The 57,671-nt window shown below is 48.1% G+C and carries 52 protein-coding genes, 2 tRNA genes and 3 pseudogenes (1 of these 57 running past the window's edge); 44 read left to right on the plus strand and 13 right to left on the minus strand.

What is annotated here, in order from left to right; translation table 11 throughout:
• Positions 1 to 163 precede the first annotated feature (163 nt).
• Positions 164 to 967, plus strand: a complete 804-nt coding sequence (gene dkgB, locus QNN88_RS10855) for a 2,5-didehydrogluconate reductase DkgB (protein ID WP_414240240.1) — start codon at positions 164 to 166, stop codon at positions 965 to 967.
• Positions 968 to 988: 21 nt separating this feature from the next.
• Here the strand turns inward: dkgB and yafC are convergent, their stop codons facing one another.
• Positions 989 to 1,903, minus strand: coding sequence for a DNA-binding transcriptional regulator YafC (gene yafC, locus QNN88_RS10860; protein ID WP_414240241.1), 915 nt, complete (start codon positions 1,901 to 1,903; stop codon positions 989 to 991).
• Between the two features lie 252 nt (positions 1,904 to 2,155).
• Here yafC and QNN88_RS10865 point away from each other — a divergent pair, with 252 nt between their 5' ends.
• Positions 2,156 to 2,956 carry an endonuclease/exonuclease/phosphatase family protein gene (locus tag QNN88_RS10865; RefSeq protein WP_414240242.1) on the plus strand — a complete coding sequence of 267 codons (801 nt, stop codon included), beginning with the start codon at positions 2,156 to 2,158 and terminating at the stop codon, positions 2,954 to 2,956.
• 77 nt (positions 2,957 to 3,033) lie between these two features.
• Positions 3,034 to 3,804, plus strand: coding sequence for a class I SAM-dependent methyltransferase (locus QNN88_RS10870; protein ID WP_414240243.1), 771 nt, complete (start codon positions 3,034 to 3,036; stop codon positions 3,802 to 3,804).
• A 47-nt stretch (positions 3,805 to 3,851) separates the two neighbouring features.
• On the opposite strand, the gene mltD is transcribed toward QNN88_RS10870, so the two are convergent.
• Both mltD and gloB read right to left on the minus strand, forming a co-directional pair.
• On the minus strand, positions 3,852 to 5,219 hold the full coding sequence (gene mltD, locus QNN88_RS10875) for a murein transglycosylase D (protein WP_414240244.1): 1,368 nt from the start codon (positions 5,217 to 5,219) through the stop codon (positions 3,852 to 3,854).
• Positions 5,220 to 5,290: 71 nt separating this feature from the next.
• The gene (gloB, locus tag QNN88_RS10880; protein ID WP_414240245.1) at positions 5,291 to 6,046 is read right to left on the minus strand and encodes a hydroxyacylglutathione hydrolase; all 756 of its coding nucleotides are present in this window, start codon (positions 6,044 to 6,046) and stop codon (positions 5,291 to 5,293) included.
• Between the two features lie 35 nt (positions 6,047 to 6,081).
• On the opposite strand from gloB, the gene QNN88_RS10885 reads away from it, so the two are divergent.
• Complete coding sequence (locus QNN88_RS10885) at positions 6,082 to 6,804, plus strand: class I SAM-dependent methyltransferase (protein WP_414240246.1); 723 nt, start codon at positions 6,082 to 6,084, stop codon at positions 6,802 to 6,804.
• On the opposite strand, the gene rnhA is transcribed toward QNN88_RS10885, so the two are convergent.
• Positions 6,801 to 7,268, minus strand: a complete 468-nt coding sequence (gene rnhA / locus QNN88_RS10890; RefSeq protein WP_414240247.1) for a ribonuclease HI — start codon at positions 7,266 to 7,268, stop codon at positions 6,801 to 6,803. The genes QNN88_RS10885 and rnhA overlap by 4 nt on opposite strands.
• A gap of 64 nt (positions 7,269 to 7,332) precedes the next feature.
• Between rnhA and dnaQ the strand changes: the two genes are divergently transcribed.
• The 11 genes and pseudogenes from dnaQ (at position 7,333) to QNN88_RS10945 (ending at position 18,035) form a co-directional block, all read left to right on the plus strand.
• Entirely contained in the window at positions 7,333 to 8,061 is a 729-nt protein-coding gene (dnaQ, locus tag QNN88_RS10895) for a DNA polymerase III subunit epsilon (protein WP_414240248.1), read from the plus strand.
• Between the two features lie 133 nt (positions 8,062 to 8,194).
• Positions 8,195 to 8,271, plus strand: a tRNA-Asp gene (locus QNN88_RS10900).
• A 606-nt stretch (positions 8,272 to 8,877) separates the two neighbouring features.
• Positions 8,878 to 10,167 carry an anaerobic sulfatase maturase gene (locus QNN88_RS10905; protein WP_414240249.1) on the plus strand — a complete coding sequence of 430 codons (1,290 nt, stop codon included), beginning with the start codon at positions 8,878 to 8,880 and terminating at the stop codon, positions 10,165 to 10,167.
• Between the two features lie 254 nt (positions 10,168 to 10,421).
• Positions 10,422 to 11,840: an MFS transporter gene (locus QNN88_RS10910; protein ID WP_414240250.1), complete on the plus strand. Its 1,419-nt coding sequence runs from the start codon at positions 10,422 to 10,424 to the stop codon at positions 11,838 to 11,840.
• 126 nt (positions 11,841 to 11,966) lie between these two features.
• A complete protein-coding gene (gene tnpA, locus QNN88_RS10915; protein ID WP_414240251.1) occupies positions 11,967 to 12,614 on the plus strand; it encodes an IS66-like element accessory protein TnpA in 648 nt (215 codons plus the stop codon).
• Positions 12,614 to 12,961 carry an IS66 family insertion sequence element accessory protein TnpB gene (tnpB, locus tag QNN88_RS10920; protein ID WP_000624622.1) on the plus strand — a complete coding sequence of 116 codons (348 nt, stop codon included), beginning with the start codon at positions 12,614 to 12,616 and terminating at the stop codon, positions 12,959 to 12,961. Before tnpA ends, tnpB begins: the two co-directional genes overlap by 1 nt.
• Before the next feature lie 19 nt (positions 12,962 to 12,980).
• Positions 12,981 to 14,552, plus strand: coding sequence for an IS66 family transposase (gene tnpC, locus QNN88_RS10925; protein ID WP_414240252.1), 1,572 nt, complete (start codon positions 12,981 to 12,983; stop codon positions 14,550 to 14,552).
• A gap of 61 nt (positions 14,553 to 14,613) precedes the next feature.
• Positions 14,614 to 16,311, plus strand: a pseudogene (locus QNN88_RS10930) (sulfatase-like hydrolase/transferase); the annotation flags it as partial.
• 110 nt (positions 16,312 to 16,421) lie between these two features.
• Complete coding sequence (locus QNN88_RS10935; RefSeq protein WP_414240253.1) at positions 16,422 to 16,739, plus strand: YidH family protein; 318 nt, start codon at positions 16,422 to 16,424, stop codon at positions 16,737 to 16,739.
• Positions 16,736 to 17,050, plus strand: a complete 315-nt coding sequence (locus tag QNN88_RS10940) for a DUF202 domain-containing protein (protein ID WP_414240254.1) — start codon at positions 16,736 to 16,738, stop codon at positions 17,048 to 17,050. The genes QNN88_RS10935 and QNN88_RS10940 overlap by 4 nt, the downstream gene beginning before the upstream one ends.
• Positions 17,051 to 17,159: 109 nt before the next feature.
• The gene (locus QNN88_RS10945) at positions 17,160 to 18,035 is read left to right on the plus strand and encodes a LysR substrate-binding domain-containing protein (protein ID WP_414240255.1); all 876 of its coding nucleotides are present in this window, start codon (positions 17,160 to 17,162) and stop codon (positions 18,033 to 18,035) included.
• A gap of 51 nt (positions 18,036 to 18,086) precedes the next feature.
• Here QNN88_RS10945 and QNN88_RS10950 read toward each other — a convergent pair whose 3' ends face one another.
• From QNN88_RS10950 to fadE, 3 genes are all read right to left on the minus strand, one after another.
• Positions 18,087 to 19,991: an aryl-sulfate sulfotransferase gene (locus QNN88_RS10950; RefSeq protein ID WP_414240256.1), complete on the minus strand. Its 1,905-nt coding sequence runs from the start codon at positions 19,989 to 19,991 to the stop codon at positions 18,087 to 18,089.
• A 567-nt stretch (positions 19,992 to 20,558) separates the two neighbouring features.
• On the minus strand, positions 20,559 to 21,329 hold the full coding sequence (locus QNN88_RS10955; protein WP_414240257.1) for an amidohydrolase: 771 nt from the start codon (positions 21,327 to 21,329) through the stop codon (positions 20,559 to 20,561).
• A 274-nt stretch (positions 21,330 to 21,603) separates the two neighbouring features.
• The gene (fadE, locus tag QNN88_RS10960; RefSeq protein ID WP_414240258.1) at positions 21,604 to 24,048 is read right to left on the minus strand and encodes an acyl-CoA dehydrogenase FadE; all 2,445 of its coding nucleotides are present in this window, start codon (positions 24,046 to 24,048) and stop codon (positions 21,604 to 21,606) included.
• Between the two features lie 240 nt (positions 24,049 to 24,288).
• Between fadE and lpcA the strand changes: the two genes are divergently transcribed.
• Both lpcA and QNN88_RS10970 read left to right on the plus strand, forming a co-directional pair.
• Complete coding sequence (gene lpcA, locus QNN88_RS10965; protein ID WP_414240259.1) at positions 24,289 to 24,867, plus strand: D-sedoheptulose 7-phosphate isomerase; 579 nt, start codon at positions 24,289 to 24,291, stop codon at positions 24,865 to 24,867.
• 45 nt (positions 24,868 to 24,912) lie between these two features.
• Positions 24,913 to 25,680, plus strand: a complete 768-nt coding sequence (locus QNN88_RS10970) for a class II glutamine amidotransferase (RefSeq protein WP_414240260.1) — start codon at positions 24,913 to 24,915, stop codon at positions 25,678 to 25,680.
• Here QNN88_RS10970 and dpaA read toward each other — a convergent pair.
• On the minus strand, positions 25,651 to 26,391 hold the full coding sequence (gene dpaA / locus QNN88_RS10975; protein WP_414240261.1) for a peptidoglycan meso-diaminopimelic acid protein amidase: 741 nt from the start codon (positions 26,389 to 26,391) through the stop codon (positions 25,651 to 25,653). The genes QNN88_RS10970 and dpaA overlap by 30 nt on opposite strands.
• Positions 26,392 to 26,654: 263 nt before the next feature.
• Between dpaA and dinB the strand changes: the two genes are divergently transcribed.
• A complete protein-coding gene (gene dinB / locus QNN88_RS10980; protein ID WP_414240262.1) occupies positions 26,655 to 27,710 on the plus strand; it encodes a DNA polymerase IV in 1,056 nt (351 codons plus the stop codon).
• A 118-nt stretch (positions 27,711 to 27,828) separates the two neighbouring features.
• On the opposite strand, the gene pepD is transcribed toward dinB, so the two are convergent.
• On the minus strand, positions 27,829 to 29,286 hold the full coding sequence (pepD, locus tag QNN88_RS10985; protein WP_414240263.1) for a cytosol nonspecific dipeptidase: 1,458 nt from the start codon (positions 29,284 to 29,286) through the stop codon (positions 27,829 to 27,831).
• Between the two features lie 295 nt (positions 29,287 to 29,581).
• On the opposite strand from pepD, the gene gpt reads away from it, so the two are divergent.
• From gpt to crl, 3 genes are all read left to right on the plus strand, one after another.
• Positions 29,582 to 30,040, plus strand: coding sequence for a xanthine phosphoribosyltransferase (gene gpt / locus QNN88_RS10990; RefSeq protein WP_042997821.1), 459 nt, complete (start codon positions 29,582 to 29,584; stop codon positions 30,038 to 30,040).
• Between the two features lie 99 nt (positions 30,041 to 30,139).
• Positions 30,140 to 31,384, plus strand: a complete 1,245-nt coding sequence (gene frsA / locus QNN88_RS10995) for an esterase FrsA (RefSeq protein WP_414240264.1) — start codon at positions 30,140 to 30,142, stop codon at positions 31,382 to 31,384.
• A 57-nt stretch (positions 31,385 to 31,441) separates the two neighbouring features.
• Complete coding sequence (crl, locus tag QNN88_RS11000; protein WP_414240265.1) at positions 31,442 to 31,843, plus strand: sigma factor-binding protein Crl; 402 nt, start codon at positions 31,442 to 31,444, stop codon at positions 31,841 to 31,843.
• An 80-nt stretch (positions 31,844 to 31,923) separates the two neighbouring features.
• On the opposite strand, the gene phoE is transcribed toward crl, so the two are convergent.
• Positions 31,924 to 32,976, minus strand: coding sequence for a phosphoporin PhoE (phoE, locus tag QNN88_RS11005; protein WP_414240266.1), 1,053 nt, complete (start codon positions 32,974 to 32,976; stop codon positions 31,924 to 31,926).
• A gap of 287 nt (positions 32,977 to 33,263) precedes the next feature.
• On the opposite strand from phoE, the gene proB reads away from it, so the two are divergent.
• The 13 genes from proB to QNN88_RS11070 all read left to right on the plus strand — a co-directional run bounded on the left by proB (position 33,264) and on the right by QNN88_RS11070 (position 43,078).
• Positions 33,264 to 34,367 carry a glutamate 5-kinase gene (proB, locus tag QNN88_RS11010; RefSeq protein WP_414240267.1) on the plus strand — a complete coding sequence of 368 codons (1,104 nt, stop codon included), beginning with the start codon at positions 33,264 to 33,266 and terminating at the stop codon, positions 34,365 to 34,367.
• Between the two features lie 11 nt (positions 34,368 to 34,378).
• The gene (gene proA, locus QNN88_RS11015) at positions 34,379 to 35,632 is read left to right on the plus strand and encodes a glutamate-5-semialdehyde dehydrogenase (RefSeq protein WP_414240268.1); all 1,254 of its coding nucleotides are present in this window, start codon (positions 34,379 to 34,381) and stop codon (positions 35,630 to 35,632) included.
• Positions 35,633 to 35,746: 114 nt separating this feature from the next.
• Positions 35,747 to 35,822: transfer RNA gene (locus QNN88_RS11020), tRNA-Thr, on the plus strand.
• Positions 35,823 to 35,997: 175 nt separating this feature from the next.
• Complete coding sequence (locus QNN88_RS11025; RefSeq protein WP_348837239.1) at positions 35,998 to 37,212, plus strand: tyrosine-type recombinase/integrase; 1,215 nt, start codon at positions 35,998 to 36,000, stop codon at positions 37,210 to 37,212.
• A 326-nt stretch (positions 37,213 to 37,538) separates the two neighbouring features.
• A complete protein-coding gene (locus QNN88_RS11030; RefSeq protein WP_000213227.1) occupies positions 37,539 to 37,739 on the plus strand; it encodes a helix-turn-helix transcriptional regulator in 201 nt (66 codons plus the stop codon).
• 122 nt (positions 37,740 to 37,861) lie between these two features.
• Positions 37,862 to 38,137, plus strand: coding sequence for a hypothetical protein (locus QNN88_RS11035; protein ID WP_043085806.1), 276 nt, complete (start codon positions 37,862 to 37,864; stop codon positions 38,135 to 38,137).
• 1,287 nt (positions 38,138 to 39,424) lie between these two features.
• Positions 39,425 to 39,712 (plus strand): hypothetical protein, encoded by a 288-nt coding sequence (locus QNN88_RS11040; protein WP_414240269.1) that lies wholly within the window; start codon positions 39,425 to 39,427, stop codon positions 39,710 to 39,712.
• Between the two features lie 3 nt (positions 39,713 to 39,715).
• A complete protein-coding gene (locus QNN88_RS11045; protein WP_121525355.1) occupies positions 39,716 to 39,991 on the plus strand; it encodes a hypothetical protein in 276 nt (91 codons plus the stop codon).
• Positions 39,992 to 40,481: 490 nt separating this feature from the next.
• On the plus strand, positions 40,482 to 40,784 hold the full coding sequence (locus tag QNN88_RS11050; RefSeq protein ID WP_042948914.1) for a hypothetical protein: 303 nt from the start codon (positions 40,482 to 40,484) through the stop codon (positions 40,782 to 40,784).
• A gap of 12 nt (positions 40,785 to 40,796) precedes the next feature.
• A complete protein-coding gene (locus QNN88_RS11055; RefSeq protein ID WP_414240270.1) occupies positions 40,797 to 40,970 on the plus strand; it encodes a hypothetical protein in 174 nt (57 codons plus the stop codon).
• Positions 40,967 to 41,236 carry a hypothetical protein gene (locus QNN88_RS11060; protein WP_414240271.1) on the plus strand — a complete coding sequence of 90 codons (270 nt, stop codon included), beginning with the start codon at positions 40,967 to 40,969 and terminating at the stop codon, positions 41,234 to 41,236. Before QNN88_RS11055 ends, QNN88_RS11060 begins: the two co-directional genes overlap by 4 nt.
• Positions 41,223 to 41,597 (plus strand): plasmid mobilization protein, encoded by a 375-nt coding sequence (locus tag QNN88_RS11065; protein WP_414240272.1) that lies wholly within the window; start codon positions 41,223 to 41,225, stop codon positions 41,595 to 41,597. Before QNN88_RS11060 ends, QNN88_RS11065 begins: the two co-directional genes overlap by 14 nt.
• Positions 41,594 to 43,078 (plus strand): relaxase/mobilization nuclease domain-containing protein, encoded by a 1,485-nt coding sequence (locus tag QNN88_RS11070; RefSeq protein ID WP_414240273.1) that lies wholly within the window; start codon positions 41,594 to 41,596, stop codon positions 43,076 to 43,078. The genes QNN88_RS11065 and QNN88_RS11070 overlap by 4 nt, the downstream gene beginning before the upstream one ends.
• A 115-nt stretch (positions 43,079 to 43,193) precedes the next feature.
• On the opposite strand, the gene QNN88_RS11075 is transcribed toward QNN88_RS11070, so the two are convergent.
• Both QNN88_RS11075 and QNN88_RS11080 read right to left on the minus strand, forming a co-directional pair.
• Complete coding sequence (locus QNN88_RS11075) at positions 43,194 to 44,117, minus strand: hypothetical protein (protein ID WP_079810863.1); 924 nt, start codon at positions 44,115 to 44,117, stop codon at positions 43,194 to 43,196.
• Positions 44,111 to 44,755 (minus strand): DUF6932 family protein, encoded by a 645-nt coding sequence (locus QNN88_RS11080; protein WP_206616036.1) that lies wholly within the window; start codon positions 44,753 to 44,755, stop codon positions 44,111 to 44,113. The genes QNN88_RS11075 and QNN88_RS11080 overlap by 7 nt, the downstream gene beginning before the upstream one ends.
• Positions 44,756 to 45,367: 612 nt before the next feature.
• On the opposite strand from QNN88_RS11080, the pseudogene QNN88_RS11085 reads away from it, so the two are divergent.
• From QNN88_RS11085 to QNN88_RS11110, 6 genes and pseudogenes are all read left to right on the plus strand, one after another.
• Positions 45,368 to 45,490, plus strand: a pseudogene (locus QNN88_RS11085) (Arm DNA-binding domain-containing protein); the annotation flags it as partial.
• Positions 45,491 to 45,832: 342 nt separating this feature from the next.
• A complete protein-coding gene (locus QNN88_RS11090) occupies positions 45,833 to 46,549 on the plus strand; it encodes a YebC/PmpR family DNA-binding transcriptional regulator (RefSeq protein ID WP_414240274.1) in 717 nt (238 codons plus the stop codon).
• Between the two features lie 330 nt (positions 46,550 to 46,879).
• A complete protein-coding gene (locus QNN88_RS11095) occupies positions 46,880 to 47,674 on the plus strand; it encodes a helix-turn-helix transcriptional regulator (protein ID WP_414240275.1) in 795 nt (264 codons plus the stop codon).
• A 256-nt stretch (positions 47,675 to 47,930) separates the two neighbouring features.
• Positions 47,931 to 49,235 (plus strand): glycoside-pentoside-hexuronide (GPH):cation symporter, encoded by a 1,305-nt coding sequence (locus tag QNN88_RS11100; protein WP_414240276.1) that lies wholly within the window; start codon positions 47,931 to 47,933, stop codon positions 49,233 to 49,235.
• Between the two features lie 61 nt (positions 49,236 to 49,296).
• Positions 49,297 to 50,892, plus strand: a complete 1,596-nt coding sequence (locus tag QNN88_RS11105) for a glycoside hydrolase family 43 protein (RefSeq protein ID WP_414240277.1) — start codon at positions 49,297 to 49,299, stop codon at positions 50,890 to 50,892.
• Positions 50,893 to 51,075: 183 nt separating this feature from the next.
• Entirely contained in the window at positions 51,076 to 51,972 is an 897-nt protein-coding gene (locus QNN88_RS11110; protein WP_414240278.1) for a PHP domain-containing protein, read from the plus strand.
• Positions 51,973 to 52,074: 102 nt separating this feature from the next.
• Here QNN88_RS11110 and QNN88_RS11115 read toward each other — a convergent pair whose 3' ends face one another.
• Positions 52,075 to 52,389, minus strand: coding sequence for a PTS sugar transporter subunit IIB (locus QNN88_RS11115; RefSeq protein ID WP_414240279.1), 315 nt, complete (start codon positions 52,387 to 52,389; stop codon positions 52,075 to 52,077).
• Between the two features lie 330 nt (positions 52,390 to 52,719).
• Between QNN88_RS11115 and QNN88_RS11120 the strand changes: the two genes are divergently transcribed.
• From QNN88_RS11120 to QNN88_RS11135, 4 genes and pseudogenes are all read left to right on the plus strand, one after another.
• On the plus strand, positions 52,720 to 53,409 hold the full coding sequence (locus QNN88_RS11120) for a Crp/Fnr family transcriptional regulator (protein WP_414240280.1): 690 nt from the start codon (positions 52,720 to 52,722) through the stop codon (positions 53,407 to 53,409).
• 105 nt (positions 53,410 to 53,514) lie between these two features.
• Positions 53,515 to 54,348 (plus strand): annotated as a pseudogene (locus QNN88_RS11125) (class I SAM-dependent methyltransferase); the annotation flags it as partial.
• Between the two features lie 528 nt (positions 54,349 to 54,876).
• Positions 54,877 to 56,430 carry a peptide MFS transporter gene (locus tag QNN88_RS11130; RefSeq protein WP_414240281.1) on the plus strand — a complete coding sequence of 518 codons (1,554 nt, stop codon included), beginning with the start codon at positions 54,877 to 54,879 and terminating at the stop codon, positions 56,428 to 56,430.
• Positions 56,431 to 57,018: 588 nt separating this feature from the next.
• Positions 57,019 to 57,671: the start of an autotransporter outer membrane beta-barrel domain-containing protein gene (locus QNN88_RS11135; protein ID WP_414240282.1), read on the plus strand. Its footprint extends 2,299 nt past the window's final position; the window shows 653 of its 2,952 coding nt (coding positions 1-653); its start codon is at positions 57,019 to 57,021; its stop codon lies off the right edge, out of view.

Here is a 57,671-nt window from a genome sequence, read left to right on the forward strand (position 1 = left end):
TTATTGAGAGCCCTGAGTTAACACTCAGGGCTTTTTCTTTGTCTGAAATTTGATTATTGCTAATATCGCAAAAATCCTCTGCTTTTTCCGCTCTTTTTCCCCACTCCGCTAAACGTCATAATTCTCTCAGTTAACGAACATGATGAATCAAAGAGGAATAATTATGACAATCCCAGCCTTCGGTTTAGGTACTTTCCGTCTTAAGGACGATGTGGTTATTGCATCTGTAAAAACGGCTCTGGAGCTCGGTTATCGCGCTGTCGATACAGCACAAATCTATGATAATGAAGCTGCTGTCGGCCAGGCAATTGCAGAAAGCGGCGTTCCGCGCAATGAGTTGTACATTACGACCAAGATCTGGATCGAGAATCTGAGCAAAGACAAACTGATCCCAAGCCTTAAAGAAAGTCTGAAAAAACTGCGTACCGATTACGTTGATCTGACATTGATCCACTGGCCATCGCCAAACGATGCCGTATCGGTCGAAGAGTTTATGCAAGCGCTACTGGAAGCGAAAAAGCAGGGGCTGACACGTGAAATCGGTATCTCTAACTTCACTATCCCACTGATGGAAAAAGCCATTGCGGCGGTCGGTGCTGAAAATATCGCGACTAACCAGATCGAACTGTCTCCTTACCTGCAAAACGGTAACGTGGTTAACTGGGCGAAAGATAACGGTATCCACATCACCTCTTACATGACCCTTGCGTATGGTAAGGCACTGAAAGATGAAGTGATTGCTCGCATCGCTGCGAAGCACAGTGCAACGCCTGCACAGGTTATTTTGGCGTGGGCGATGGGAGAAGGTTACTCCGTCATCCCATCCTCTACGAAGCGTGAAAACCTGGCGAGCAACCTGCTGGCTCTGGATCTGACGTTAGATGCTGAAGATAAAAAAGCGATCGCGGCACTGGATTGCAACGATCGCCTGGTAAGCCCGGAAGGCCTGGCCCCGCAGTGGGACTAATAGATTAACCCTTGAGTGCCTTTAACCCTCTTTAACAGCTCCTCCGGGAGCTGTTTTGATATGTTCGCTCAGAAAGTCAATAAATGCCCGAATACGCGTACTTACGGCTCGATCGCTGTAATAGACTGCGCTGAACGGCATCTCAACCGGCAGACGCTTATCGGCCATCAGCTCCACAAGTTCACCGCGTGCGATCTCTTTATCGATCATGTAATCCGATAAACAGGCAATGCCATTCCCGGTGAGGCAAAGCTGTTTTAGCGTTTCACCGCTGTTGGATGATATCCCACACGTAATTTCATGAAGTTGTCCATCATGACAGGCAACGGGCCAGATATTCAGTGACACCGGCTCTGTAAAGCCCAGGCACAGATGTTTTTTCAAATCTTCCACCGTTTCCGGTTTACCAAAACGCTCGAGATAGTCTGGTGAGGCGATGATCTTCCGGTAGCTGGTAAATAAGGGGCGGGCACGCAGGCTGGAATCTGTCAGTGTGCCTGCGCGGATCGCGATATCCACTTTTCTCTCGATCAGGTTAATAAAGGTTTCAGAGGAGACAAGTGACAGGGTGATCTCCGGATAACGCTCGCGAAAAGGTTTAATTAACGGCATCAGAAAGTGTAGAACGACCGGTGTGGCGGCATCGATACGCAATAGTCCACGAGGTGTATTGCGTGTCTCCATGATTTCCGTTTCAGCAGCCGCCATTTCCTGCAACAGAGACTGCACCCGGCGAAAATAACGTTCGCCTTCTTCTGTCAGACTAAGCTGTCGTGTCGTACGGTTGAGTAAACTGACGCCGAGTTTCATTTCCAGCTTTTTGACTGCCCGGCTTACCGCTGAATTCGCCTGACCGAGTTGTTCTGCCGCCCGGCTGAAGCTTCCGCTTTCAACCACTGAAACAAACGTAGCGAGCTCTTCTGACGTTGCTTTCATTTTTGCACCCAATGCAAAATATAACTGATATTTTAGACGATTTTGTTATTAAACCATCACCACTACTTTCTGTCATCTGAATCATTATCGTATGTCATCATTAACCGTCTCCCATAATGGGTCATAGGGGGTAAGCGCTTGCTTACAAAACAATCTGCAATTGGTCGTTGAAAGTGTGAGCTAAAATCCCTATAACAGAAGAACCCGTCCGGCATCGGATGGGTTGACGTTACAGAGGTTTGAAAGTTAAAAGTGCGAAAAAATACCTATGCCATGCGCTATGTTGCCGGACAACCCGCTGAGCGGATATTGCCGCCCGGGTCATTTTCGAGCATCGGGCAGGCATTACCCGCCGGGGCGCCGTTAAGCAGCGAAGATCGGATCCGTATCCTGGTGTGGAACATTTTTAAGCAGCAGCGGGCGGAATGGCTTTCAGTGCTGAAGAATTTCGGCAAAGATGCGCATCTGGTGTTATTGCAGGAAGCGCAAACGACGCCGGAACTGGTGAAGTTTGCGACGGCGAATTACCTGGCAGCCGATCAGGTGCCGGCATTCGTTCTGCCACAACATCCGTCAGGGGTAATGACACTCTCATCTGCGCATCCGGTGTACTGCTGTCCGCTTCGCGAGCGTGAACCTATCCTGCGCCTGGCGAAATCGGCGCTGGTCACCGTCTATCCGTTGCCCGATACGCGACTGTTGATGGTCGTTAACATCCATGCAGTTAACTTTAGTCTGGGGGTCGATGTGTATAGTAAGCAGTTACTTCCAATCGGTGACCAGATTGCGCATCACAGTGGTCCGGTGATTATGGCCGGCGATTTTAATGCCTGGAGTCGACGCCGCATGAATGCGCTGTATCGCTTCGCGCGCGAAATGTCGTTGCGCCAGGTGCGTTTTACTGACGATCAGCGCCGTCGCGCGTTTGGTCGCCCCCTGGATTTTGTTTTTTATCGTGGTCTGAACGTTAGCGAGGCTTCCGTACTGGTCACGCGCGCATCCGATCACAATCCGCTACTCGTTGAATTCAGTCCCGGCAAACCTGAGCAGTAAGGTGTGTCAGGTCTGCCGTTGGGGCAGACCTGTAGTGGTGCTGCCCTTTCTCTTGCAAACAACCAAAGGACAGCACAATGACAACACACTCCCACCACGCCAACGTCGAAAAGCAGTTTGGCTCTCAGGCTAACGCCTATTTAACCAGTACCGTACATGCTTCCGGTCGCGACTTACAGCGACTGGCAGAGCGTCTGTCTGCTTTCCCCCAGGCCAGCGTACTGGATATGGGGTGCGGTGCCGGACATGCCAGCTTTATCGCCGCTCAGAATGTGAAACAGGTGGTGGCTTACGATTTATCTTCGCAGATGCTTGAGGTCGTTGCACTGGCGGCAAAAGAGAAGGGATTAGCCAATATCACGACAAAGCAAGGCTATGCTGAAAGCCTGCCGTTTGAAGATGGCGTCTTTGATGTTGTCATCAGTCGTTACTCGGCGCATCACTGGCATGATGTCGGCAGGGCGTTGCGTGAAGTCAACCGTGTATTAAAAACGGGTGGTGTGCTGATCATAATGGATGTCATGTCTCCCGGGCATCCGGTCAGGGATATCTGGTTACAGACCGTTGAAGCGTTGCGCGACACGTCACACGTTCGCAACTATTCCAGCGGTGAGTGGCTGGGACTGATAAATGACGCAAACCTGATTGTCGATTCGTTGATTAGCGACCGTTTGCCGCTGGAGTTTGGTTCATGGGTCGCGAGGATGCGTACCCCCGACGAACTGGTAGAGGCCATTCGATCGTATCAGAAGAGTGCTTCCGCAGAGGTGAAAACGTACTTCTCATTGCAGGAAGATGGTTCGTTTACCAGCGATACGATAATGGCGGAAGCGCATAAGGCAGCATAAATAAAAAAGGCACCGGGGGAATCGGTGCCTTTTAACTTTTTACGCAATTATGAGTCAGGCATGCTGTTGTTTTTCACAAACAACGTCAACTGATCGCCTGGCTTCAGATTATCCGTATCGTTGTTCCAGCGCATGACATCTTTGATGTTGACGCCGTGACGTTTAGCAATGCTCGAAAGTGAATCGCCCTTACGTACACGATAGGTAATGCTGTCGCTGTTTTTGGCGAGTAGCTGTGCTCGGTTACCTGCACCAACCGTCAGACTTTGGCCCACTTTCAGCGTTGAACCACGCAGTTTGTTCCACTGCTGCAGATCCTTCGTGCTCACGCCAAGACGTGAAGCAATGCCAGAAAGCGTATCGCCAGAGCGAACGGTGTAACTACGGCTGTTCAACGGCGTGTTATCAGCGACCAACGTGGACTGCACCGCAGCAATCTCACCTGAAGCCAGCGATTCACGCAGTTGGTCTGCATGCTTCTTTGGCACCATCACGTATTGCGGGCCGCTTGCGCCCAACGTAGAGCCTTTCACTCCGGCATTAAAGGTCTTCAGCTTACTGACGGAAATACCCGCCATATCGGCAACCTGCGCCATTTCAACCGGACTACTCAGGCGAACACGCGCCAGTGCACGGCTTTCGTCTGGTGTTGGCAGACGTACGCCATAGCGCTTGCTGTTTTTGAGAATATCACTCAAAGCCAGCATTTTCGGCACGTACCGCTTTGTCTCCTGAGGCAATGGCAACGACCAGAAGTCGGTGGATTTTCCACGCGCCTTGTTCGCTTTAATCGCCTTCATGACACGACCTTCACCGCTGTTATAAGCCGCAACGGTCAACAGCCAGTCGCCATCAAACATTTTGTTCAGACGCTGCATCATGTCGAGCGCTGCGGTTGTGGAGGCCACAACATCGCGACGCGCATCATAACTGCGGGTCTGCTTTAAACCATAATTGCGCCCCGTGCTCGGAATGATCTGCCAGATGCCTGCGGCATTGGCGCCAGACGTCGCGTGAGGATCAAAAGCGCTCTCCACTATGGGTAGTAGTACCAGTTCCATAGGCATGTTACGTTTCTTAACTTGCCCGGCTATCCAGTACATATACGGCTCTGCCCGTAAAGTTACATCGTGGAGATAGCTCTTATTGCGTAAATACTTCTGTTTTTGTTCGCGAATCCGGTCATTTTCCGGAATTCCCATCTTTAGCTCGTCGCCGATGAAAGCCCACAAGTCTTGATCCGGCGCGAGGGACGTCCCATCGTCCATCCATCGTGCCTGACTCGTAAACTTTCCGGCTTCCCCTTGACCAGCTGCAGAAAGGCTCTGTGCGTGCTGTTGGACATTGCCGGCGTTTTGAGACGACTGGCAACCCACGAGCAGGACAGAGGCGAGTAAGATCGCTTTTGCCTTCATGTGTGTGTCAATAGTTGCTTAAAAGACGACCGATCATAACGGCGAAGTTTTGAAAAGGCAACCTGCAATTATCAGAAGCTATCTTTCTTTGACCTTAACCAGGCAAAACGCTCTTCAGGGTGTTGCAATATTGTTTCTTTGTTAATTTCATTAATTAAATCAATATCTTCCGTCCTCAAAAAAATATTATTTTTACGCTCATTTTTCAGAATAACGGGGAGTGTTATTTGTTTTTTTACCCGTAACTCATTAACTTTACGATAATAATCGTTTATTGACGGATCGTGCGGAAGAATGCTTAGAGCAAACTTCATGTTTGCTAATGTATATTCGTGTGCGCAACAAACAAGCGTGTCGTCAGGAAGTGCGTTTATCTTTTTAAGTGATTGATACATTTGAGTAGGGGTGCCTTCAAACAGGCGTCCGCAACCGCCAGAGAAAAGCGTGTCGCCGCAGAACAGATAAGGTTTACTGTAGTAACAGATATGTCCTAAAGTGTGACCGGGCGTAGCAAATACACTAAATTCATGCCCCAAAATGAGGGCGGAATCGCCATCTTCGACTACCTGCGTCACGCCCTTATCTTGTGTTTCCGCAGGCCCATAAACCACAACTTGTGGGAATTTTTGCACCAGTTCTTTCACACCGCCAACGTGGTCATTGTGATGATGCGTAAGTAAAATGGCCTCCGGTTGCCATTGATTCTCAGCAATCGCCTTTAATACTGGCGCGGCTTCACCGGGATCGACAATCAGACAACGTCCTTCATCATTGTTCAGAACCCAGATGTAATTGTCCTCAAAGGCCGGAATACTGTTAAGATTCATAAATTACCTCTCTATAGGCAAAACGGATGGTTGTGATGAAACCGGCAAGGAACCCTCAGACAGTTGTAGCCCCCGTTCGCTGGGCCGATTTGCCCTGGGGCGAGTACTATCGTGAGGCGCTGGAACAACAGCTTAACCCGTGGTTTGCAAAAATGTATGGTTTTCACCTGCTTAAGGTGGGCAATTTAAGCGCAGAAATCAACTCAGAGGCCTGTGCGGTTTCGCATCAGGTTAATGTTTCTGCCAAAGGTTCGCCGGTGCAGGTTCAGGCCGATCCGCTTCATCTGCCTTTTGCGGATAAATCCGTTGATGTCTGTCTGCTGGCGCACACATTACCCTGGTGTGCCGATCCTCACCGTTTACTGCGTGAAGCCGACCGGGTTCTCATTGACGATGGTTGGCTGGTGCTAAGCGGATTTAACCCGGTGAGTCTGATGGGGTTGCGCAAACTGGTGCCGGTGCTGCGTAAATCACCCCCCTATAATAGTCGTATGTTTACGCTGATGCGTCAGCTCGACTGGCTCTCGTTGCTCAATTTTGAAGTGCTACACTACAGCCGCTTTCACGTATTACCGTGGAAAAAACAGGGCGGAAAAATGTTAAGTGCGCACCTTCCCGCGCTGGGCTGTATGCAGGTCATCGTCGCGCGTAAGCGAACGATTCCGCTTACGCTTAATCCGATGAAGCAGAATAAAACCAAAGCGCGTATACCTCAGGCCGTTGGCGCTACGCGGCAATACCGCAAACCGGATGTTTAGTTTTCGGGTTGATAGCCAACGTCTTCGTGAGTGGGATTCATGGCAGCGGCACGCGCAAGTTCATCGCAGCGTTCGTTTTCCGGATGGCCGGCATGGCCTTTTACCCACTCCCATTTGATCTGATGTTGGCCAAGCGCCGCATCGAGACGCTTCCAGAGATCGACATTTTTGACCGGTTTTTTCTCGGCGGTTTTCCAGCCGCGCTTTTTCCAGTTATGGATCCACTGCGTAATGCCCTGGCGTACATACTGGCTGTCGGTGCTCAAAATGACCTCACAATGCTCTTTCAGCGCCTCCAGCGCCATTATCGCCGCCATTAACTCCATGCGGTTATTCGTCGTGAGGGTATAACCCTCGCTGAACGTTTTTTCGCGCCCGCGATAGCGTAAAATCGCGCCGTATCCACCGGGCCCTGGATTTCCCAGGCACGAACCATCGGTGAAAATTTCTACCTGTTTAAGCATCTCTGGTAGACTTCCTGTTATTGAATCGAACCCTAAAACGACAAGTCTGACATAAATGACCGCTATGAGCACTGCAATTACACGACAGATCGTTCTCGATACCGAAACTACCGGTATGAACCAGATCGGCGCGCACTACGAAGGGCACAAGATTATTGAAATTGGTGCCGTAGAGGTGGTGAACCGACGTTTAACAGGGAATAACTTTCACGTCTACTTGAAACCCGACAGACTGGTGGATCCGGAAGCGTTTGGCGTACACGGTATTGCGGATGAGTTCTTGCTGGATAAACCAACGTTTGCCGAAGTGGCGGATGAGTTTCTCGACTATATTCGCGGGGCAGAACTGGTTATTCATAACGCATCGTTTGATATCGGCTTTATGGATTACGAGTTCGCAAAGCTCCAGCGTGATATTCCGAAAACCAACACCTTCTGTAAGGTTACCGACAGCCTGGCGCTGGCAAGGAAGATGTTCCCTGGCAAGCGTAACAGCCTTGATGCGTTATGCTCGCGTTATGAGATAGACAATAGCAAACGTACGCTGCACGGCGCATTGCTCGATGCCCAGATTCTGGCTGATGTGTATCTGATGATGACCGGCGGTCAGACGACGATGGCTTTCTCGATGGAAGGCGAAACGCAACAGCAGGACAACACGGGGATCCAGCGTCTTGTACGTCAGGCCAGTAAATTACGCGTTGTTTTCGCCACAGATGAAGAGGTGGCCGCCCATGAGTCACGACTCGACCTGGTGGAAAAGAAAGGCGGAAGCTGCCTCTGGAGAGCGTAGAAGGTGAGTTAATGAGGTAAAAATTGCCGCTTGGGTGATTTTTACAGCAAACGATTAAAAACGTGAGAAAAAGCGTTGACGAGGTGTGTGGCAATCCGTAATATGCGCTTCGTTCCCAAGCGGAACACATCGCGGAGCGGTAGTTCAGTTGGTTAGAATACCTGCCTGTCACGCAGGGGGTCGCGGGTTCGAGTCCCGTCCGTTCCGCCACTATTCAGGGCCATGTTATTAATTAACATGGCCCTTTTCTTTACCTGAATTTCCGCTATGCCGCTCAGCAGGCCATCGCCTCCAGGCTTCCCTTCACCTGCAATCTTCGACTATAACGCAGCAAGCCTCCGCGTATAGTGCGATGAGTGACAGATGCATCGCTTCCTTCCCTACTCGATACAGCCAAAAACGCCGGGGACTTCATACGCGACTTCAATCACCTGGTTTGCACAGAATTTTGGTAGGTGCGCAGCCGGAATTGACATCGCTGCCGTTGTAAAAGTTTCCTTGAATCCGTGCAACCTTTTACCCACGGCGGTTAATTCCACCGCCAGCGAAGGGGTTGCCTGGCCGATATCATTCAGAATCGAATTAAAATGCCTCATTGCCAAAAAAGAGGGCTGACTGAGCCTGGGCGAGTCGGGGGCAACTGTCATATTAGCGACGGGAGTATGATTATGCACCTGGGCATTGCAAAGGTGGGGGAATTGATTACACCATAAAACAAGATGGAATATTTTAAATAAGCCAGAACGGGCAAAAGAATCTCTGCGAGAGCCTGTATCTTTTCGCTTTTCATATTAACGGTATAAGGAACACCGAAGAATGGCTATTTCAGGTTGTCACGTGATGGCAAAACCCACCGGCTCAGTTTGCAATATCGATTGTCACTACTGTTTTTATCTGGAAAAAGAAGCGTTATATCCTGAGCGCCAGCAGCACTGGAAAATGTCTGATGAGACGCTGGAAAAATATATCCGGCAACATATCGCGGCGCAGGCATCGGAACAGGTTGTTTTTGCCTGGCAGGGTGGTGAGCCGACTATGATGGGGCTTGAATTCTTCCGCCGCGTTATCTCGCTTTGTGAAACCTATGGTCAGGGTCGCCAGATCCAACATGCGCTGCAAACTAATGGCATGTTGATGAATGATGAGTGGGCCGCTTTCTTTGCAGAACACCATTTTCTGATAGGCCTTTCGCTCGATGGTCCGCAGCCGTTGCACGATCGCTATCGGGTAACCCGATCGGGTAATGGAACACATGAACGGGTGATGAAGGCGCTGGCATTACTGAAACAATATGATGTCGCTTTTAATACGCTCACGGTTGTCGGAAAGCATAACGTTGCGCATGCTGTTGAGGTGTATCAGTTTTTATTACAGGCTGGATCCCGCTATATCCAGTTTATTCCGCTTGTCGAGCGGCTGAGTACGTCCGATGATTCGCTACTGCATTTAGTGATGCCGGGGGAAAGTGCTGCAAAACTGGCTCCGTGGACGGTACCAGCCTGGCAGTATGGTGAATTCCTCAATCAGATTTTTGATATCTGGGTACAGCGGGATGTGGGCCGGGTTTCAGTGCAGATGTTTGATGTGGCGATGGCCGCCTGGAATCAGGAACCTTCGGTATTATGCGTGCACGCCGAAACCTGTGGCCATGCGTTTGCGCTGGAATCGAATGGCGATGTGTATAACTGCGATCATTTTGTTTATCCCGAGCACCTGCTAGGAAATATCCACCAGCAGGATATTCACACGCTTAATCAGAGCGAGCAGGCCATTGCGTTTGGTAATAATAAAAAGGCTACGCTTACCCAGGATTGCCAGCACTGTGAATATCTTTTCGCTTGTCACGGTGGCTGCCCCAAACACCGTTTTTCGGTCTCGCCGGACGGCGCTCCTCGCCATAATTATTTATGTGCTGGATACAAACATTTCTTTAATCACGTTAAACCGCAGATGAAGCTTATGCAGGATTTGTTACAGGCGGGATACCCGGCAGAAACCATCATGCAAATACGGGCGCAAAAGGGATTGAAAACGGTGACAGCGAACCGAAACGCGCTTTGTCCTTGCGGTAGCGGAAAAAAATATAAGCGATGCTGCAAAGCTTAATTCGGGCATTCATGAGCCCATTTTAAATTGAATCTCAGTCACATATTTGAACATTGCTGGGCTTGTGCCTGGATACCGATCTGAGGGGGGTATTTTTTTCAAAAGTGCAATATTTACAAGTGGTTGTTGCATTCAGAGGCAGATGATACATCGGAGTTATAGATTTTTTCTATATACTTAGGCAGCAAACAATTATCGTCCCGCAGACGTCTGTTTTAACAATAGGAGGCCATAAAAAATACAAGGGCAATAAAATGGAACGTCTGACACTCTCTGATAAGTTTTACTATGCGGTTGGCGGTGGATTTGCCTCCAACCTCAGCTTTTATGCCATGCTGGTTTTTTTTATCACCTATGCTTCTGATGTATACGGCGTCAATCCCGCCACGGTGGGGGCCATTACGCTCGCCGCTCGCGGAATTGATGCGTTTATCGATCCCATCATGGGCGCAATAGGCGACAGAACCCGAACGAAATGGGGGAAATACCGTTTCTGGATAATCACTTCAGCGCCCGTACTCGGTTTTACAACATGGATGGTTTTCGCATCACCGGATTTATCGCCAACAGGGCGGGTTGTATATATTGCCTGCGTTTACATGCTTTATTCGCTGGTCTCGACGGTATCCAACATTCCGTACCACTCGCTGACGGCCTATATTACAGACAAGGTAACTGAGCGCAGCAATATTGTTTTGTTAAAGCAGTTTACCGGTATTATTGCCCAGTTTATTGTCAGCGCCGGCGGTATTTATATTCTGTCTGCATTCAGCCAAACAAAGGATGCGGCAGGAAACGGAATTGTTGATTTTCACAGTTATCACTATCTCGGTATTTTGTTTGGGGTCGTCACAACGATTGGCTTTTGGATTTGCGCCTACGGTGCCCGCCGACAGGATAGCTGGCAGCGTATTCTGGAAGATGAAAAAGCCCTGCAAAAAGAGTCAATTGCCGATCAGAGCAATGTTGTTGTGGCGGTATTCCGTCAACTGTCTCTGGCATTTCGCAGCCGTTCGCTTGGCTGTCTGGCTCTTGCTTCCGCGTCTAACACGCTTTCTTTGGCGATTACCGCAGGCGTGACCGTACAGTTTTATCGGTGGGTTCTGCATGACACAAAATTGATTGCTACGGGCGCGCTGCTGAATATGCTTTTCGGCGCGTCGATTTACCTGTTGGTCAAATGGCTGGTATCCCGTTACGGGAATAAAACATCTTTCGTCATTATTTGTTTTGTCGCCATGCTGCCTTCGTTAATACTCTGGCTGACTTTTACCCCAGAAAATATCACCTGCACCATGGTGCTGCTTGCCTGCGTAATGGCGTTTTGCCAGGGCGGCTCGCTGGTGACCTGGATGATGGTGACGGACTGCGCAGATGAATTACGTTGGAAAACGAAACAGAATGCCGCAGGTATTGCCTCTTCAACCTTAACGTTTTCCAACAAATTTGGTTCCGCGCTGGGGGCGTTTGTGCTTGGCGGGGTCCTGGATCTGATTGGCTATATGCCGGGGGCAAAATTCCAGACGGACGGCACCTTAAGTGGCCTGCTGGTTTTAATGGTACTGACGCCGGTTTGCGGCCAGCTGTTATCGCTCTTTGCAATGATTTTTTACAGCCTGAACAAGAAAAATCACAAAGAGATCTGCATGAAACTGCTTGGGGATGGAGAATAATATGAAAGTCGTTGTGTTGATGTTTGATACCCTGCGCCGTAATAGTAACCGGCTCATTTAAACCGTCTGGTCTGTTACCTCCGGTTCCACAAAAATAATGTCCATCAATTTAGTGGACACTATCGTATGGAATACCGGACCTGGATCACTGAAGCTTTACGCCTTCATTTCGAAGAACATTTACCACGGGTTGTGGCAGGACGTCGCCTGGGCGTACCAAAATCAACTGTTTGTGGTATGTTCGTGCGCTTCCGCAACGCTGGCCTTTCATGGCCTCTGCCCGCAGGTATGTCGGAGCAGGAACTTGATGCCCGTCTTTACGGAAGTGCCTCCACAGTACCTGTCGTACTTACTGAAAGCACCGTTATGCCCAAAGTCCCGGTGGTAAAAAAACGTCCCCGGCGGCCTAATTTTCCTTATGAGTTTAAAATCGCCTTAGTGGAGCAGTCACTGCAGCCCGGAGCCTGTGTGGCGCAGATCGCCCGTGAAAACGGAATCAACGATAACCTGCTCTTCAACTGGCGCCATCAATACCGGAAAGGTGGCCTGCTGCCTTCCGGAAAAAATAGGCCGGCACTGCTTCCCGTGACGTTAACGCCGGAGCCGGATAATAAAATCCCGGCCCCCGCACCGGAACCAGAGCAGATAAATACACCGTCCGACAGTCTGTGCTGTGAGCTGGTTCTGCCGGCCGGAACCCTCAGGCTTAAAGGTAAACTGACGCCGGCGTTATTACAGACACTTATCCGCGAAATGAAAGGGAGCCGCCACTGATGATATCTCTCCCTGCCGGTTCGCGTATCTGGCTGGTTGCCGGTATCACCGATATGCGAAATGGCTTTAACGGCCTGGCCTCAAAAGTTCAGAACGTCCTGAAGGATGACCCGTTCTCCGGGCATCTGTTCATCTTCCGTGGACGCCGGGGTGACCAGATAAAAGTGTTGTGGGCTGACAGCGACGGACTGTGCCTCTTCACCAAACGCCTGGAACGGGGCCGCTTCGTCTGGCCGGTCACCCGCGATGGCAAGGTTCACCTTACTCCGGCTCAGTTGTCCATGCTTCTTGAGGGCATCAACTGGAAGCACCCGAAACGAACGGAACGCGCTGGAATCCGTATATAACCCGTTGTAAAGTGAGGGGATGGATACCTCACTTGCTCATGAGAATGCCCGCCTGCGGGCACTGTTGCAGACGCAACAGGACACCATCCGCCAGATGGCGAAATACAACCGCCTGCTCTCACAGAGGGTGGCGGCTTATGCTTCCGAAATCAACCGGCTGAAGGCGCTGGTTGCGAAACTGCAGCGCATGCAGTTCGGTAAAAGCTCAGAAAAACTTCGCGCAAAAACCGAACGGCAGATACAGGAAGCACAGGAGCGAATCAGCGCACTTCAGGAAGAAATGGCTGAAACGCTGGGTGAGCAATATGACCCGGCACTGCCATCCGCTCTGCGCCAGTCTTCGGCCCGTAAACCGCTACCGGCCTCACTTCCCCGTGAAACCCGGGTCATCCGGCCGGAAGAGGAATGCTGCCCGGCCTGTGGTGGTGACCTCAGGCCTCTGGGGTGTGATGTGGCAGAGCAACTGGAGCTTATCAGCAGCGCCTTTAAGGTTATCGAAACACAACGCCCTAAACTGGCCTGTTGCCGGTGCGACCATATCGTACAGGCACCGGTGCCTTCAAAACCCATTGCACGCAGTTATGCCGGAGCGGGGCTTCTGGCCCATGTTGTCACCGGAAAATATGCAGACCATCTGCCGTTATACCGCCAGTCAGAAATATACCGTCGTCAGGGTGTGGAACTGAGCCGCGCCACACTGGGGCGCTGGACCGGTGCCGTTGCTGAACTGCTGGAGCCGCTGTATGACGTCCTGCGCCGGTATGTGCTGATGCCCGGTAAAGTCCATGCTGATGATATCCCCGTCCCGGTCCAGGAGCCGGGCAGCGGTAAAACCCGGACGGCCAGGCTGTGGGTCTACGTCCGTGATGACCGTAACGCCGGTTCACAGATGCCCCCGGCGGTCTGGTTCGCGTACTCACCGGACCGGAAAGGCATCCATCCACAGACTCATCTGGCCGGTTACCGCGGTGTGCTTCAGGCCGATGCTTACGGTGGTTACCGGGCGTTGTATGAATCCGGCAGAGTAACGGAAGCCGCGTGTATGGCCCATGCCCGGAGAAAAATCCACGATGTGCATGCAAGAGCGCCAACTGACATCACCACGGAAGCCCTGCAGCGTATCGGTGAACTGTATGCCATCGAGGCGGAGGTCCGGGGATGTTCAGCAGAACAGCGTCTGGCGGCAAGAAAAGCCAGAGCTGCGCCACTGATGCAGTCACTGTATGACTGGATACAGACCCAGATGAAAACACTGTCGCGTCACTCGGATACGGCAAAGGCGTTCGCATACCTGCTGAAACAGTGGGACAGCCTGAACGTGTACTGCAGTAATGGCTGGGTTGAAATCGACAACAACATCGCAGAGAACGCCTTACGGGGAGTGGCCGTAGGCCGGAAAAACTGGTTGTTCGCGGGTTCCGACAGCGGTGGCGAACATGCGGCGGTGTTGTACACACTGATCGGCACATGCCGTCTGAACAATGTGGAACCAGAAAAATGGCTGAGTTACGTCATTGAACATATCCAGGACTGGCCGGCAAACCGGGTACGCGATCTGTTGCCCTGGAAAGTTGATCTGAGCTCTCAGTAAATATCAATACGGTTCTGACGAGCCGCTTACCCGTAATAAGCTCCCGGCTTATAATTCTGAGGCGTTCCCGCTACCCAACTTTAAGCGGCTTGAGGAGAAAACGGTTCGTTTTGATAATTTCTATGTCGGTTCGATGCCTTGCATGCCCGCCAGACGAGATTTGCATACCGGACGCCTTAACTTTTTGCATCGTAGCTGGGGACCCCTGGAGCCTTTTGACGACTCCATCTTTGAGATAATGAAAAAGCACGGCATCTATTCCCATTTAATTACTGACCATCAGCATTATTGGGAAGACGGTGGCGCAACTTATCACAATCGCTATAGCAGCTATGAGTTTATGCGCGGGCAGGAGGGCGATCTGTGGAAAGCGAAGGTCGGTTTCAATGGGGCCTGCGGGCTGGATTCATGGAAAAATGCTGAACCGCTGCGGCGAAATATGATTGAACACGACCAGATCAATCGTAGCTATATCCGGGAAGAGAAAGATTATCCTCAGGCGCGTTGCTATCAGGCCGGGCTGGAATTTTTGGCGGAGAATTATCAGCAGGATAATTGGCTTCTGCAGATTGAAAGTTTTGATCCGCATGAACCATTTTATGTCCCGGACCGTTTTAAACGTATGGTCGATCCAGATCTGGTGAATAGCAGCGATGACTGGCCGGAATACAGTTCGACGGAAAGAATCAACAACGCACAGAAAATGACGAGCGGTGAAAAACATTATCAGGCGTTAATGCTGATGTGTGACGAGTATCTTGGCCGGGTGCTGGATTTCTTTGACGCGCATAATCTGTGGCAGGACACGATGCTTATTGTGAATACCGACCATGGTTTTATGTTTGGTGAGAAGGAGTGGTCTGGTAAAAGCGTGATGCCAGTGTATAACGAAATTGCTCATGTTCCGTTCTTTATGTGGGATCCCCGAAGCGGTCATGCCGGGAGTTCGAGAGGCCAGCTTGCCCAAATGCATGATGTGGCGGTGACGTTACTGGATGCATTTGGTATCGAAAAAACAGCCAATATGACGGGGAACGCGCTGTCCTCGATACTCGCCGAACAAGAGCCGATTAAGTCAGAAGCGATATTTGGCTATTTTGGGGCGCATGTGTCGGTAACGGATGGTCGCTATGTCTACATGCGCGGCAGCCGGACGCCGGAAAATACGCCGTTATACGAGTACACCCTCATGCCCATGAGAATGCGCAGGATGTTCAATGCCGCTGAACTGCGCAATGCCACTCTGCATCCCGGTTTTTCTTTTACCCACGACATTCCGGTGCTGAAAGTACCCGGTTCTGCTGGTTTTTACAGTTCTTATGCGCACGGTAATCTGCTCTTTGACCTGGAAAACGATCCGAACCAGGAGCGCCCATTATACGATCCTGAGCTTGAAGCGGAGTTTATCCGCAAACTCTCGCAGGCAATGAGCGACGCGGAGGCTCCGGAGGATGAATGGCTGCGTCTGGGGATCCCGGCCAGGACAGAAGAAATTGATGCCGCGTTTGTTCGACGGGAACACGATCAGCGCAGGCAGGTGATGGGGCAATATTTAGGCCCTCTTGCGAGCCTCGATATGCACCCGGATACCCGGACGTTGCTTCTGGAGATTGCGGCTTGTTCCGGCGGGGCGAAGTTCCTGCAGGATCTGGCAAACGTGTGTGGTCAGGGCCGCGTTACCCGTCAGGCAGTAAAAGCGCTTTATGACAGCGGCGATTATGAACCGGGTCTTTATGGTTTGTTCAATAAACCTTACTGATTCAACCGCTGTTCACTTAACCGGGAGCCAGGAGAAAAATCTGGCTCCCGTCCGTCTTTGTTGCAAAAAATAAAGCAGGAATGATGAGTCCCGAAAAGCAGGAAAAGGGAGTGGATTATCGGTTCACTCTGGCTAATGAACGCACTTTTTTGGCCTGGATAAGAACGGCGCTGGCCTTTATGGCTGGGGGAATCGGCATCGATCAGTTAGCGGTGGACCTGGCTCCTGCGGCATACCGGGTTTTTCTGGTTATCGCCATGAGCCTGACCGCGGCGGGGCTGGCCTGGTATGGCTATCAGCGCTGGGCAGCCAATGAAAATGCCATCGGCGCCAATCTAGCCCTCTCTCATCCGCGTCCGCTACTTTGGCTGAGCTCAGGGTTGACCGTCTGTATTTTATTGACGCTTTTAATCATGGTGACAAAATGAAAGTTATCGCGCATGAGCGCGATCCCGGTTTACAGCCAGAAAGAACCCAGCTCTCCTGGCAGCGCACTGCACTTTCAACCTTTGCTCTGACCGTTGTTGTTTTGCGTACGGGATTGTCGAGTCGTAATGCGCTGATGATGGCGGTAAGCGTGCTGTCGGCAATAATGGCGCTGCTGGTGGTTATTCTTTCGTATCGATACCGCTACAACGTACAAAATCTGGATTTCCGGCCCTTAGCATTCAGGAAAAAAGCCGTCTCTTTGACACTGACATTCAGTGCGCTGACTCTGGTGATGCACCATTTCATTTAGCGGCTTTCAACCTTAATTTATAACTGTATAACCAACCGACGATTGTAAACTTTGATTTTGGTGAGGCGCGATGTATCTGCATAAACTGATATTCCAGTTCAAGATGCTGGTGGATAAAAAAACCTTTACCTCGGCGGCAGAGAGTTTGTTCATCTCCCAACCCACCTTAACTCAAAATATGCAGAGGCTGGAGGCTGAACTGGAAGTCCCGCTATTGTTCAGAGAGGGGAAAAAGATTTCGCTGACGGTCTATGGCGAAAGTCTCTATCAGCACGCCTGTTTGCTGGACAGGAACTATCAGCAGGCATTATTAAGTATTGATGCCATCAAACACAGCCATCGGCAGCAGTTGGTTATTGAGTGCGGTCATGCCTGGAGCCATGGCGTTCTTTTTCATCTGATGAAAGATTATGTGAAGCAATACCCAAAAATTCGCATGGTAATAAAGAACAGTAATACGGCAATGGGGCAGCAGCGTTTACTGAAAGGCGAGTGCGATCTGGCGCTTGGCGCTATTCCGCCACCCGAAAAAAGGATCGCGGCTATCCACTATGTACCGATCTTCACGACAAGATTTGTCCTTTTTTGCTCGGACGAGCATCCTCTCGCTGGCGTGCAAAACGTGACTGAAAAGCAACTGGATAAATGTGAATGGATAATCCTGAAGCATGAATCGGAAAATGAAGAATTCAATGATCCTTTGCTGTGTCCTATTTCACCGGAGAAAGTCCGTTTTGACGTCTCTTCTGTCTCGAACGCGATTACGCTGGCAAAGCAAACGCAATGTATTTTGGCCCTGCCCGTGCATCTTGAAGCCGAAGCTCGTCATCGTGGCCTGGTTCGACTCAACACGGTTAATGCCATTCCCTCATTTTATACCGGCATCATGTACATAGACGATGTGCTTAAGTACGAGCATAAAAAAATGTTTATCGACACCATTATTTCCGCTAAAAAAACGGTCGATGATCATGACGTCATTTAGTCATCGTATTGCAAAAGGTGCCCGTTGTGATAACGGGCACAGGATGTTGTATCAGGCATATAACGGCATTTTGTACGCACGGAAAGAGTAAAGGTCTACGCGTCGGATATCACTTTCACCAGCAGGTGGTGTTTTATAGACGCCAGAGGTGAATTGAACTTCAAATAAAGGCAGTCGGGTATTTAAATCAACTTCCTGAATAATCACCCGGCCCTGATAAGTCCCATAGAGTTCCTCTTGCGGATCCTGCGCATCTGAAATACCCGGCTCAAGCGTTACAGGTAAACCAGACGGATAAGCGCTATTTTGCTGGAAAATACTCCCGCCAAAGTTTGCTAACAGGCGGGGGGCCGCATCGCTATCAAGGAAATTATAGAAATGCGCCGTAGAAACATAAGGGCTGTAACCTGTGGCAGCCAGTTCAGTTTCACCATATTCCAGAATCTGCCTGACCTCCCGGGTCTCAAGATTAACCTGATAGTGCGTACAACGAGAGGCATTTTCAGAGGCAACTACGCCCGTATCCAGCGTCCGGGTTCTGAAATTCCCATTATTAAAGACTGAAAAATCAACGTACTGTGAGTCGGGCGTCTGTTGTGCAATTGACTGCACGTTGTGTTGGCCCCATGTCCAGAAATTGCTGTCTGCCGCCATTTTTTGCGTGGCGTCGCTGAGATCATACGGAAGGTTGGTCTCTGGGTTAATGGGAGTTAGCAGTAAATCAGACCAATCCGTTGTTGGAATCCCCGTTTCTGTAGCTTGCCAGTCATCCTGGTTAGCCGAAATAAACCTTAGAGCGCCGGAAGCGCGATCAATCCCAATAATTGCCCCCTGATGGCGACAGGAGGCAATAATTAAACCGTTGCCTGCATCAAAATCAACCTGGTTAACATGCGCCCAGTCATAGGTATAGGGAACAGATAAATCCATAGGAACGGGAGTTCGCCAGAAGTTAAGGATAATTCGCAGGTCGTAATACGCTTTTTCATAACCCGTTGCCAGGTCCAGAATGGCGATGCAGTCTTCGCATGAAGGCCCTTGATTAGCACCGTCGGGATTGGGGCCCTCGCTGCTATTACGCGTGCTGATGTAATCTGAAGCAATAAGCAAGGCGTTCTCGCCCGGGAGTTCCATAAGTGAATGGTGTGCTCTGTCGCGGATAAAATAGAGACTTTGCACGCGGCCAGTCATATCGAAACGCCAAAGTTCTCTTTGTCCTTTAGGCTCATTAGCACCAAAATCAGCGGGCGTGTAGTAATAGTCCAGGAATGTATCTGAACCAATAAAAGAGCCATCAGATAAGCGCACATTGTTATATATGGGCAGGCACTGTTCAGGCGAATTAACGGGATCTCCTGCAGTAACATACCAACGGACATTCCCTTGTCGATCAAAGGCGATAAATGCTCGCTGTGGTGCAATTACCGCGAAATAGAGATCGTCGCCGACTTCTTCTGATGTCGCTGTTTTCGTAACGTGAATCTCAGGGAACCCTGTAACGCCACCGCTTTCGCTATCGGTCAAAGGTAACGGTGCAAGGGTAACGGTAGTTTGAAACTCATTAACACTATCTGTGACAATAATGCGGCATTCCGTTGTGAGCTGTCGTCTGGAAAGAAAACCAAGCACAGGTAATGTAATGGCTTGATTGACAGACAGATTGGAATAAGTATGGGTTATTGCCGGAGCTGATGGCACGCTTGTTGAAAATACCGTGACTGTGACATCGGGACTTGTGTTCCAGAAACCTAATGTTCCGCTAAGCGGTGAACGACCAAATAAATCCTGTTGATATTTTTCGCGGCCACTGCCCAGAGTATCTGCCGCGGTTATTGTTGCAGTAAATGCACTTGCGATTGCATTGTCACGGACCACAGGCGGGGTATTGGTTTGTATTCCTGGATTATACGTACCATCACCAGGATCTCGTTGTCCGATATGAGTGGGTATAGCCATATTAACCATCCTTTTATAATATAGGTTTATACAATGTATTTTTATGTATTGCTGTAAAACGCTATATGAGTAAATTCTTTTTAAAGAGAGAATATTTGATAATTAGTGCTAAATGTAATTTTAAACAAGAGCGCTGCTTTATTTTGTGCCTGCTATTAAGCATCTATACTTACGTAAAAGAGAAGGAAGAAAGCGGGAACAAGAGTTGCGTACTGGATTTAAGCGTGTTTAATTTTTTTTTGCCCGCCAAAACTAAAGACGGTAATTTTTATCTATATTTCTGAATAATTGAACTTTATATATTTAAAGCGTCAATAAATAAATCTTCATTGCAGCGTCTTAACCACATGCTGCATTTTATTTCGTTATTACCGTCTGGACGCTATCTGGGGCTCCGCATCCTGCTAAGGAAGCGGTTGTGTTGGAATGTCAAGCGATTAGCGCGAGTAAAAGACGGAGTCAGAATACGTGGCGGGGAGAGATTTACGGGCGAAATTATTTTGCGCAGGGTTATGGCGCGAAACACTCCCGCTACCGACGCTTTCCGTAGCGGAGAAGGTGAGGGGATCAACACAGAATAAACGGGTCGGTATCCTGCCAGGCTGGAAAGGTTTCCCGGTACGCTTTCAGCGCACTTAGCGACAGTTCGGCATCAATGCGGGTAGCCTGATGGGCTTCCGCTGTCGCGATGATTTCGCCTTGCGGGCTGATAACCCGACTGTCGCCACGATAGTGATGCCCATTGCCATCGGTGCCGACGCGATTACACCCCGCCACCCAGGCCTGATTTTCAATCGCGCGCGCCGCCAGCAGTGTCTGCCAGTGCTGAGAACGAGGCGCCGGCCAGTTGGCGACATAGAGCGCCAGATCATAATCATTCAAATTGCGTGACCAGACCGGAAAACGCAGGTCATAACAGACCTGCGGCAGAATGCGCCACCCACGCCATTCCACGATTACGCGGCGGTTGCCTGGCTGGTAATGATGATGTTCGTCAGCCATTCGAAACAGGTGGCGTTTATCATAAAAGTGCACGTTACCTTCTGGCTCGACCAGTAAAAAACGGTTCACCGCGCCACGTTCTGTCAGAAGCGCGGCGCTACCGGCAATCAGGGCGTTCGTCCGCTGCGCCTGTTTTTTCATCCATGAAATGACCTCCTCCTGAGAGGGGGCTTCTATGGCAGCCTCCATCGCAAACCCCGTGGTAAACATTTCGGGTAAGACGATAAGATCGCGCCCGGTGATAAGTTCCAGTAAAAGGTCAAAGTGACGCAAATTGGCCGGGCCATCCAGCCAGACCAGCGGTTGTTGCAGTAGTGTAATTTTCAAACCAGGCACAATCGGAACTCCACGTTGAACAGCATTCACTCAACTGTAGCACGTGCTTTCACCTGTCGTTGGCAATAAAAAGCCTCGCCGAAACGAGGCTTCAGGCTGCTGACAAAGAAGGAAAAAACGTGGTTTTTCCTTCTTTGTGGCTATAAGCCGAAAATCAATCAATTGATGTTCCTTGTTTTTAATTAGGTGATCTCTACTTATCCTGTGTTGTGGTGAGGTTTGTCATCACTCTCAAGCCTCGCCGAAGCGAGGCTTGAAGGAGAGATATCATTGCTTACGCGGCTTCGACTTTACGCACTTTCTCTGGCAGCTTTACCGGCTTCGTCGCCAGCTCCTCGGGTTCAAAATCGTCCACATTGATGCTGCGCAGACGGCTTTCTTCCGCTTTGACCAGAATCGCCGCTTCGTCTTTATCAATGAGACCTTTCGCCAGCGCGTTTTGCGCCAGTTCATCCAGACGGGTGAACGGCAGGTTTTTGCCAATCTCTTTGCAAATACGCTGATGAATAGGGTCGGCGGCCATCACATCCAGCAGCGCTTCTTCCAGTAATCCCACCGGGTTATGCTCACTCGGCGTCAGATACTGTCCACGGCCGATACGGTCGCGGGTGGCGCTCGGTACCTGCAATATCTTCGCGACTTTATGATCCAGCTTGTCGGAAGGGGCCAGGTAGTGACGACCGGTCGGGAAGATCACCACGTTTAGCAGGCCAGCGACCAGACGGTTCGGGAAGTTCTGCAGCAGATCGTCGATTGCCTGCTCCGCTTTATACAGCGCATCTTGCACACCCCAATGAACCAGCGGCAGGTCCGCTTCATGACGGCCTTCGTCGTCGTAACGTTTCAGAACCGCAGAGGCCAGATACAGCTGGCTCAACACATCACCCAGACGAGCAGAAATGCGCTCGCGGCGTTTGAGACTTCCACCCAGCACAGCCATCGACACGTCAGAGAGTAGCGCCAGGTTCGCACTCAGGCGGTTAAGATGCTGATAATAACGCTTCGTCGCATCGCGGGTGGGGGTCTGGCTGGTTAAGCCACGCGTCAGACCCAGCCAGAAGCTCCGCACCTTGTTGCTGCCGACATGACCGATATGTTTAAACAGCAGTTTGTCGAACGCATTCACATCGTTATTCTGTGCGGCTGCCATCTCTTCGAGGACATACGGGTGGCAGCGAATCGCCCCCTGACCGAAGATCATCATGCTACGAGTCAGAATGTTAGCGCCTTCCACGGTGATGGCGATCGGTGCGCCCTGATAGGCACGCGCCAGAAAGTTTCCTTCGCCGAGCATAATGCCCTTGCCACCGGTAATATCCATCGCGTCGATAATCGACTGCTGACCGCGGTGCGTACAGTGGTATTTAACAATGGCCGACAGCACTGCCGGTTTCTCACCCAACATAATGCCGTAGGTGATAAGGGATGCTGCGGCATCCATCACGTAGGCGTTACCGGCAATGCGCGCCAGCGGCTCTTCGATCCCTTCCATTTTACCGATAGAGATTTTGAACTGACGACGAATGTGGGCATAAGCGCCGGTGGCCATCGCAACAGATTTCACGCCGCCGGTTGAGTTAGACGGCAACGTAATCCCGCGACCCACCGACAGACATTCCACCAGCATACGCCAGCCCTGACCGGCCATTTTCGGGCCGCCGATGATGTAATCGATAGGAACAAACACATCCTGACCGCGTGTCGGGCCATTCTGAAACGGGACGTTGAGCGGGAAGTGACGACGACCAATTTCCACGCCCGGCGTAGAGGTTGGGATTAACGCGCAGGTGATCCCCAGTTCTTCTTCACCACCCAGCAGTTTATCCGGGTCAGAGAGTTTAAACGCCAGACCCAGCACGGTCGCGATAGGCGCGAGGGTAATGTAGCGCTTGTTCCAGGTCAGACGCATCCCCAGCACCTGCTGACCCTGCCATTCACCCATACAGACGATACCGGTATCCGGGATGGCGCCCGCATCGGAACCCGCTTCCGGGCTGGTCAGTGCAAAGCAAGGGATCTCCTGACCGCGTGCGAGGCGAGGCAGGTAATGATCTTTCTGCTCTTGCGTGCCGTAATGTTGCAACAGTTCGCCCGGGCCTAAGGAGTTCGGTACGCCCACGGTGATCGCCAGAATGCCGGAGACGCCGGACAGTTTCTGCAGAACACGGGATTGTGCGTAGGCTGAAAATTCCAGCCCGCCGTACTCTTTTTTAATGATCATCGCGAAGAAGCGATGTTCTTTCAGGAACGCCCACAGTTCCGGCGGCAGATCGGCCAGCTCATGAGTGATCTGGAAGTCGTTCGCCATACGGCACGCTTCTTCTACCGGACCGTCGATAAATGCCTGCTCTTCCGCCGTCAGATGCGGCTGCGGGTAGTTATGCAGTTTTTTCCAGTCCGGGTTGCCCTGGAACAGATCGCCTTCCCACCAGGTGGTACCGGCATCAATCGCTTCTTTCTCCGTACGCGACATCGGCGGCATCACTTTACGGAAGCCACGGAACACCGGCGCGGAGATCATCGATTTACGCATCGGCGTCACATTGAACGGTACGAGGAGAATAGCCAGCGGAACCAGCAGCCAGATATTCCAGAGTCCGGCCACGCCAAGCGCGGCCGTCCATGCGAGCAGAATCAGGCTGCTGAGGAACAGGCTCACGCGGTGATAAAACAGCGCGCCGAGCAGAACGATCGTAGCGAGAATACTCAAAATCATCATAACAAAAAGCTCCCTTGCTTGTAGGAGGTCTGACCACTTGTGATGATATGGTTGTAGTGGATGTGAATTCTTTTAGCAATGTGTTTACAAAATAATTACAACAAAGCTCACATTGTTGCCGTTTTCAGCGGCACGAAAAATCAAAAAGGCGGCGGCATTGACGAGGCTTATACTTCTCGCTGCCAGCGCTATCCGGTACACTGCATCCTGTCATTTACATTCATGCTGAAGGATATCCTCATGTACCAGGATCTTATTCGTAACGAACTGAACGAAGCGGCGGAAACGCTGGCGAATTTTTTAAAAGATGATGCCAATATTCATGCCGTTCAGCGCGCGGCGGTCCTGCTGGCAGACAGTTTTAAAGCAGGAGGTAAGGTGCTTTCCTGCGGTAACGGCGGTTCCCATTGTGACGCTATGCACTTTGCCGAAGAACTGACGGGGCGCTATCGCGAAAACCGTCCGGGCTATCCGGCCATTGCGATTTCCGATGTCAGTCATCTCTCTTGCGTCAGCAATGACTTCGGCTACGACTATGTTTTTTCGCGCTACGTTGAAGCAGTTGGCCGCGAAGGTGACGTGCTGTTAGGCATTTCCACCTCCGGCAATTCGGGTAACGTGATCAAAGCTATCGCTGCTGCGCGTGAGAAGGGGATGAAGGTCATCACCCTGACCGGTAAAGACGGCGGCAAAATGGCCGGTACGGCGGACATCGAAATCCGCGTTCCGCATTTCGGTTATGCTGATCGTATTCAGGAAATCCATATTAAAGTGATTCATATCCTGATTCAGCTGATCGAAAAAGAGATGATAAAGTAAGTCTTCGCCGGGGGTTTTTCGCCCCCGCAGTTGTGGAGGTGATGTATGTGCGAATTGCTCGGGATGAGCGCCAATGTGCCTACCGATATCTGCTTTAGTTTCACCGGGCTAGTGCAGCGTGGTGGAGGAACCGGGCCGCACAAAGACGGCTGGGGCATCACCTTCTATGAAGGCAAAGGTTGCCGCACGTTCAAAGATCCGCAACCCAGCTTTAATTCCCCTATTGCCAGACTGGTTCAGGATTACCCGATCAAATCCTGTTCCGTGATTGCCCATATTCGCCAGGCTAACCGGGGCGAAGTGGCGCTGGAAAACACCCATCCCTTTACGCGTGAACTGTGGGGACGCCACTGGACCTATGCGCACAACGGCCAGCTTTCAGGGTATAAGTCGCTGGAAACCGGCAATTTCCGCCCGGTCGGTGAAACCGACAGCGAAAAGGCGTTTTGCTGGTTGTTGCATAAACTCACCCAGCGCTACCCGCGCACGCCTGGCAACATGACGGCGGTATTCAGATACATCGCAACGCTGGCGGGCGTACTGCGTGAGAAAGGTGTGTTCAACATGCTGTTGTCTGACGGGCGTTACGTGATGGCATTCTGCTCGACGAATCTGTTCTGGATCACGCGCCGTGCGCCGTTTGGGGTCGCCACGTTGCTCGATCAGGATGTGGAGATCGATTTTCAGAAAGAGACCACACCGAACGATGTGGTCACCGTCATTGCGACGCAGCCGCTGACAGGCAATGAAACCTGGCAAAAGATTATGCCAGGCGAGTGGGCGTTATTTTGCCTCGGGGAGCGTGTAGTTTGACGCCAGCTGTGGCTGAACCACTTCATGACTCAACGGTTTGCTAACGACATAGCGGCCATCGACAACGGAAACGGTCGGTGGCTTGCGGGTCTGCTCGAAGTAATCGTATCCCGGTTTTAACTGCGACCAGAACTCTTTGTAATACGAATACTTGTGGCGTTGCATATTGGCGTCGGTCATACGGAAGGGATAAATGCTGACCTGAACGTTTGGCTGTCCGAACACCAGCGCACCGGTGACAAACTGGAAAATCTCATCAATACCGCTGTCGGTCATGGCGTAACAGCCAACGGACACACAGGCACCGTGAATCATCAGGTATTTACCTTCATAGCCGTGGGCGCGGTCATAGGCGTTCGGGAAGCCAATATTAATGGCTTTATAGAAGCGGCTATCGGGTTTGAGCTGGCTACGCTGGACGTTGTAGAAACCTTCCGGGCTTTTAAAATCGCCCTGGCGCTGTTTCGGTCCTAAGCCGCCGGAGTAATTACAAATCTTGTAGCTGTCGAGAAGTTGATACTGTTCGCCCATCTTGACATAGAGATCAAGCGTGCGCTCTTCTTTGAAGATCTGAATATAGACAGGGGATCCCATTAATTGCTGCTTATACTCTTTGCTGATCGGTGTTGTAGAGCTATTGCTACTCAGCAAGCCGGCGAATGACACGCACGGAATCAAAAGCATCGCAATAAACAATGCGATTTTACGCATACTGCTTGTTCCTTGATAAAACGATTACCCACGCCAGAACGGCAAAAACTGCACCCAAAATCGGACGAATCTGGATTTAGAGCGCTCACATTAACACCACGACATTTTTTCGCAAGTCCCTCGTGGTGCGTTTACAATTTATACTAAAACGAGCCCGGATATTTCTTTGTCGCAACCCGTCGCGATTTACTTTAACGCGTTCTCATCGGCTTCCTATTGCAGAATAACACTGTATACTTAAACAGTATTTCGGGAGGTGGGTGATGCGTAAAATCATACATGTTGATATGGACTGTTTTTTCGCCGCGGTTGAGATGCGTGACAACCCGGCGCTACGCGACATCCCTATAGCCATTGGCGGCAGCCGTGAGCGCAGAGGCGTCATCAGCACCGCCAACTATCCTGCCCGTAAATTTGGCGTGCGTAGCGCGATGCCGACCGGTATGGCGCTGAAACTGTGTCCGCATCTCACCTTACTACCGGGCCGTTATGAGGCCTACAAAGAGGCCTCCCGCCAAATTCAGTCTATCTTCGCCCGCTATACCTCATTGATTGAGCCGCTGTCGCTGGACGAGGCGTATCTGGATGTCACGGACAGTCGCCATTGTCATGGTTCAGCCACGCTTATCGCTCAGGAGATCCGTCAGACGATATTCAACGAGCTGCAACTTACCGCCTCGGCGGGCGTGGCGCCGGTGAAGTTTCTGGCCAAAATCGCCTCCGATCTGAATAAACCCAACGGACAATATGTCATCACCCCGGAGAATGTGCCAGCGTTCCTCAGTACGTTACCGCTGGGGAAAATTCCCGGTGTCGGCAAAGTGTCTGCGGCGAAGCTCGAAAGTCTGGGGCTGCGCACCTGCGGCGATGTGCAGCAGTTCGATCTGGCGACCTTACTGAAACGCTTTGGCAAATTTGGCCGGGTGCTCTGGGAGCGTTGTCAGGGGATCGACGAGCGGGACGTCAATAATGAACGCTTACGTAAGTCGGTCGGCGTTGAACGTACGATGGCAGAAGATATTCATCACTGGTCCGACTGTGAGGCGATCATTGAACAGTTATATCCTGAACTTGAACGGCGGCTGGCAAAAGTTAAACCTGATTTATGTATTGCTCGCCAGGGCGTAAAGCTCAAGTTCAATGACTTTCAGCAAACCACCCAGGAACACGTCTGGCCGAAGCTGAATAAAGAAGACCTGATTTCGACTGCGCGTAAAACCTGGAATGAGCGGCGGGCAGGGCGGGGCGTAAGACTGGTGGGGCTGCACGTTACGCTGCTCGATCCGCAACTGGAACGGCAGCTTCTGTTGGGGCTATAAATAACAAACTGCCGGATGGCGTTTCACTTATCCGGCCTACAACGCTGCTGAGTGTTCGTAGGCCGGATAAGGCGCAACGCGCCGCCATCCGGCATTTTTATAGCACCACAGCTGTGACTTACTTCGTCGGAATCGCTTTCAGCAGTTCGGTCAGAAGCGTCCAGTAATGACCGACGCTTTCGATGTGAACCTGTTCATCCGGGGAGTGTGGACCAGTAATAGTTGGCCCAATAGAAACCATATCCATCTCCGGATACGGTTTTTTAAACAGTCCGCACTCCAGACCCGCGTGGATAATCTGGATGTTCGGCGTCTTGTTGAACAGACGCTGATAGGTTTCGCGCACCAGATGCATCACCGGTGAGTTCGCATCCGGCTGCCAGCCTGGGTAGCCGCCTTTCGCTTCGGTTTTCGCACCCGCCAGTTTGCCCAGTGAATCCAGCATGCTGACAACATAATCCTTGCCGGTGTCGATCAGCGAACGGATCAGACAGTGGATTTCAACGTTGTCGTCGGTCATAGTGACCACACCCACGTTCAGTGAGGTTTCAACCACGCCTTTTGCCACGTCGGAATTGCGGATCACCCCGTTTGGCGTGGCGTTCAGCAGACGGATAAAGCCGTCGCGAGACGGTGTAGTCAGCGCGGGTTTATCGTTAGCGGTGCTTTCCAGCAGAACCACCAGGTTTTTCTCTTTTTCGGCCAGTTCGTTTTTCAGGATGTCCTGATAAGTATTGACCTGAGCTTTTAACTGTTCGACGTTTTCCGCTGCGACAGCAACGGTGGCAAAGGCTTCACGCGGAATGGCGTTGCGCAGCGTGCCGCCGTTGAAATCAACCAGACGCAGATCCAACTCTTCAGCATGACCGGCCAGGAAGCGTGCCAGCAGTTTATTGGCATTGCCGAGGCCGACGTGGATTTCGCCACCAGAATGACCGCCTTTCAGACCTTTCAGCGTCAGTTTAAAACTCTGGAAACCCGCCGGAACAGCTTCTCGGGTCAGCGGCAGATTTGAGGTGAAGTCGATCCCCCCTGCGCAACCCATGTAGATCTCACCCTCTTCTTCAGAGTCGGTGTTGATCAGAATATCCGCCTGCAGCCAGTTGGCCTGCAGACCAAACGCGCCGTCCATACCTGCTTCTTCAGTCATGGTCAGCAGCACTTCCAGCGGGCCGTGAACGACGCTGTCGTCAGCCAGCACAGCCAGCGCGGAAGCCATCCCGATACCGTTATCGGCACCCAGCGTGGTGCCACGCGCTTTCACCCATTCGCCATCAATATAAGGCTGGATCGGATCTTTGGTGAAATCGTGCACGGTGTCGTTGTTTTTCTGCGGCACCATGTCCAGGTGCGCCTGCAGCACTACTGGTTTGCGGTTTTCCATCCCGGCGGTGGCCGGTTTACGAATCAAGATATTCCCCACCTGGTCGCGTTCGACGTGGAAGCCTTTCTCATTTGCCCAGCCGACGATATGCTCTGCGAGCTGCTCTTCATGATAGGACGGGTGAGGAATAGAACAGATTTTTGCAAAAATATCCCACAGCGGTTGCGGGGAGAGTTGAGATAGTTCAGACACGATAATTCTCCTTGTATACCCGTCATACTTTTGGCGGTGTTCAGGGTATAGATGCGCTGCAAACAAGCTTACAGGTCACCGGGTTAGCAGGTTAGTTATTACCACAAGTCTGGCTTGCGAGATGCGGTCGAGAATACCACTTTCTTTGCCCACTGCGAGTATAAAGCATGTAAAAAAGAGGCGCGGATTCCGCGAAATGCTGGTTTTTGATGGCTCAGATCTCTATAATCTCGCGCAACCTATTTCCCCCTCGAACACTTTTTAAGCCGTAGATAAACAGGCTGGGACACTTCACATGAGCGAAAAATACGTCGTCACCTGGGACATGCTGCAGATCCATGCACGCAAGCTGGCAAACCGCCTGATGCCTTCAGAACAGTGGAAAGGCATTATTGCCGTTAGCCGTGGTGGCCTGGTGCCGGGCGCATTGCTGGCACGTGAACTGGGCATTCGTCATGTCGATACCGTTTGCATTTCCAGCTACGATCACGATAACCAGCGTGAACTGAAAGTACTGAAACGCGCTGAAGGCGACGGTGAAGGCTTCATCGTCATCGACGATCTGGTCGATACCGGCGGTACTGCGGTGGCTATCCGTGAAATGTATCCCAAAGCTCACTTTGTCACCATTTTCGCTAAACCGGCAGGCCGTCCGCTGGTTGATGATTATGTGATTGATATCCCGCAGGATACCTGGATTGAGCAGCCGTGGGACATGGGCGTGACCTTCGTTCCGCCGATTTCCGGTCGCTAATCTCAACACTTTTCAACGCCTGGCTCTGCCGGGCGTTGTTTTATTTAGCCGATGACAGGTTACAATACGCCTTAATCAGTATTCCAGGAGGCTGAACGTATGTCACAGGCTAATCTTAGCGAAATCCTGTTCAAACCCCGTTTTAAACATCCCGAAACGTCGACCCTGGTTCGCCGTTTTAATGCCGGGACGCAGCCGCCTGTGCAATCAGCGCTGGATGGCAAGAACATTCCTCACTGGTATCGCATGATTAACCGTCTGATGTGGATTTGGCGCGGGGTGGATCCGCGAGAAATTCTGGACGTTCAGGCGCGTATCGTGATGAGTGACGCCGAGCGCACCGATGCCGATCTTTACGATACGGTGATCGGTTACCGTGGCGGCAACTGGATTTATGAATGGGCAAAACAGGCGATGGACTGGCAGCAGAAAGCCTGCCAGGAAACGGACCCTGAGCGCAGTGGTCGCTACTGGCTGCACGCCTCGACGCTGTACAACATCGCCGCTTATCCGCACCTGAAAGGGGACGATCTGGCGGAACAGGCGCAGGCATTATCTAACCGTGCCTATGAAGAAGCCGCGCAGCGACTGCCCGGAACGTTACGCGAGATGGAATTTAGCGTGCCCGGCGGTTCCCCCGTCACCGGTTTCTTGCATATGCCAAAAGGCGACGGTCCGTTCCCGACGGTGCTGATGTGCGGCGGTCTGGATTCAATGCAAACCGACTATTACACGCTGTATGAGCGCTATTTCGCGCCGCGCGGCATCGCCATGCTCACGCTGGACATGCCTTCCATCGGTTTCTCTTCGAAGTGGAAGCTGACGCAGGACTCCAGCCTGCTGCACCAGCATGTGCTGAAAGCCTTACCCAACGTGCCGTGGGTCGATCATACCCGTGTGGCAGCGTTTGGGTTCCGTTTTGGCGCCAACGTGGCCGTTCGTCTGGCCTATCTTGAATCGCCACGTCTGAAAGCGGTGGCCTGCCTGGGGCCGGTTGTGCATGCGTTGCTGAGCGAGCCGTTACGTCAGGGGACAGTACCGGAAATGTATCTTGACGTTCTGGCGAGCCGGCTGGGGATGCACGATGCGTCTGATGAAGCGTTGCGTGTAGAGCTTAATCGCTATTCGCTGAAGGTACAGGGACTGCTTGGCCGACGTTGCCCGACGCCAATGCTGTCGGGCTTCTGGAAGAACGATCCGTTCAGCCCGGAAGAGGAGTCACGCTTAATCACCTCTTCATCTTCCGACGGTAAGTTGCTGGAGATTCCCTTCAATCCGGTGTATCGCAATTTTGACAAAGCGTTACAGGAAATCACTCGCTGGATTGAAAAGAGATTGTGTTAATAATTTGCTAAATTCTACTGTTTTGGTAAAACAGTTGCTTCACAACAGGAGATCGCAATGACGTTACCGAGTGGACACCCGAAGAGCAGATTAATCAAGAAATTCACCGCGCTTGGCCCTTATATCCGCGAAGGAAAGTGCGAAGATAATCGATTCTTTTTCGATTGCCTGGCTGTTTGCGTCAACGTGAAGCCCGCGCCTGAAGTGCGCGAATTCTGGGGCTGGTGGATGGAACTGGAAGCGCACGAAAAGCGTTTTACTTATAGCTACAAATTTGGTCTGTTCGACAAAGCGGGCGACTGGACAAGCGTGCCTGTCAAAGATAAAGAAGTGGTTGAGCGACTGGAATATACCCTGCGCGAGTTTCATGAGAAGTTGCGTGAGTTGTTAAACTCGCTGCATCTGTCACTGGAGCCGGCTGATGATTTCCGTGACGAGCCGGTGAAATTAACGGCGTAATCCAAAAAGGGGCCGGATGATTCATCCGGTCCCTCTGTTTTGTTCACCGGATAAGTCAACTCATCCGGCCCATTCTGGCATCAGAACTGATAGGTCATACCCAGCGCCACGATGTCATCGCTGTTGACGCCCAGTTTGTTGTTGTCATCAATCTGGTTGATTTTATAATCAACAAACGCCGACATATTCTTGTTGAAATAATAGGTCGCGCCGACATCGATATATTTCACGATATCTTCATCACCGATACCTTCAATATCTTTGCCTTTCGACTGAACGTAACCGATGGACGGACGCAGGCCGAAATCAAACTGATATTGCGCGACGGCTTCGAAGTTTTGCGCTTTGTTGGCAAAACCACCGGAGATCGGCGCCATATTGCGGGTTTCAGAATAGATGGTTGCCAGATAGATATTGTTACCATCATATTTCAGACCGGTTGCCCAGCCTTCAGCATTCTGGCCATGACCACGCGCCTGCAGGTTTTGCTCATTGGTACGGTCAGAGTTGGCGTAGGCGCCAATGATAGCGAAATCGCTGCCGCCGAAGTCGTAGCTCAGTGATGTCCCGAACCCGTCACCGTTTTGTTTCTTCACGTCACGGTCTTCGTTTTTGCCCTGATATTGCAGGGTCATGTTCAGACCATCGATCATGCCGAAGAAGTCGGTATTCCGGTATGTCGCCAGGCCGCTGGCGCGTTTGGTCATAAAATTATCGGTCTGAGCCAGACCGTCACCACCAAATTCCGGGAACATATCGGTCCAGGCGGCAACGTCATAAAGTGCGCCCAGGTTACGGCCATAATCGAAAGAGCCGATATCTTTTAGCTTGACCCCGGCAAACGCCAGACGCGTTTTCTGACCGGATTCGCTTTCGGTTTTGTTGCCTGCAAATTCCGCTTCCCAACGACCATAACCGGTCAGTTGATCGTTAATCTGCGTTTCGCCTTTAAAACCAAAGCGGACATAAGTCTGGTCGCCGTCTTTGCTGTCATTATCGCTGAAATAGTGCATCGCTTTAACTTTGCCATACACATCCAGTTTATTACCGTCTTTATTAAACACTTCCGCTGCCTGCACGGATGCCGATGCCACAATACCCATCACCACTAATGCCAGAGTGCTCTTTTTCATTTTCAGTCCTGATTTAACGTACGCGCTATTATTTACTGGGTGTGATCCCCGTTGAAAGACAGGAGGGTTTTAACGTTCTGGAGTGAAGGTTTTATGACAACGTAAGAATAATTTTAAAAAAGGATGTTTTTCTGTTTCAGTAATAAAAACGTCAAAAATTGCCGCTACGCTTGCTGATCCAGCACAACAAAATTCCATGCTTTGTGCGCTGCTTGTTGGCAACCGGGGCCAGTCCTGCTAAAACGTTCGTTTACTATCATTTTCCCTATTTTGAACGGCAGAGAATCATGAGTGACAGCCAGACGCTGGTGGTAAAACTCGGCACCAGTGTACTAACGGGCGGATCGCGCCGCCTGAACCGTGCCCACATCGTAGAACTTGTTCGTCAGTGCGCGCAGTTGCATACCGCAGGACACCGTATTGTTATCGTCACGTCAGGGGCTATCGCCGCCGGGCGTGAACACCTCGGATATCCGGAACTGCCGGCGACTATTGCTACCAAGCAACTGCTGGCGGCGGTCGGGCAGAGCCGACTGATCCAACTGTGGGAACAGCTGTTTTCGATTTACGGCATTCACGTCGGACAGATGCTGCTGACGCGGGCGGACATGGAAGACCGGGAGCGCTTTTTGAATGCGCGCGACACCCTGCGTGCCCTGCTGGATAACAATATCGTTCCGGTTATCAATGAGAACGATGCGGTTGCTACAGCGGAAATTAAAGTAGGGGATAATGACAATCTCTCCGCGCTGGCGGCTATCCTCGCCGGGGCGGACAAACTGCTGCTGCTGACCGATCAACAGGGGCTGTTCACCGCCGACCCGCGTACCGATTCGCAGGCCGAACTGATTAAAGATGTCTACGGGATTGATGATGCGTTGCGCGCTATCGCTGGCGACAGCGTATCGGGGCTGGGAACGGGCGGCATGGGCACTAAGCTACAGGCCGCTGACGTCGCCTGTCGCGCCGGTATCGACACCATCATTGCCGCTGGCAGCAAACCCGGTGTGATTGGTGATGTGATGGAAGGCATCTCTGTCGGCACCCGCTTCCATGCCCAGGCCTCTCCGCTGGAGAATCGCAAGCGCTGGATCTTCGGCGCGCCGCCTGCCGGTGAAATCACCGTGGATGAAGGCGCAACGGCGGCGATTCTGGAACGCGGTAGTTCATTGCTACCGAAAGGCATTAAAAGCGTGACAGGCAACTTCTCACGTGGTGAAGTGATCCGCATCTGTAATCTGGAAGGGCGCGACATTGCCCACGGCGTGAGCCGCTACAATAGCGACGCGTTGCGCCGCATTGCCGGCCACCACTCCCAGCAGATTGACGCGATTCTGGGCTATGAATACGGCCCGGTTGCTGTCCATCGTGATGACATGATTACCCGTTAAGGAGCAGATAAATGCTGGAACAAATGGGCATTGCTGCCAAAGCGGCGTCGTACAAACTGGCGCTGCTCTCCAGTCGTGAAAAAAATCGCGTGCTGGAAAAAATAGCTGATGAGCTTGAAGCGCAAACGGAAACTATCCTGAACGCCAATGCGCAGGACGTGGCCGAAGCGCGCGCGAATGGCCTGAGCGAGGCGATGCTTGATCGCCTGGCGCTGACGCCTGCGCGCCTGAAGGCAATTGCTGATGACGTTCGTCAGGTTTGCAATCTGGCGGATCCGGTCGGGCAGGTGATTGACGGAGGGCTGCTGGACAGCGGGCTGCGTCTGGAGCGTCGCCGTGTGCCGCTGGGCGTGATTGGCGTGATTTATGAAGCCCGCCCGAACGTCACCGTCGATGTCGCCTCTCTGTGTCTGAAAACGGGTAATGCGGCGATTCTTCGTGGCGGTAAAGAGACGTATCGCACCAATGCTGCCACCGTCCACGTGATCCAGCAGGCATTAACCTCCTGCGGGCTACCGGAGGCGGCGGTTCAGGCCATTGAAAGCCCTGATCGTGCGCTGGTGAATGAGATGCTGCGCATGGATAAGTATATCGACATGCTGATCCCTCGTGGTGGCGCAGGTCTGCATAAGCTGTGCCGCGAGCAGTCGACCATTCCGGTGATCACCGGTGGGATTGGCGTCTGCCATATCGTTGTCGATGACAGCGCAGAGATTGCCCCGGCGCTGAAGATTATCGTCAATGCGAAAACGCAACGTCCGAGCACCTGTAACACGGTCGAGACGCTGTTAGTACATCAGGACATCGCGGCGCGTTTTCTGCCTGCGTTGAGCCAGCAGATGGCGGAGAGCGGCGTAACGCTGCATGCGGACGAACGGTCGCTTGCCCTGTTGAGCTCGGGTCCGGCAAACGTGGTGGCAGTGAAAGCGGAAGAGTTCGATGACGAGTTTCTGTCGCTGGATTTGAACGTCAAAATCGTCGCGGACCTGGATGACGCCATCGCGCATATTCGCGAGCACGGCACTCAGCATTCCGACGCTATCCTGACGCGCACCATGCACAACGCGAACCGTTTTGTGAATGAAGTGGATTCGTCTGCGGTATACGTCAACGCCTCGACCCGTTTTACCGATGGCGGACAGTTTGGTCTCGGTGCGGAAGTGGCGGTGAGCACGCAAAAACTGCATGCCCGCGGTCCGATGGGGCTGGAAGCGCTGACCACCTATAAGTGGATCGGCTTTGGTGACGATACGATTCGTGCCTAATTAATGCCGGGTGATGCAAAATCAGCCACTTGATTCGCAAGGCTATTGACGCATCGCCCGGTTAGTTTTAACCTTCTACCCCGTGCTCACACTCGTGGTCACGTCCTCTTCAGGGCCGATATAGCTCAGTTGGTAGAGCAGCGCATTCGTAATGCGAAGGTCGTAGGTTCGACTCCTATTATCGGCACCATCCTACCTATTTTAACGTCTCCCTAAGTCTACTCAAACACCTTTTAAACCCTTATAATACGCGGTTTCACGGCCCTTATTGTCTCTGCTCGTCTACTCACGTTCACAGAAATCTACGGTGAGTTGGGGGTATCAATGGGGGTATTCGCTGTTCGGTCTAAAGGAGATACCCCCAGATGAAGCTCAATGCCAGACAGGTCGAGACTGCCAAGCCCAAAGATAAACCCTACAAGATGGCTGATGGTGGTGGCCTCTACTTATTGGTTAAAACTAACGGGTCACGCTACTGGCGTTTAAAGTATCGTATCGATGGAAAGGAAAAGTTATTGGCGCTGGGGGTATATCCCGATGTGTCTTTGGCTGATGCCAGAGCAAAACGTGATGAAGCTCGAAAAGGTATCGCTGGGGGTATCGATCCTTTAGAACTTAAGAAAGAACATAAAGCTGAGCGTGAAGCGCAGGTCAAAAACACCTTTCAGCAAATTGCGCTCGAATGGCACAGCATGAAAGTGAAAAAATGGTCAGTTGGGTATGCCTCTGACATTCTCGAAGCTTTCAATAAAGATATTTTTCCTTTTCTTGGTCAACGGCCTGTTGCGGACATTAAGCCATTAGAGCTTCTTAATGTGCTTAAAAAAATCGAAGCCAGAGGTGCAACAGAGAAAGCAAAGAAAGTGCGCCAACGATGTGGTGAAGTGTTTCGCTATGCCATCGTAACAGGCAGAGCCGAGTATAATCCTGCGCCTGATCTCACAAGTGCCATGCAGGGGCATGAATCTACACATTACCCGTTCCTGACCACCGAAGAGCTTCCTGCCTTCTTTAAAGCCCTTGCTGGCTACTCTGGTAGTGAATTGATGGTGTTGGCAGCGAGATTGTTGATCCTTACTGGCCTAAGAACGGGTGAATTGCGTGGTGCCTTATGGTCGGAAATCGATTCCGAGAAAGCGCTATGGGAAATTTCTGCTGAACGCATGAAAATGCGCCGCCCTCATATCATCCCGCTATCTACCCAAGCGTTAGCCATTATCGAACAGATCAGAGCAATGACGGGACAATTCCCTTTGCTGTTTCCGGGCCGCAATGATCCAAGTAAGACCATGAGCGAAGCCAGTATCAATCAGGTATTTAAGCGAATCGGCTATACAGGACGGGTTACGGGTCACGGCTTCCGTCATACCATGAGCACCGTTCTTCATGAACAGGGCTACAACACTGCATGGATTGAAACCCAACTAGCCCATGTTGATAAGAATGCTATCCGTGGCACCTACAACCATGCGCAATATCTCGATGGCAGACGCGAGATGCTGCAATGGTATGCCAACTACATGGTAAGCCTTGAGAAAGGCGGTAATGTCGTACAGGGAACGTTTAATCGGCGTGGGTAAGGATAACTGCTGATGAAAGAAGGGTTATGTCTTAACGGGCATAGCCCTTTTTCTTGGCTAATGCAGATAAGAATTAAGTCAGAATTTAAACTGATATTTGTTAACTAATTGATTAATATAAAAATTATAAAATACCTTAAAACAGGAAAATAAATAGCACTTATTGCTAAATCGCTCTACACCCCGCCCAGTGACAGCTCTCCCGCCATTTCATCTGTTTTTGTATGAAAAACACTCAATCCGAGTTCAATTCTGATTTTCCGAGGGTTGAACGTCATAAGCGATCTGCAGATACTACATTCATCAAAACAACAACGGAGAAATATATGACAACAAGAAAACTTATTCGCTTGCCAGAAGTGATGAATAAAACAGGATTTAGCAAAGCATGGATCTATAGACTTATTAGTAAGGGTGATTTTCCTAAGCCGATTAAGATTGGAATAAGAGCCTGTGCCTTTGTTGAAAGTGAGATTGATGAATGGATTGAACAACTGATCTATTCATCACGCAATACAGCAGCATAATAATATATGGGTAGTATGTGAAAGCAATATAAACATATATTTATAAAATACAACAATCCCTTTTAAATAATACATGAAAGTGTAGGGGGATATTTACTTAACGATTAAATAAGGAACCCAAAATGAAAAAAGAAAATAAGTGTAATAGTCAGAACTCAGCAGAACTTACAGCATTGTTAGAATACTCTCGCTTTACCAAGAAAGTGCTTGCGAAGCCTGCTAATGAAGTATTCGATCTATTTACTGACAAGTATTATATGGAAACTGTTTACGATGATATTATTGATAAAACGAAGAAGAGTATTGATCAAAGTCAGCATAGATTCATAGATTTTGAAGAGGTTAGAATAAATATAATGTGCATGCATACAGAAGCCATTATGATTTGTTATATGTGAAAATAAAATAGCTCAAAATGGATTGTTTAGCGTTTAGAGATTTTATATGAGTAATATAGATATCATAAGCAAAAGGTCAGATATATATCTGACCTTTATTAGGTTTACTATCATTAATCAATAATGATTTTGTGAAATATTTTCTTTATTTCTATTGACTATTAAAATATAAGTTTTATAAAAAGTAAAGATACAAAAAAAGCCAGATGATAAATCTGACTTTTTAAGGACTAAAAAAGTTTTCGCTGACTTTTTTAAGTCTTGTAATCAGTTAGAGGAATAACGCGATTACAAATATAATAAAGTATTAAATAATCTTTTCATATTTGTCAAATCTAAATCTGAGCTTTTTACAAGTCTTTTAAATACCACTTCCAGAATCTTTAATGTCCTCGAAAGCAATCAAATTATAAACCTTTGTATCAGGTCTGCATATGTGGAGCAATTGAGCGCGAGTCGCTAATGAGAGATGTCCGTATGTTTTGTTGATTGTAGGTATAGAAGGGGAAGCGACGTAATACCAACCCGAAGCGAAGTTCTAAACAGATAAGTGAAGTTGTATATGGAATAGCTATGAGAAAGCCCTACCTTTGTTGACAGCATAAATAGGGGATAACAATACATTAATCTGCATGAACGAATCTGGGGGTGTCGTAGGGTGTCCTACATTGGAAACGATGTCGAGCTTTAAGCCAGATCAACTTGGGTGAAGTCATATTTTTCATCTTGGTTTTCGCCAATCTTGATAGATTTTCAACAAAATAAGTTGAAAATTTCAGGAGGCGAAGCCTTGGGTGAAGTCCCATTTTCGGGGGCGAGCACAAGGCAGTATATAGCTCCCACTAAAGCTAAGTTTATTTATAGTAAAGGTGCCTTGTTTTATATGGCACTAATAAAATATAAAGCAGAGCTAGATCAAAAAAACTATAAAACGAAGGCTAATAAAGTAAAAGGAAAATATATCTAAAAAATATAAAAAAAGTCTCGTTCCAGATATCCCATCATAGAACTTTTCCCGCTGTTGTCCGTTCAAGATCCAAATCCTTAACAAGAATAGAACGGTATAAAAGATCGATTAGTTAATATTGATAGGTTTTAGCAATCAAAGGTACTAAATCGATCGTTATTAATTGCTTTAAACGATCATTTGTTTAATTTTGATAGTTATAATCTATCATTGTTTGTTTTTTCGATCGGTACAAACGATATGACTAGACATGAAAATAATTGAATCCTAAGGCGTTTACAGGTCAGTCGTAGATCTGTGCTATTGGTGAAGGAAAAGGTATGCGGAAATTTATGTTAGTGGCAGGTCTTGCCGTCCTGCTAGCAGGGTGTGGCGATGATGGCATCTATGGCAACTATGTTAATCAACAGTTCGGCGTCAGGCTTGATATTCAGAAAGATGTGATCAAGTTTCGCGATGGTGTTTTTACCGTTAAAAGCTGGGATGAAAGCAAGAAACCCATCTATATAGCCAAAACGCAAAACAAAGATCTTGGCTCTTGGACTTTTAAAATCGAAAAAGTCAAAGATGGCGTCGTCTATCAAGGTGCTGTTTTTAAAAGGAACTGAAAAATGGAAAACAACACAATCAAATGCCCCTTTTGCCTAAAAGAAAGCCAAAGAGGTGTTCAGGTATGCACAGGCTGCCAAGCGTCAGTTCTGTATGGAACATATCCCGGTTGGTATGCGGCGGTGATCATCCTGTTAGCTTTTGGTCTGTCAGTGCTGATTGGAATGTCTACTGGCATGGCAGGAGCAACAATTAGCTTACCAATAATAGCTATTGTCGGTTTTGTCGCGGGTAAGGCAATTTTCTCAGACAACATTATCTTCAGAAGAAGAATGTAAATCAGTCCCGTCTTTCAGGGTGATGCTCCACTACGTGAACCATCACCCATATAAATTTTATTTCCTCCCCCTATGTCATCAAGCACTAAATCGGAACCCGTAAACGGGACCCCACGATTTAGCACTTGACGATTTGTCCCCGCTACTACGCATAGCTACCAGAAAGACAATATATTATTTACCCTATCTTTTATTTGCGTTTTATTCGTCGTGCAGTGTATTTATTATGTAGCCGCTATTGACAAGTATTTTATATCGGTTATTTATTTAAATATAAGTATAGTTCAGCTTTTTTGTTTTTCGGAAACTGAGGCAAGGTGTAATAGCGTATCCGCTATTTACCCAATCCTTCGGATTGCCCTATCTCGCTTTGCTCGTAGGGTTGAAAAAGATCTACCCTTCCGCCTGTTCCCCTTATCAAATGGGAGGCGGTAAATCAAACCCCAAAGATTTGCTTTGGATATTATAAATAATATTAGGAGTTATACATATGTCGCACGATTTTAGTATTGAAAGAAAAAAAGATAAAAAAGTAGCTTTCTTTTTTGGTTATGCTGACGCTGTTTTTTATAAGAGTTTTCATTGTGAAGAGTATAATAATCATTTTTCAGGTAGCAATGAAGGTAAAACAATAAGTAAAAAAGGAGCGGAAAGCGCATTAAATAAAATAATAAATAGCGAAGAAATAAAGAACTATCCAGATCCTGAACGTATCAATGACATTAAAGATTTTTATAATAATGTTGTTTTAAAATCAAAAGAAGAAGATAAGTTTTATATTCATTTTAGTTGAGGAGATTAATATATGATTATAGCAATAGCAATGATGCTTCTTTGTATTCTTTTAGGTGCGTTTATGATCCGTAGTTGTATGAGTAAAACAAACACATCAAGCGAAGCAAAGCAAGCAATATCAGATGTTAGAAAGATAATAGACAAAAAAGAACTTATAAAATACAAAAAGAGGCATCAACAATGATTATGGAATATGAAATAAAACTTAATGTATTAGCGCGTTTTTTCTATTATATTGAACAAGCTAAAGATATACCTTTTGATTACTCTAGCTATGAGGAACAAAGCTTATGTTATTTTGTTTCCAATAGATACATTAACGAAAATAAAGCTGACGAGCTTATACAAACATTGATAGATACTAATGATGATGATTATATAAAAGCTATAAGTGATTATGTTCAGTATAAAGCTTTTAATGAAGTGAGAAAGAAATATGAAGACAGATAGAAAGAGAGGACGTATAGAATTAAATCACGAAGAGCGCAGAGATATATCTATACAGTTTAGAGTAAACAAAGCAGAGTTTGACTATTTAAAAGAGCTTGTTGAAGCATCTGGCCTTGAAAGAGGCCATTACATCCGAAAAGAGATTTTAAACGCTGAACCCATTATTAAGAGAAAGATGCCAGAAGTTAATCAAAAAACATACTTACAGATGTCAGTTCTTGGTAATAACATAAATCAGGCCGTTAAAAAGTTAAATGGTAATGAATATTTTAATAAAGATGATGTTGATAAAATAATGTTTAATATAAAGCAGGTTGGCAGAAGATTGACAGAAATTAATAAAGATCTGGGGTATGTATGAAAGGGAATGTGGCTAAAACAGGGAGATCATTTAAAAATAGAGTTGAGTATATATTAAAAGACGATCACAGTTTTATTTGTAGCAATATGTCAGTAGATAAAAATAATGTTAGTGATTTAACTGATGAGTTCAAAGCTGTAAGCAGCTTTAGACACGATATAAAAAAACCAGTGTTTCATGCTTTTTTATCTCTTCCCAAGAATGAACATTTAACAGATCAGGAATGGGAAGAAATAGCAAAAGACTATTTGAAAGAAATGAATATCGATATAGAAAAACATCAATATATTTGTGTGCGTCATAAAGATACTGATAAAGACCATATCCATATAGTAGCGAATCGTGTCGGCCTTGATGGTTCTGTATGGCACGGTCAGCACTCAGCATTTAATACAATAGCAGCTTGTGAACGTTTAGAAGTAAAGCACGGCTTAACCATTACACAGGGGCTTAAAGGTCAAAAATCAGACGTATCAGCACCAACCAAGAACGAGATCGAGCAAGCTCTCCGTATAGGTGAAAAACCAGCTCGAATCGTGCTACAGAACGCACTACAAGCGGCTTTAGTCGGTAAGCCTGATTTGTCCACGTTCGTAGAACGTCTGCAGGCTGTAGGCATCGAGCCAGCCTTCAACGTAGCTTCTACTGGCAGCGTCGCTGGGGTGTCATTTGGTATCAAAAATAATGAAAAAAATATTTATTTTAAAGGCTCTCAGTTAGGCAAAAAATTTAGTTGGAACACTATAAAAAATAAGGTGAAATATGACAAAAATAGAAATGATGAACTCGTTAGAAGATTCTCAGCAAGAAAAACAGATGACGAAAATAGTATTAGACGATCATTTATTGAATCAAATATCAATGACGGTGGAGCCTCTGACCGAATCGATGATGATACTATCGGAATCAGTCAGTACAGCATTAAATCAGACACAACAGACACTTACAAGAGTGAACAACTCATTAGAAGCAACAACAACAGCTTTAAACTCAGCGAAAAATATAATAGACCAACAGGCTCAAAAGTTAGAAGAACAACACAGAAAGCTGCACAAATACTCAACAGAGTTAAAAAACAATACAATAAAGAAACAGTCAAAACTAATAATAAAAGTGGCTTCAATAGTGGGCGTGATAAATTTAGTGGTGGTTCTATTGGTAGGATACTTGACCATGCAGAAACAGCCACAATTGCCACCAATAAATTTAGACTCAAAGGCCGTAGCAGCATCAATAGTCGAGCAACTAAGATCGAAGAGATAAGAGTGAAACTTGGAATAAAAAAAATAGTTATTCAGCCAACGAATAAAGAAAAAATAGTTAAAGAAGAAATAAAGAAAAAGCCATTTTATATGGTTGATAATGAGAGTAGATTTAAATCGAAGTTAAAAGAAAATATAAAAAAAGAATATCCAACAAAACAAATACTGACACAGCGAGATGAAGAACATCATTCAAAACCGATTTTTAAACCTCGATAACTTTGTAATATAACCCTGAACGTTTTATATTGGTTGATACTTTAATTAAGAAAGTAATGAGTGGTGATTTTATATAATATAAAAACCGCCCGAAGGCGGTATTAAATGTATATAATTACTGAACGCAATCAATTAGAGTGTAAGTTGTTTTAATGACTACATCGTTTTCTAATACATCTCTAGCGATCAAACGAACACGCCAATGCTTTCCAACAATGGAGTTTATTTCAGCAGGATGTTTATCTAAAAAAGATTTACTAATCCTACCTTTTATTGACTGTTCAGTATTAGTAGTAATAATTTCAAATTTTTTATCACTTGGCAGTAAATAAAGTTCACCCTCAATTTCAAAGTTTCTTTCCTCTGATATTCTTACTGTCTCCATTCGACTTTTAGCCATTCTTATTTTGCTTTCAGATAATATATATTCATTTCTGTCATCAACAATTTTTAGAGTCGCACCAGCATTAAATAATACGTTGTAAAATGACATTAACTCATTCATTACTCGAGAGTCTAGTTGCTCTATAATATCTTCAAATGTAGCTTCATCAGAAGATGATACTCTTCCAATTATATTATTTACATCCTCAACAACATATTTCAAATCCGAATCGATAATTGATTCTTCTGATTTTAATCCTTCTTCCAAAATAAAACCAAAGGATCCACGAGCAACATCAGTTATCATTAATTTTGTATTTACACTATTTGGAATAGGGCCTCTTTGCGATAAAGAACCATTTTCCAAGAAAGCAAAACGCTTGGATATTAATGATTGAAATTTATCTAGAATAGCAGACGTAAAGTCCGCATCTATTCCTTTAGAACCAAAAACAGGATTGCCACCAAAGAACAAACCTACTTCTGCCTTATTCGAATGATAATCCTTAATGGCATCTATTTTTTCAGCGATCTCTTGTCGCCTGCTGTTCATCTGCAAGAAACCAATAGGGTCAACGTCCTCGCGACCTTGAATTAAATATTCGATAGAGGACAGTTCTGCCTGTAAAGTATCTAACTCTAATCTTTTCAGCATGATCCACCTCCATCTACAGTTTGGCTGCAACCAACGAGTTGTGTAAGAATCTCTTGTTTCTTAGCATCCAGTATAGCTCTTGCCGCAGCATCATCAGAATTCATGGAAACACTTAAAATCCCCTTCCATAGATTTGATACTCTTGAGTGTGAGAAGAGACCAAACCAATATGCTGTTTTTTCAACCAACATATCCGGGGGTATACACAGATCTACATGATATGCATCACAGTGATAAGCGCTTTTGGACTGCTTAGGATTAAATAAATCGGGATTAGCCATAACAATTGGCATCAGTTCGTCATTTTCCATGTATCCATTGCCTTGACTGCTCAACGGGCGATAGACATACGTAACAATATCAACATCAGCCGGTGCCCTACCTCTGTTGTTTGCTGACTCACAATCTTCAACAAAGCTTCCATCTATCCATTGGAAACCCTCAGTAAAGCCAACTGTTCTTAGCTTTTCTCTGTAGGCAAGCAGGCCTTCAAGGATGGTAATTCGTTCAATACTTGTTGCAAAACGACTAACGATATCCGTCATTGCAACTTTGTATGGCGATGCATTTGCCCTTTGAGCGGCCGAATCACCAGTGAAAGGAGGTAAGACTCCAGATGTTGTAAACGCTGGTATCACACACTCACTCCATAACAATCAGATTGATTGAGCGACTACTTTAGCTCAATAGATATGTGTTCATCTTAAGCGTATTATCGCAGGTTGGCAATTAAAATCCTTTTAAAAAACAATACCATCCATCAATTCAACATGCTGATTTTTCGAGGTTTTCTCAAATTTAGTTATGCTTATGTAATGCTACCTAACTGACTAAAAGTAATGCTCTTTTCACACAAAAGCCTTAACAGAGGAAACGCAATATTACGTGACTTAATGCCTCTGCTCATTCTCATTAGTTATACCAATGTAATGTTTTCTCACAGCAAAAGTGAAGTAGCTACCTGTGCAGCATTATAGGCGGGAAATCCATTGGGGGTATCTTTGGGGGTATCACCAAAGATGAAATAGGAAATTAATATTATTAATCAAATGAATATGAAATAGGTATTGTTCCTATTATCGCACCATTTCAAACTCTTTCCGGATCTCTCTAAAGCAACTCAAAGCCTGTATGCTGCGCTTTCTGGCCCGAATCGTATCGTCGGCCATCAACCAGACTTAACCAACATCAAGTTACAGTTGGGGGCATAAGTGGGGGCATTCTGTGTTCGGTCCAGGGAGATGCCCCCAATGAAGCTAAATGCACGACAGGTAGACGCTGCGAAACCCAGAGAGAAAGCCTATAAGCTGGCAGATGGTGCTGGTTTGTATTTTGAAGTTGTTCCCTCTGGTTCTCGATACTGGCGTATAAAATCGCTTAAATCATCACAAAGTTAAACAGAATGAATATAAAGGGAAAGTAATAGCGACGGTTTAGCGGAGCGTGGTCATTCCAGTTTTTGCCTGGATTATCAATTTTATTACTTATGTATTATTGCTGCGGTTGAATAGTGAAGAATAAAAAACAGAAGAAAATCAGGAAAACACTGAACTACACTATTAACGATTGATAAAATTAAAATGACATTCCGTAACATTGGGGTATTTTTCTTTATCATAGACGAGGATTTATTCATTATGATATAATATGACAGAAAAATACGCAGATTATTAATCTGCCAGTAATGTAAATAAATTCTTCAGGAGACCATTCCAGTGGGACGTAAATGGGCCAATATTGTTGCTAAAAAAACGGCTAAAGACGGTGCAACATCTAAAGTATATGCAAAATTCGGTGTAGAAATCTATGCTGCTGCAAAACAAGGTGAACCCGATCCTGAGTCAAACTCATCATTAAAATTCGTCATTGAACGTGCGAAACAAGCGCAGGTTCCAAAACATGTTATTGATAAAGCAATTGATAAAGCCAAAGGTGGCGGAGATGAAACCTTCGTGCAAGGGCGTTATGAAGGCTTCGGTCCCAATGGCTCAATGGTTATCGCTGAAACGTTGACTTCAAATGTTAACCGTACGATTGCTAATGTCCGCACAATTTTTAATAAAAAAGGCGGGAATATCGGAGCGGCAGGTGCTGTCAGCTATATGTTTGACAATACTGGCGTGATTGTATTTGAAGGATCAGACCCTGATCATATTTTTGAAATTTTGCTTGATGCTGAAGTTGATGTTCGCGATGTAACCGAAGAAGAAGGAAACATCGTTATTTATACTGAACCTACAGATCTTCATAAAGGAATTGCAGCGCTAAAAGCAGCTGGAATTACTAAGTTTTCAACAACAGAATTAGAGATGATTGCTCAATCAGAAGTTGAACTTTCACCCGAGGATTTAGAAATCTTTGAAGGACTTATTGATGCCCTTGAAGATGATGATGATGTGCAAAAAGTATATCATAACGTTGCAAATCTCTAATGATTAATTAAAGAAATCTGTCATTGTGGCAGATTTCTTTAAAGTCACTTGTTCCGTGTGAAGAGAAAACATAGCCAGGTAATTATTAATAATGCTGACTATGTGAAATGACTGTTGAGCAATGATTGAATCAGGTGGAGAACTGCGGCGTAAAATAAAAATCCGATGTACTCCGTTTTGCCCATGTGCTATCACATCCTGAATACTTCTCGGTTCTTTGAAGAACATATGCCGACACCCATTAATGCTGATTATTTTTTTGAAAAATTAGAGACGAAAACCGGTCTCGATTACATCCTGCGGGCCCGAGAAAAGGTGCCTGAAAAGGGGATGTATATAAAACCGCATGTCCATTTCGAACACGAAATCATGTGGTTTCGCAACGCGAAAGGCAGCTATAGCATTGGCCGGGAGAAGTTCAGGATTGAGAATAACACCTTGATTTATGTCAGCCCGTTAGTCCTTCATGATATGGAGCTGGAATTTACAAACGACCATGAGCGTTATATTTTACAATACGATCGGGCAATGCTCAGCAATCTGAAATATCTCCTCCCGGTTCTGGAGCCGCATATCGGCGTTGTCACCTGCCTGAGCGAAAAAGAGGCTGACAGGCTGGATTTCATCTTCAGATGGTTTTCAGATGTGAACGACGAGGCGCATACGGAAAATGAGATCAGGCCGCTGCTTATTCTCTTGCTGAATACGGTACTCCAGCATGCGATGACTTCAGATAAGATTTCGTCGCAAACGGATAGCCAGCCAATATTTAGCATGATCATCAACTTCGTTATTGCCATGGAAACAGGGACATCCTTTAACATGAGTCTGAACGAAGCAGCAGACGCTGTTGGGTTGTCATCCGGGCATTTCTCCAGAGTATTTAAAAAGATCATGCAGGTCAGTTTTAAAGAGTATTTACTGCGCAAGAAAATCGCCATGTCGGTCCAGCTACTGCGTACTACCGATCTCAGCATCACCGATATCGCGTACAAATGTGAATTTACGGATGCCGCCTACTATTGCTACCAGTTCAGGCGATTTATCGGCGTTACGCCGAAAAAATTCAGAACCAGTAACCTCACCTCTGAGCAGCTTAAAATCAGCGATCGCCTCTCCAGTTAACTCTTGTCAATTGAGAATAAGCCAGGTATGGCTAATGATTAACATTGATAACGATTCTTTGGCAAAATAAATCACGCAAGCGTCTCCGCGGGCAGTTCTTAGCGGAAGTGTGATCAACACATAGCACCTGGCGCAAAAAAATTATATAAACAGCCCATTTATCTACATTTTTTATCCCCTGTAGCACTTATCTTTTATATTGAGGCCGGCCCTGGATATTTAAAATTCTTGAACCTCCCAAGTAAAAGGTATTTCTATGAATACGTCTGGAGTCAAAGTAAAAATAGGCTATGGATTAGGTGATGGCGCGTCAAATATTATCTGGCAAACCATTATGCTGTTTATGGCCTATTTTTATACGGATATCTATGGATTAAGTGCTTTTCATATGGGGACAATGTTTCTGGTTGTCCGGGCCTTTGATGCTGTTGCTGATGTTTATATCGGCTATCTTGCGGATCATACCAAAACGAAATATGGCCAGTTCAGACCTTATTTACTTTGGTTTTCGCTTCCCTTTGGTATCTTTGGCGCATTGACATTTTATACGCCTGATTTTGGCGAGACGGGCAGGATTGTTTATGCGTATGTTTCTTACACAGCACTCTCTCTCTTTTACTCTCTCGTCAACGTTCCTTACTGCGCATTAATCAATAATATTTCAAAGGATGCAAAGGAACGGGTTTCAATGCAATCGTATCGTTTTGCCTTCGCGGCATTGGGCGGCATTATTGTGTCTGTTGTCGCATTACCATTAACCAAAATACTTGGTGCAGGCGATCTGCAAAAAGGTTATTTCCTTGCCATGGTTATCATGGGAGGGATGAGTACAATCATGTTCTTTCTCTGCTTTGCGATGACGAAAGAGAACTATGTGAAAGACGTGGATAAAAACCATAACCTGCGGGGGATTTATCAGGAACTGCTTATTATTATGAAAGATTTTAACTGGCGCTGTATCTTCTCACTTAATATTGCCAGCCTGATTGCCGGTATTTTAAAAACGGGTGGGGCGATCTATTTCGTCAGTTATTATATGAAACGACCTGATTTAGTCAGCACGGTATTGGTCATTATTCTTTGCACGCGATTTGTGGGAGCCATGTCCACCACACTATTGTACAAAAACTTTGATCGAGTACGCGCCTACAAACTGACACTGGTGATACAGGCTATTATCCTGACTGCACTTTTTGCCGTCCCTGCGGAATCTGTACTCATGATTTGCGGCGTCATCTGCCTGATCCATTTTATTGACTCAAGCTCAGCGCCTTTGCAATGGAGTCTGTTGAGCGACATTATTGATAATGTTGAGAAAAAATCTCATCGTTCATTAAGCGGACTGGTTTTTTCCACCAATTTATTTGCCATCAAAATTGGTATTGCTGTGGGAGGCGCCATTATCGGCTGGTTGTTGACCTTTGGTGGTTATATCGGAAACGCCGCGATGCAGACGGACCTCGCCATCATGACGGTGCGTCTGATTTTTACGATTATCCCGGCCGTTTTTGTCTTAATCATGTTTTTTATTATGCAGCAATATCGTTCCTATGCTGTGTAAATACAGAAATATCACTTAGTCAGTATAACGACAATTCAATTTTGTCTTTCAGGACGTGTTTATGACCACAATAACGAACCCAATTATTCCAGGCTTTAACCCAGATCCCTCTATTATCAGAGTGGGTGATGCCTATTATTTAGCGACGTCAACCTTTGAATGGTTTCCCGGCGTCTGTCTTTATAAATCTTATGATCTCAAAAACTGGCGTCTGATTTCTTATCCATTGAATCGTAGAAGCCAGCTCGACATGACCGGCAACCCGGATTCCGGTGGAATATATGCGCCATGCCTGAGCTACGATGCCGATCGATTCTATCTCATTTACACCGACGTCAAAAATGTGAGCGGGCGCTTTTGGGACAGCAATAATTATATTGTGACCACTGAAGATATTGAGGGAGACTGGTCTGAGCCAACGTACCTCAATAGCCGGGGAATTGATCCTTCTCTCTTTCACCATAGCGATGGAACCAAGTGGCTGGTGAGTATGGAAATGAGCTATATGGACGGAGGGGAGGCCGGATTCCCGAAATGGAATGGCATTATTATTCAGCAATATGACGAAAAGAAAAATACACTGGTAGGCGAATGCCGGAAAATGTATGCCGGCACCTCGCTTGGGATCACTGAAGGGCCGCATCTGTATGAATATAACGGCTGGTACTATTTGCTGGTCGCGGAAGGCGGCACCTTTTATAACCATAGCGTGACTGTCGCCCGTTCGAAACACATATTTGGCCCCTACGAGACCGATCCTGTTGGCCAAATGATGACATCTCGTTTCAATTGTCGTCTTCCCCTTCAGCGTGTCGGACACGCCGATCTTATTGAAAACGGTCAGGGGGAGTGGTTTATCGTACATTTATGCGGTCGGCCATTACCCTCCAGAGGCCGCAGTCCGATGGGGCGTGAAACGGCGATTCAACAGGTTTACTGGAATGACGAAGGCTGGCTGCGACTGGTAAATAACACCGTCGAGCCGGATCTGAGGGTACAAACGTCTCTGAGAGAGTACCCGTGGCCAGCACTGCCTGAAAAAGATGATTTTGATACGCCCGTACTGCCGCTGCACTATCAGTCGTTGCGCATCCCCTTAAGTGAAGAGATGTGTTCGCTGAAAGAGAGAAAAGGCTGGTTACGTTTGCGCGGTCGTGAATCGCTGAGTTCCCGTCACTATCAAAGTTTACTGGCAAGAAGACAAACCGGTTTTGTCTTCACTGCGCAAACCTGCGTCGATTTTCAACCCCGTTCATTCCAGCATATGGCTGGACTGGTCTGTTATTACGACACGTCTAATTATATTTATTTGCATATTTCCTGTAGTGAAAAAGGCGAGAGAACGGTGAATTTGATGATTAACGACCTTAACCGATTCTCACTGCCGATGGGGGAAGGAATTAAGATTGCCAGTGATGGGCTGGTGTATCTGAAAGTCTGCGTGAAAGACGATTCCGCGAGGTTCTATTATTCGTTGGATGAACGCACCTGGTTCCCGGTAGGTGACCATGTGGAATACAGTAAACTTTCCGATGAGTATTTTAAAGAAAGAGGCATTGAACGCTTCACCGGGGTGTTTGTCGGGATGTGCTGTCAGGATTTCACCGGCGAGCGCATTTATGCCGATTTTGATTATTTCCTTTATTCGGAAAATTAATCGCTATCACAATGAGGGGACGAACGTAATGATCCCCTCGGTTCTCCTCATGAGAAACAGATTAACCTGCGCCGATATTCCTACTGATTTTCAAACTCAGAATTTTCGCGCGCGATGCGCTGTATTAATCCCATGCCTGGTCATATAGTGCCTGCAGTACCTGAATATCAGCTTAAGGAGAAGATGATGAAGCGTATCGATTTGCACATGCATTCGGTATACAGCGACGATGCGGATTTCCCTGTCAGCGATCTGCTGATCATGGCGAAAGCGGCGAACCTGGCGGCGCTGGCAATAACCGATCACAACTCGGCACGGTCCGTTGAGGAGGCTATTCGCTATGGCAATGAAAATGGCGTGAGCGTGATGACGGGAATTGAAATTGACTGCTCGTTTGCAGGCAATAACTATCATTTGCTGGGCTACGGTTTTCGTCGTGATTGCCGGGATTTTGACGTCGTCGAGCAGAATTTCCACCATCTGGAAAGTGTTGCAACACCGCTGAAACTGGCGAAACTTCGGGCGCTCGGGTTTCAGCTTGACGTCGATCGCCTGTATACCCTGGCGGGCGATCGCGTTCCGCAGGAAGAGCAGATGGCGGAATTAATTTTAGAGGATGCGCGCAATGCGAATCATGAACTGTTGTTGCCGTACCGGGCCGGGAACCCTCGCAGCGACATGCCGCTGATCAATTTCTTCTGGGATTTTTTTGGCCGCGATAAACCCTGCCATGTGAAGGTTGATCTGCCACCCATGGCTGAAATGGCGTCGATGATTATTGATAACGGCGGTATTCCGGTCATTGCGCATATCGGCGCCAACGTAAAGGAAAAACCGTTGTCGGTGATTGAGCAAATGTTGCCGCTCGGCGTACAGGGCGTGGAGGTCTTTTCCAGCTATCATGATGAAGCACTTCGTCGCGAACTTTATCAGTTCACGCTGGATAAAGCGTTGTTGGCGACCAGCGGCAGCGATTTTCACGGTAAAAACAAGCCCAACATCAAAATGGGCAGCAGCCAACCCTGGGCGGCCGCACTGCCGAAGACACTTGAAATTCTTGACAAAGTGACGCTTTATTAACCAAAGAAAAACCCGGCGTTCGCACCGGGTTTTATTTTTAGAGGTTGCCCCTGTTATTATCATTCATCAGCGGAAGCCACAAATACGTTGCGGCCCCAGGGGTCAGGCTGCCAGCTCAGGCATTTTCTCCTTCACAAAGTTTAAAACTTTCTCCGCATCCAGCGACGCGAAGGGCAGACTTTCAATAATGGCGACTGGTCGTGCATTTCCGACAATGTCATAGATTTCATTGAGCTTGTACTGAATATGCGGCGCAATGAGAAAACCGTCAAAAGCGGGAGCCACGCTGGCGAAATTATCCAGCCCCACCGCACTTATCATGAGAGGATAGCCGCGGCTTTCTGCCAGTATCTGCATCTTTTTGGCAAGAGAATTTGCCGTATTCCCGAACAAACAACATATCAGAAGCTTTTTCATGTTTTTGACCTCCTGAAAACGGTTCACAGAATAGGGCTGGCTATGTTCAAAAAATGAGCGCTACATCTTATTTGCATAACAAATATATTCCAGCGTCGTAGCTCAGACCTCAGGTGCCTCCTGTCGTGAAGACAGGTTGATGACACTTAAGCGGAACTGAGTTCCTGAACTCGTCATGAAGAGGTGTGGTACGCACAGCCGTCAATTCGCATCAGTGTGACAACACTGGGAGTTGGCGATAATAAAAGGGACAGATGTCCTTTTTGTGATCGCCGCGCTCACTTTATTGTGCTATCCCATAAAGGGAGAAGGGGATAGTGCGGAGGGAAGATGAAAAATATTAACGACAGTGCCTTAAAAGAGCGGTTTATTTTAACGCACGGGCTATCTGCGATAATTAACCCCTCCCTGTTAGCGGCACTGCGTCTGGTCAAAATTGATGCCGGGGAGTATCTGATGACGCAAAACACCTATTTGACGCATATCTATTTCCTGGTTGACGGTAAACTGCAGGTCGAGCGCCATAATCCAAACGGGACGCACGCGGTCTATTCTTTTGAGACGCCTTTTTCGGTGGTTGGCGAAATGGAACTTTTCTCCATTAAGAAAAGTAAGGCCGTCGGTTCCGTTCAGGCATTATCGGACTCATGGTTACTGACCCTACCGGTCGAGGCCGTAAAAGAACATGCGATGAGCGATCCTGCTTTTCTTCTTTTTATGTGTCAGAATTTAAGTCATAAACTGCTGCATAATTCACTGATCCATTCCAGTGGCGCGATTTCGGTGGAATCTAAATTGCGTAAATTCTTGCTTTTTAAAATGCAAAACGAAGGCGCAACAATTCAACTGGAGAAAAGAGAGTCGCTCGCGGCCATGTTGGGCGTTTCTGTCAGGCAACTCAATCGTGCGCTGATAAAACTTGCGCAGCAAGGGATTATTCAACACAAAAATAAAACCCTGCAGGTGATAAATCCTGTTCGCTTATCAGATTTTCCTGCTGACAAATCTGAATCGGTGTGAGTTGGGAGGGGTAAATAATCACAGGAGCATGAGATAATGCGCCTGCAGTGAAGGCAGGCTGGAGTGATATTTCAGCCACCAGATACCTTATGATGAGATCAACGGATGAACCTTCTTGAACTGACTCTCCTGAATGGACAATACGATGGTGACGAAACGGGCGGTAAGATCCCATGGAATGAGCCAGACTTCAGCCGCAGAATGCTGGAAAACCATTTGTCGCAGGATCACGACTGGGCCAGTCGTAGACTCCCGGTTATTGAGCAACAGGTTAGCTGGATAGCCCGTCAGCTTCCCGCGGGTGCCCGGATACTTGATCTGGGATGCGGCCCCGGTTTTTACACCCAACGTCTCGCACAGCGTGGGTTTGATTGCACCGGCGTCGACTTTTCTCCCGCCTCCATTCAGTGGGCGCGGGAACAGGCGCAGAGTGCAGGGTTAGAGATCAATTATGTGGAACAGGATGTTCGCGAGTACCAGCCTGACGACCCCTTTGATTTCATCATGATGACCTTCGGTGAAATCAATGTCTTCAGTTTTGAGGATGCGCAACGGCTGGTGGCGCGCAGCGCAGCCAGGCTGAAACCGGGAGGCTCGCTGCTGATTGAAGTGCATACGTTTGACGAAGTTAAAAGACAGGGGATGGCCCCCGCGTCCTGGCAGCGCTGTCCGCAGGGGCTGTTTCTCGCCGAACCGCATCTGTTATTGAGCGAAAATCGCTGGGAAGAAGAAACACAAACCAGCACCACGACGTTCTGGGCGCTCAAAGCCGATGCCAGCATTGCGCATTTTAGCAGTCAGACGCGTGCCTGGCGGGACGACGAGTATTTGCAACTGCTGGCGCAGTGCGGTTTTCACACGACGGCCCGTATTGCCGCTGATGACTGGCCGGTCAGTGAAACCTTTGCCGGGAAGCTCTTTGCCCTGATGGCACGTCGAGAGACGGTATAAACGGCAATTTTTCTTCGCTGCGACCAGATAAACCCGATGCCCGATGGCTTACGCTGTCGGGCTTTTTCGCTATAACGGAGAACCTTACCCAGCGAGGATGTGATTCATCCTCAGGCTGAGGACTCAGCCGTATCATTCTGGCGACGGCGAAGCGATTCACCCCCCGTGCAAGTATCTCAGTAAAAAATGCCCTGGACGATACAGCTCAATCATTTCGCGCTTCCGGGAATAATATATGAAGATAACACCTTGTTTATTAATGAATTGTCTGGGGATATTTTCCGGACTTTTAAAGTCAATCATTATCCTTGTTTATCAAACAGAAAATCTACAAAACTAGACATCTATCGAGTTTTCATCTTAAAGTCCTGATGTTGGCACTAGACAAAACTGTCTTACGGTTATCAAATGGTTAAATAATATTTCGCTGAATGTGAATGATCGGCCAGATAGATAAATGGTCGGCGGGTAATTCAGTGGCTACAAGCAAGACAACACACCATTTCGGGAGAAATTATGCATTCCTCTGTTAATAAAAACGAAAGCCGAACGTTCTTCGGCCATCCTTATCCGCTGGGGTCACTGTTCTTCACGGAGATGTGGGAACGGTTTTCGTTTTACGGCATTCGTCCGTTACTGATTTTGTTCATGGCCGCGACCGTCTACGACGGTGGCATGGGACTGGCGCGTGAAAATGCGTCCGCGATTGTCGGTATTTTTGCCGGCAGCATGTATCTGGCGGCGCTGCCGGGCGGCTGGCTGGCGGATAACTGGCTCGGACAACAACGCGCGGTGTGGTACGGTTCGATCCTGATCGCGCTTGGCCATCTCTCGATTGCCCTGTCGGCCTGGATGGGCGACAACCTGTTCTTCATCGGTCTGATGTTTATCGTGCTGGGGTCGGGTCTGTTCAAAACCTGTATCTCAGTCATGGTGGGAACCCTCTATAAGAAAGGCGATGCCCGCCGTGACGGTGGTTTCTCGCTGTTCTACATGGGGATTAATATGGGGTCATTCATTGCCCCGTTGATCTCTGGCTGGTTGATCAAATCTCACGGCTGGCACTGGGGCTTTGGTATCGGTGGCATCGGGATGCTGGTCGCGCTGATCATCTTCCGTGTGTTTGCCGTTCCTTCTATGAAACGCTATGACCGCGAAGTGGGGCTCGATTCGACCTGGAACAGCCCGGTCGTCAAGAGAAACGGCGTGGGGCGCTGGTTGTTGGCGCTGGCGGTCGGTGTTGCCATTATTGTGACGCTGATTGCCCAGGGGGTGATTGTCATTAACCCGGTTGCCGTTGCCAGCATGCTGGTTTACGTCATTGCCGCGTCTGTGGCGCTTTATTTTATCTACCTGTTCGCGTTTGCCGGACTGACCCGCAAGGAGCGCGCCAGACTGCTGGTCTGCTTTATTTTGCTGGTTTCAGCGGCCTTTTTCTGGTCTGCGTTTGAGCAGAAACCAACCTCGTTTAACCTGTTCGCGAACGACTATACCAACCGGATGATCGGTGATTTTGAAATTCCTGCCGTCTGGTTCCAGTCAATCAATGCCCTGTTTATTATCCTGCTGGCACCGGTCTTTAGCTGGGCATGGCCGGCACTGGCGCGCCGAAATGTGCGTCCAGGCAGTATCACTAAATTCGTTATCGGTATCCTGTGCGCGGCGGCGGGCTTTGGCCTGATGATGATGGCGGCGCAGAATGTCCTGAACAACGGTGGAGCCGGCGTGTCGCCGTTCTGGCTGGTGGGCAGCATCCTGATGCTGACGCTGGGCGAGCTGTGTCTGAGCCCGATTGGTCTGGCTACCATGACGCTGTTAGCGCCAGAAAGAATGCGTGGCCAGATGATGGGCCTGTGGTTCTGCGCCAGCGCTTTGGGTAACCTGGCTGCGGGTCTGATTGGCGGGCACGTTAAGGCTGACCAACTCGATATGCTGCCTGACCTCTTCGCCCGTTGCTCCATTGCGCTGCTAATTTGTGCGGCAGTTCTGATTGTGCTTATTGTTCCGGTGCGTCGGATGCTGGAAAACGCGCAGGTTAAAACAGAACCAAAACCGGCGGAAAATAGCTGATCGATAATAAATATTCACTGATAAAACCGGTGCCTGATGCACCGGTTTTATTTTTTCTCGCCCGGTAAAATCTTTATTCTGACGAACAGGCGCCCGCCTTATAATCGTTAATGCTATTCCCACCAGAACATCTATTCAGGCTCAAAACGTCGGCCTGTTATCACTGTGTTACCGGAAATGACCGACGAAATACCGTCTCTCTCCCTCACAAAATGATGTTTCACAAGATCCCTTATATCTGGCAAATGAGGAAAGATCTTAAGTAGAGATAAATTATTCTTAAACACCTCATTTCTGAATGGCACTTAATGAAACAATATGCTGTATATAATGTTATTTAAGGAGTTATATCCTTTGGTGTGGGGTTTTTTAAGACGGTTGAATTGTCCTCATTGCTAAGATCATTTCATTTGTTCTCACGCCTGATATCTGGAAAATATTGCCTAAATACCGCAATGAGACTCAGGGTGTTTGGGGCGGAAGGACATACGTTACATTGCCGTGACTTTTACATAAAACATACACAAATACACTGCATTTAATCATGCGATGTATAGCGTGCTATTATTTCGATACCGTGGAATTGATATGAAGAGAAAAGAATTTAAATTAACAACCATGGCGTTGTTAATCAGTAGTCTGTTAATAGCAAATAATGCATGTGCAGTCATTCATGATGTAGATGGTATTATTAGCGGAAGCGGAATTATCGCTGAAGATCAGGAATATAAAATCATCAGCACCGCAGGGGAAAACAATACGATCTCTGTTGCGAATAATGGCGGAGTGACCATTACCAACCCGGGTGGCACGCCGACTGTCTCGGGTGGGGGCGAATTTGAAAACGGCGACTTTTTAATTTCCAACGGGACAGTGATTGTCGCCAATAGCGGAACCATTGATTTAGGTTCAGGGACTACTGTGAATCATATCATCGGCGATGTCATTCCAGGCACCGTCGAGGGGCGACCAGACATTCCGCTGGATGCTGATTATCAGTTTATGTACGCGGTGGGTATCGTGCAGGTTGGTGGCGACAGTGCTGCCTATCTCGCGCAAAAAGGCGCGATCGTTGCTGATAATTTGACGATAAATATGAGTCAAACGCGTGATGGCAAAGATATTGCCGGCATTCTGGGCAATAAATACAATGGCGTCTTTACCTTAACCGGCACCACTACGGTTAATTCGGCGGTGACCGGGGCGGATGGTAAGAATTTCGCAATCTATGCGAAGGCGGG

This window comes from Citrobacter sp. ANG330, from assembly GCF_047467925.1.
Lineage (GTDB): Bacteria > Pseudomonadota > Gammaproteobacteria > Enterobacterales > Enterobacteriaceae > Citrobacter_A > Citrobacter_A amalonaticus_G.

Coding starts and splice junctions, on each gene's coding strand:
- dkgB (WP_414240240.1), top strand. CDS start 164: ATGACAATCCCAGCCTTCGGTTTAGGTACTTTCCGTCTTAAGGACGAT.
- yafC (WP_414240241.1), bottom strand. CDS start 1,903: ATGAAAGCAACGTCAGAAGAGCTCGCTACGTTTGTTTCAGTGGTTGAA.
- QNN88_RS10870 (WP_414240243.1), top strand. CDS start 3,034: ATGACAACACACTCCCACCACGCCAACGTCGAAAAGCAGTTTGGCTCT.
- mltD (WP_414240244.1), bottom strand. CDS start 5,219: ATGAAGGCAAAAGCGATCTTACTCGCCTCTGTCCTGCTCGTGGGTTGC.
- gloB (WP_414240245.1), bottom strand. CDS start 6,046: ATGAATCTTAACAGTATTCCGGCCTTTGAGGACAATTACATCTGGGTT.
- QNN88_RS10885 (WP_414240246.1), top strand. CDS start 6,082: ATGAAACCGGCAAGGAACCCTCAGACAGTTGTAGCCCCCGTTCGCTGG.
- rnhA (WP_414240247.1), bottom strand. CDS start 7,268: ATGCTTAAACAGGTAGAAATTTTCACCGATGGTTCGTGCCTGGGAAAT.
- dnaQ (WP_414240248.1), top strand. CDS start 7,333: ATGAGCACTGCAATTACACGACAGATCGTTCTCGATACCGAAACTACC.
- QNN88_RS10905 (WP_414240249.1), top strand. CDS start 8,878: ATGGCTATTTCAGGTTGTCACGTGATGGCAAAACCCACCGGCTCAGTT.
- QNN88_RS10910 (WP_414240250.1), top strand. CDS start 10,422: ATGGAACGTCTGACACTCTCTGATAAGTTTTACTATGCGGTTGGCGGT.
- tnpA (WP_414240251.1), top strand. CDS start 11,967: ATGGAATACCGGACCTGGATCACTGAAGCTTTACGCCTTCATTTCGAA.
- tnpB (WP_000624622.1), top strand. CDS start 12,614: ATGATATCTCTCCCTGCCGGTTCGCGTATCTGGCTGGTTGCCGGTATC.
- tnpC (WP_414240252.1), top strand. CDS start 12,981: ATGGATACCTCACTTGCTCATGAGAATGCCCGCCTGCGGGCACTGTTG.
- QNN88_RS10940 (WP_414240254.1), top strand. CDS start 16,736: ATGAAAGTTATCGCGCATGAGCGCGATCCCGGTTTACAGCCAGAAAGA.
- QNN88_RS10950 (WP_414240256.1), bottom strand. CDS start 19,991: ATGGCTATACCCACTCATATCGGACAACGAGATCCTGGTGATGGTACG.
- fadE (WP_414240258.1), bottom strand. CDS start 24,048: ATGATGATTTTGAGTATTCTCGCTACGATCGTTCTGCTCGGCGCGCTG.
- lpcA (WP_414240259.1), top strand. CDS start 24,289: ATGTACCAGGATCTTATTCGTAACGAACTGAACGAAGCGGCGGAAACG.
- QNN88_RS10970 (WP_414240260.1), top strand. CDS start 24,913: ATGTGCGAATTGCTCGGGATGAGCGCCAATGTGCCTACCGATATCTGC.
- dpaA (WP_414240261.1), bottom strand. CDS start 26,391: ATGCGTAAAATCGCATTGTTTATTGCGATGCTTTTGATTCCGTGCGTG.
- dinB (WP_414240262.1), top strand. CDS start 26,655: ATGCGTAAAATCATACATGTTGATATGGACTGTTTTTTCGCCGCGGTT.
- gpt (WP_042997821.1), top strand. CDS start 29,582: ATGAGCGAAAAATACGTCGTCACCTGGGACATGCTGCAGATCCATGCA.
- frsA (WP_414240264.1), top strand. CDS start 30,140: ATGTCACAGGCTAATCTTAGCGAAATCCTGTTCAAACCCCGTTTTAAA.
- crl (WP_414240265.1), top strand. CDS start 31,442: ATGACGTTACCGAGTGGACACCCGAAGAGCAGATTAATCAAGAAATTC.
- phoE (WP_414240266.1), bottom strand. CDS start 32,976: ATGAAAAAGAGCACTCTGGCATTAGTGGTGATGGGTATTGTGGCATCG.
- proB (WP_414240267.1), top strand. CDS start 33,264: ATGAGTGACAGCCAGACGCTGGTGGTAAAACTCGGCACCAGTGTACTA.
- proA (WP_414240268.1), top strand. CDS start 34,379: ATGCTGGAACAAATGGGCATTGCTGCCAAAGCGGCGTCGTACAAACTG.
- QNN88_RS11025 (WP_348837239.1), top strand. CDS start 35,998: ATGAAGCTCAATGCCAGACAGGTCGAGACTGCCAAGCCCAAAGATAAA.
- QNN88_RS11030 (WP_000213227.1), top strand. CDS start 37,539: ATGACAACAAGAAAACTTATTCGCTTGCCAGAAGTGATGAATAAAACA.
- QNN88_RS11035 (WP_043085806.1), top strand. CDS start 37,862: ATGAAAAAAGAAAATAAGTGTAATAGTCAGAACTCAGCAGAACTTACA.
- QNN88_RS11040 (WP_414240269.1), top strand. CDS start 39,425: ATGCGGAAATTTATGTTAGTGGCAGGTCTTGCCGTCCTGCTAGCAGGG.
- QNN88_RS11045 (WP_121525355.1), top strand. CDS start 39,716: ATGGAAAACAACACAATCAAATGCCCCTTTTGCCTAAAAGAAAGCCAA.
- QNN88_RS11050 (WP_042948914.1), top strand. CDS start 40,482: ATGTCGCACGATTTTAGTATTGAAAGAAAAAAAGATAAAAAAGTAGCT.
- QNN88_RS11055 (WP_414240270.1), top strand. CDS start 40,797: ATGATTATAGCAATAGCAATGATGCTTCTTTGTATTCTTTTAGGTGCG.
- QNN88_RS11060 (WP_414240271.1), top strand. CDS start 40,967: ATGATTATGGAATATGAAATAAAACTTAATGTATTAGCGCGTTTTTTC.
- QNN88_RS11065 (WP_414240272.1), top strand. CDS start 41,223: ATGAAGACAGATAGAAAGAGAGGACGTATAGAATTAAATCACGAAGAG.
- QNN88_RS11070 (WP_414240273.1), top strand. CDS start 41,594: ATGAAAGGGAATGTGGCTAAAACAGGGAGATCATTTAAAAATAGAGTT.
- QNN88_RS11075 (WP_079810863.1), bottom strand. CDS start 44,117: ATGCTGAAAAGATTAGAGTTAGATACTTTACAGGCAGAACTGTCCTCT.
- QNN88_RS11095 (WP_414240275.1), top strand. CDS start 46,880: ATGTATATAAAACCGCATGTCCATTTCGAACACGAAATCATGTGGTTT.
- QNN88_RS11100 (WP_414240276.1), top strand. CDS start 47,931: ATGAATACGTCTGGAGTCAAAGTAAAAATAGGCTATGGATTAGGTGAT.
- QNN88_RS11105 (WP_414240277.1), top strand. CDS start 49,297: ATGACCACAATAACGAACCCAATTATTCCAGGCTTTAACCCAGATCCC.
- QNN88_RS11110 (WP_414240278.1), top strand. CDS start 51,076: ATGATGAAGCGTATCGATTTGCACATGCATTCGGTATACAGCGACGAT.
- QNN88_RS11115 (WP_414240279.1), bottom strand. CDS start 52,389: ATGAAAAAGCTTCTGATATGTTGTTTGTTCGGGAATACGGCAAATTCT.
- QNN88_RS11120 (WP_414240280.1), top strand. CDS start 52,720: ATGAAAAATATTAACGACAGTGCCTTAAAAGAGCGGTTTATTTTAACG.
- QNN88_RS11130 (WP_414240281.1), top strand. CDS start 54,877: ATGCATTCCTCTGTTAATAAAAACGAAAGCCGAACGTTCTTCGGCCAT.